This is a genomic window from Luteimonas panaciterrae, assembly GCF_020511115.1.
GTDB lineage: Bacteria > Pseudomonadota > Gammaproteobacteria > Xanthomonadales > Xanthomonadaceae > Luteimonas > Luteimonas panaciterrae.
The window spans coordinates 1-57671 of sequence record NZ_JAJAVH010000015.1 but is presented as its reverse complement, the minus strand read 5'-3'; the positions used below and the strand labels follow the sequence as shown (position 1 = coordinate 57671).

49 protein-coding genes, 1 tRNA gene and 1 pseudogene (1 of these 51 running past the window's edge) are annotated in these 57671 nt (G+C 64.0%); 22 read left to right on the top strand and 29 right to left on the bottom strand.

All coding sequences use genetic code 11. From position 1 onward, the window contains the following. The 4 genes from LG367_RS15875 to tsf form a co-directional block, all read left to right on the top strand. Positions 1-1846, top strand: the 3' portion of a protein-coding gene (locus tag LG367_RS15875; protein WP_226470242.1) for a fimbria/pilus outer membrane usher protein. Its footprint begins 611 nt before the window's first position; only the last 1846 of its 2457 coding nucleotides appear in the window; its start codon lies off the left edge, out of view; its stop codon occupies positions 1844-1846. Beyond that, on the top strand, positions 1846-2868 hold the full coding sequence (locus LG367_RS15870; protein ID WP_425490993.1) for a Csu type fimbrial protein: 1023 nt from the start codon (positions 1846-1848) through the stop codon (positions 2866-2868). The genes LG367_RS15875 and LG367_RS15870 overlap by 1 nt, the downstream gene beginning before the upstream one ends. A 267-nt stretch (positions 2869-3135) precedes the next feature. Beyond that, the gene (gene rpsB / locus LG367_RS15865; protein WP_226470240.1) at positions 3136-3969 is read left to right on the top strand and encodes a 30S ribosomal protein S2; all 834 of its coding nucleotides are present in this window, start codon (positions 3136-3138) and stop codon (positions 3967-3969) included. Positions 3970-4167: 198 nt separating this feature from the next. Then, positions 4168-5049 carry a translation elongation factor Ts gene (gene tsf / locus LG367_RS15860; protein ID WP_226470239.1) on the top strand — a complete coding sequence of 294 codons (882 nt, stop codon included), beginning with the start codon at positions 4168-4170 and terminating at the stop codon, positions 5047-5049. A 73-nt stretch (positions 5050-5122) separates the two neighbouring features. Here the strand turns inward: tsf and LG367_RS15855 are convergent, their stop codons facing one another. The 21 genes and pseudogenes from LG367_RS15855 to LG367_RS18760 all read right to left on the bottom strand — a co-directional run bounded on the left by LG367_RS15855 (position 5123) and on the right by LG367_RS18760 (position 28494). After that, entirely contained in the window at positions 5123-5989 is an 867-nt protein-coding gene (locus tag LG367_RS15855; protein ID WP_226470238.1) for a hypothetical protein, read from the bottom strand. Between the two features lie 366 nt (positions 5990-6355). After that, a pseudogene (locus LG367_RS18670) lies at positions 6356-8050 on the bottom strand (peptidoglycan DD-metalloendopeptidase family protein); the annotation flags it as partial. Positions 8051-8145: 95 nt separating this feature from the next. Further along, positions 8146-8919 (bottom strand): hypothetical protein, encoded by a 774-nt coding sequence (locus LG367_RS15840; protein WP_226470237.1) that lies wholly within the window; start codon positions 8917-8919, stop codon positions 8146-8148. 361 nt (positions 8920-9280) lie between these two features. Continuing rightward, the gene (locus LG367_RS15835; protein WP_226470236.1) at positions 9281-11023 is read right to left on the bottom strand and encodes a peptidoglycan-binding domain-containing protein; all 1743 of its coding nucleotides are present in this window, start codon (positions 11021-11023) and stop codon (positions 9281-9283) included. Positions 11024-11105: 82 nt separating this feature from the next. After that, positions 11106-11744, bottom strand: a complete 639-nt coding sequence (locus LG367_RS15830; RefSeq protein ID WP_226470235.1) for a lysozyme inhibitor LprI family protein — start codon at positions 11742-11744, stop codon at positions 11106-11108. Between the two features lie 556 nt (positions 11745-12300). Further along, positions 12301-12834: a DUF4189 domain-containing protein gene (locus LG367_RS15825; protein ID WP_226470234.1), complete on the bottom strand. Its 534-nt coding sequence runs from the start codon at positions 12832-12834 to the stop codon at positions 12301-12303. A 199-nt stretch (positions 12835-13033) separates the two neighbouring features. Further along, positions 13034-13537 carry a DUF4189 domain-containing protein gene (locus tag LG367_RS15820; protein WP_226470233.1) on the bottom strand — a complete coding sequence of 168 codons (504 nt, stop codon included), beginning with the start codon at positions 13535-13537 and terminating at the stop codon, positions 13034-13036. An 18-nt stretch (positions 13538-13555) separates the two neighbouring features. Continuing rightward, complete coding sequence (locus LG367_RS15815; RefSeq protein ID WP_226470232.1) at positions 13556-15001, bottom strand: TrbL/VirB6 family protein; 1446 nt, start codon at positions 14999-15001, stop codon at positions 13556-13558. A 49-nt stretch (positions 15002-15050) separates the two neighbouring features. Continuing rightward, positions 15051-15932, bottom strand: coding sequence for a hypothetical protein (locus LG367_RS15810; RefSeq protein ID WP_226470231.1), 882 nt, complete (start codon positions 15930-15932; stop codon positions 15051-15053). A gap of 2 nt (positions 15933-15934) precedes the next feature. Further along, on the bottom strand, positions 15935-16750 hold the full coding sequence (locus tag LG367_RS15805) for a hypothetical protein (protein ID WP_226470230.1): 816 nt from the start codon (positions 16748-16750) through the stop codon (positions 15935-15937). Positions 16751-16952: 202 nt separating this feature from the next. Beyond that, positions 16953-19412 carry a VirB4 family type IV secretion/conjugal transfer ATPase gene (locus LG367_RS15800; RefSeq protein WP_226470303.1) on the bottom strand — a complete coding sequence of 820 codons (2460 nt, stop codon included), beginning with the start codon at positions 19410-19412 and terminating at the stop codon, positions 16953-16955. 172 nt (positions 19413-19584) lie between these two features. After that, complete coding sequence (locus LG367_RS15795) at positions 19585-19908, bottom strand: VirB3 family type IV secretion system protein (protein WP_226470229.1); 324 nt, start codon at positions 19906-19908, stop codon at positions 19585-19587. After that, positions 19901-20287, bottom strand: coding sequence for a TrbC/VirB2 family protein (locus LG367_RS15790; RefSeq protein ID WP_226470228.1), 387 nt, complete (start codon positions 20285-20287; stop codon positions 19901-19903). The genes LG367_RS15795 and LG367_RS15790 overlap by 8 nt, the downstream gene beginning before the upstream one ends. Before the next feature lie 64 nt (positions 20288-20351). Further along, the gene (locus LG367_RS15785; protein WP_226470227.1) at positions 20352-21254 is read right to left on the bottom strand and encodes a lytic transglycosylase domain-containing protein; all 903 of its coding nucleotides are present in this window, start codon (positions 21252-21254) and stop codon (positions 20352-20354) included. A gap of 213 nt (positions 21255-21467) precedes the next feature. After that, a complete protein-coding gene (gene virB11 / locus LG367_RS15780; protein ID WP_226470226.1) occupies positions 21468-22508 on the bottom strand; it encodes a P-type DNA transfer ATPase VirB11 in 1041 nt (346 codons plus the stop codon). Positions 22509-22523: 15 nt separating this feature from the next. After that, on the bottom strand, positions 22524-23792 hold the full coding sequence (locus LG367_RS15775; protein WP_226470225.1) for a TrbI/VirB10 family protein: 1269 nt from the start codon (positions 23790-23792) through the stop codon (positions 22524-22526). Beyond that, complete coding sequence (locus tag LG367_RS15770) at positions 23789-24547, bottom strand: TrbG/VirB9 family P-type conjugative transfer protein (RefSeq protein WP_226470224.1); 759 nt, start codon at positions 24545-24547, stop codon at positions 23789-23791. The genes LG367_RS15775 and LG367_RS15770 overlap by 4 nt, the downstream gene beginning before the upstream one ends. Before the next feature lie 21 nt (positions 24548-24568). After that, complete coding sequence (locus tag LG367_RS15765) at positions 24569-25495, bottom strand: VirB8 family type IV secretion system protein (RefSeq protein WP_226470223.1); 927 nt, start codon at positions 25493-25495, stop codon at positions 24569-24571. Between the two features lie 76 nt (positions 25496-25571). Continuing rightward, on the bottom strand, positions 25572-26012 hold the full coding sequence (locus LG367_RS15760; RefSeq protein ID WP_226470222.1) for a toxin co-regulated pilus biosynthesis Q family protein: 441 nt from the start codon (positions 26010-26012) through the stop codon (positions 25572-25574). Between the two features lie 431 nt (positions 26013-26443). Next, entirely contained in the window at positions 26444-28126 is a 1683-nt protein-coding gene (locus LG367_RS15755) for a type IV secretory system conjugative DNA transfer family protein (RefSeq protein WP_226470221.1), read from the bottom strand. Between the two features lie 62 nt (positions 28127-28188). Beyond that, the gene (locus LG367_RS18760) at positions 28189-28494 is read right to left on the bottom strand and encodes a hypothetical protein (protein ID WP_226470220.1); all 306 of its coding nucleotides are present in this window, start codon (positions 28492-28494) and stop codon (positions 28189-28191) included. Positions 28495-28632: 138 nt separating this feature from the next. On the opposite strand from LG367_RS18760, the gene LG367_RS15745 reads away from it, so the two are divergent. The 8 genes from LG367_RS15745 (at position 28633) to LG367_RS15710 (ending at position 36754) form a co-directional block, all read left to right on the top strand. After that, positions 28633-28709: transfer RNA gene (locus tag LG367_RS15745), tRNA-Arg, on the top strand. 123 nt (positions 28710-28832) lie between these two features. Continuing rightward, entirely contained in the window at positions 28833-30368 is a 1536-nt protein-coding gene (gene amaB, locus LG367_RS15740; RefSeq protein WP_226470219.1) for an L-piperidine-6-carboxylate dehydrogenase, read from the top strand. A 137-nt stretch (positions 30369-30505) separates the two neighbouring features. Further along, a complete protein-coding gene (locus tag LG367_RS15735) occupies positions 30506-31279 on the top strand; it encodes a class I SAM-dependent methyltransferase (protein ID WP_226470218.1) in 774 nt (257 codons plus the stop codon). A 1-nt stretch (position 31280) separates the two neighbouring features. Further along, positions 31281-32339 (top strand): quinone-dependent dihydroorotate dehydrogenase, encoded by a 1059-nt coding sequence (locus LG367_RS15730; RefSeq protein WP_226470217.1) that lies wholly within the window; start codon positions 31281-31283, stop codon positions 32337-32339. Continuing rightward, on the top strand, positions 32336-33376 hold the full coding sequence (gene murB, locus LG367_RS15725; protein ID WP_226470216.1) for a UDP-N-acetylmuramate dehydrogenase: 1041 nt from the start codon (positions 32336-32338) through the stop codon (positions 33374-33376). The genes LG367_RS15730 and murB overlap by 4 nt, the downstream gene beginning before the upstream one ends. A 104-nt stretch (positions 33377-33480) precedes the next feature. Continuing rightward, positions 33481-34392, top strand: a complete 912-nt coding sequence (locus tag LG367_RS15720) for a DMT family transporter (protein WP_226470215.1) — start codon at positions 33481-33483, stop codon at positions 34390-34392. A gap of 273 nt (positions 34393-34665) precedes the next feature. Continuing rightward, positions 34666-36090, top strand: coding sequence for a pectin acetylesterase-family hydrolase (locus LG367_RS15715; protein WP_226470214.1), 1425 nt, complete (start codon positions 34666-34668; stop codon positions 36088-36090). Positions 36091-36139: 49 nt separating this feature from the next. Continuing rightward, positions 36140-36754: a hypothetical protein gene (locus LG367_RS15710; protein ID WP_226470213.1), complete on the top strand. Its 615-nt coding sequence runs from the start codon at positions 36140-36142 to the stop codon at positions 36752-36754. A gap of 23 nt (positions 36755-36777) precedes the next feature. On the opposite strand, the gene LG367_RS15705 is transcribed toward LG367_RS15710, so the two are convergent. From LG367_RS15705 to LG367_RS15695, 3 genes are all read right to left on the bottom strand, one after another. After that, complete coding sequence (locus tag LG367_RS15705; protein WP_226470302.1) at positions 36778-37467, bottom strand: phosphatase PAP2 family protein; 690 nt, start codon at positions 37465-37467, stop codon at positions 36778-36780. A 13-nt stretch (positions 37468-37480) separates the two neighbouring features. After that, a complete protein-coding gene (ispG, locus tag LG367_RS15700) occupies positions 37481-38758 on the bottom strand; it encodes a flavodoxin-dependent (E)-4-hydroxy-3-methylbut-2-enyl-diphosphate synthase (RefSeq protein ID WP_226470212.1) in 1278 nt (425 codons plus the stop codon). 84 nt (positions 38759-38842) lie between these two features. Beyond that, a complete protein-coding gene (locus tag LG367_RS15695) occupies positions 38843-39322 on the bottom strand; it encodes a DUF4180 domain-containing protein (RefSeq protein WP_226470211.1) in 480 nt (159 codons plus the stop codon). Positions 39323-39450: 128 nt separating this feature from the next. Between LG367_RS15695 and LG367_RS15690 the strand changes: the two genes are divergently transcribed. From LG367_RS15690 to gnd, 10 genes are all read left to right on the top strand, one after another. After that, complete coding sequence (locus LG367_RS15690) at positions 39451-39741, top strand: DUF2218 domain-containing protein (protein WP_226470210.1); 291 nt, start codon at positions 39451-39453, stop codon at positions 39739-39741. Positions 39742-39794: 53 nt separating this feature from the next. Further along, positions 39795-41135 (top strand): exodeoxyribonuclease VII large subunit, encoded by a 1341-nt coding sequence (xseA, locus tag LG367_RS15685; RefSeq protein ID WP_226470209.1) that lies wholly within the window; start codon positions 39795-39797, stop codon positions 41133-41135. Positions 41136-41238: 103 nt separating this feature from the next. Beyond that, the gene (locus tag LG367_RS15680; RefSeq protein WP_226470208.1) at positions 41239-42666 is read left to right on the top strand and encodes an aldehyde dehydrogenase family protein; all 1428 of its coding nucleotides are present in this window, start codon (positions 41239-41241) and stop codon (positions 42664-42666) included. A gap of 370 nt (positions 42667-43036) precedes the next feature. Then, complete coding sequence (locus LG367_RS15675) at positions 43037-45535, top strand: TonB-dependent receptor plug domain-containing protein (protein WP_226470207.1); 2499 nt, start codon at positions 43037-43039, stop codon at positions 45533-45535. A gap of 129 nt (positions 45536-45664) precedes the next feature. Continuing rightward, positions 45665-47398, top strand: a complete 1734-nt coding sequence (locus LG367_RS15670; protein WP_226470206.1) for a vWA domain-containing protein — start codon at positions 45665-45667, stop codon at positions 47396-47398. A 163-nt stretch (positions 47399-47561) separates the two neighbouring features. Continuing rightward, positions 47562-48158, top strand: coding sequence for an RNA polymerase sigma factor (locus LG367_RS15665; RefSeq protein ID WP_226470301.1), 597 nt, complete (start codon positions 47562-47564; stop codon positions 48156-48158). Next, on the top strand, positions 48155-49333 hold the full coding sequence (locus LG367_RS15660) for a hypothetical protein (protein ID WP_226470205.1): 1179 nt from the start codon (positions 48155-48157) through the stop codon (positions 49331-49333). Before LG367_RS15665 ends, LG367_RS15660 begins: the two co-directional genes overlap by 4 nt. After that, a complete protein-coding gene (locus LG367_RS15655; RefSeq protein ID WP_226470204.1) occupies positions 49330-49917 on the top strand; it encodes an IMPACT family protein in 588 nt (195 codons plus the stop codon). The genes LG367_RS15660 and LG367_RS15655 overlap by 4 nt, the downstream gene beginning before the upstream one ends. A 78-nt stretch (positions 49918-49995) precedes the next feature. After that, on the top strand, positions 49996-51759 hold the full coding sequence (locus LG367_RS15650) for an ABC transporter transmembrane domain-containing protein (protein WP_226470203.1): 1764 nt from the start codon (positions 49996-49998) through the stop codon (positions 51757-51759). A gap of 156 nt (positions 51760-51915) precedes the next feature. Then, positions 51916-52821, top strand: a complete 906-nt coding sequence (gene gnd, locus LG367_RS15645; RefSeq protein WP_226470202.1) for a phosphogluconate dehydrogenase (NAD(+)-dependent, decarboxylating) — start codon at positions 51916-51918, stop codon at positions 52819-52821. 15 nt (positions 52822-52836) lie between these two features. Here the strand turns inward: gnd and LG367_RS15640 are convergent, their stop codons facing one another. The 5 genes from LG367_RS15640 to LG367_RS15620 form a co-directional block, all read right to left on the bottom strand. Beyond that, positions 52837-53343 carry a L,D-transpeptidase family protein gene (locus LG367_RS15640; protein WP_226470201.1) on the bottom strand — a complete coding sequence of 169 codons (507 nt, stop codon included), beginning with the start codon at positions 53341-53343 and terminating at the stop codon, positions 52837-52839. A 37-nt stretch (positions 53344-53380) separates the two neighbouring features. Further along, on the bottom strand, positions 53381-55060 hold the full coding sequence (locus LG367_RS15635; RefSeq protein WP_226470200.1) for an acyl-CoA dehydrogenase family protein: 1680 nt from the start codon (positions 55058-55060) through the stop codon (positions 53381-53383). A 124-nt stretch (positions 55061-55184) separates the two neighbouring features. Beyond that, positions 55185-56450 carry an FAD-dependent oxidoreductase gene (locus LG367_RS15630; protein WP_226470199.1) on the bottom strand — a complete coding sequence of 422 codons (1266 nt, stop codon included), beginning with the start codon at positions 56448-56450 and terminating at the stop codon, positions 55185-55187. A 67-nt stretch (positions 56451-56517) separates the two neighbouring features. Further along, entirely contained in the window at positions 56518-56724 is a 207-nt protein-coding gene (gene cspE / locus LG367_RS15625; protein ID WP_226470198.1) for a transcription antiterminator/RNA stability regulator CspE, read from the bottom strand. 99 nt (positions 56725-56823) lie between these two features. Then, positions 56824-57582, bottom strand: coding sequence for an S-methyl-5'-thioinosine phosphorylase (locus LG367_RS15620; protein ID WP_226470197.1), 759 nt, complete (start codon positions 57580-57582; stop codon positions 56824-56826). Between the last annotated feature and the right edge of the window lie 89 nt (positions 57583-57671).

Here is a 57671-nt window from a genome sequence, read left to right as displayed (position 1 = left end):
TGGAAACAACGGCTGGCGCGGCGAGACCGTGCGCCTGGACACCAGCTGGCAACTGTCGCTTCCCGATTCGGCGATCAGCCTCACGCTCGGTGACACCTACAGCGGCTTCCTCGACTGGACGCGCGCGGTGCGGCTCGGCGGCGTGCAGATCGGGCGCAACTTCGGCCTGCAGCCTTATCGCATCACCACGCCCCTGCCCGCCTTTCTCGGCGAAGCGGCGGTGCCCTCGGCGGTCGATCTGTACGTCAACGGCATCCGCCAGTACAGCGGCGAGGTGCCGGCCGGTCCATTCCAGCTCGCCACCGTGCCGGGCATCAATGGCGTGGGCAATGCGCAGATCATCGTCACCGATGCGTTCGGGCGCACGCGCACGATCGATTTTCCGTTCTATGCCACGCAACAACTGTTGGCCAAGGGACTGTCGGACTGGTCTCTGAGCGCCGGCGTGGTGCGCGAGGATTACGGCATCCGCTCCTTCTCCTACGCCAGCGAGCTAGTGGGCAGCGGCAACCTGCGCTACGGTGTCAGCGACAGTTTCACCTTCGAGGCACACGGCGAAGGCGGTGGCGGACTCGCCAACGCGGGGTTGGGCGGGCTCTGGCTGCTCGGACGCGCGGGCGTGCTCAACGCGTCCTACGCGCGCAGCGCGCTCGACGGCGCGCAGGGCGGACAGACCGCGCTCGGCTACGGCTGGAACGACAACCGTTTCAATTTCTCCCTCGAAAGCCAGCGCACGCACGGCGACTACCGCGACATCGCCTCGCTGTACGGATCGCCCCCGCCCGACATCAGCGATCGCGTGCTGGCCGGCGTCACCGTGCCGAGGCTCGGCAATTTCAGCGTCAGCTATCTGCGTCTGCGTTATCCCCGCACCGAACCGCAGGACGGCGAGGAAGTATCGGAGCAGATCGATTCGCGCTACGCCGGCCTGTTCTGGTCGCAGACGTTCCGGCGCGGCTGGGCGGCGAATCTGTCGTACAACCAGAACCTCGACGATCACGACGATCGCACTTTCTATCTCGGCATCAGCGTGGCGCTCGGCGACGATCGCCAGGCGAATCTGTCGCTGCAACGCACGGGCCAGCGCGACAACGCCGTCATCGACGTCTCGCGGCCCGTACCGGGCGATGGCGATATCGACCGCAGCTACGGCTGGCGCGTGCAGGCACGCACCGGCGACGATGGCGAAGGCGGTCTCGCGGAAATCGGCTGGATCTCGCCCTATGGACGCTACGGCGCGGGCATCGCCGGCTTCGACGGCCACAGTTATGGTTATGCCAGTGCCAGCGGCAGCCTGGTGTGGATGGGCGGTCATGCATTCGCCTCGCGCAACATCACCGATGCCTTCGCGGTGGTATCGACAGAGGGGCTCGCCGGCGTGCCGGTGAAGCTGGAGAACCGCCTGGTCGGGCATACCGATGCGGACGGCATGCTGCTGGTCACGCCGCTGCGCGCCTGGCAGGACAACAAGCTGTCGATCGACCCGCTCGACCTGCCCGCCAACCTGCGCATCGACCGCGTCGAAACCTTGGCCACGCCACGCGATCGCTCCGGCATCGGCGTGCGCTTCGGCATGAAGCCGGTGCGCGCGGCCGTGGTGATCCTGCACGATGCTTCAGGCGCGCCGCTGCCGCTGGGCAGCCGCGTGCATGCGTCGGGTCTGAACGAACCCGCCATCGTCGGCTACGACGGCGAGACCTATCTCGACACGCTCGACACGCACAACAATCTGCGTATCCAACTGCCGGATGGCGGATCGTGCGAAGTGAACTTCGACTATCCCGCCGACGGCCAGGCGATTCCCCGCATCGGGCCACTGTCCTGTAGGAAGGCGGCATCGCCATGATGTCATCCTGCCTGCGCCTGCTGTTCGCGATGCTGCTGCTTGCCGGGGGCACGGCTTTCGTACCGGCCGCGAAAGCCGCCACCACCTGCACCGCCACCTCTCCCTCCCTGGCGTTCGCCACGGTGTCGACGACTGGGAACACGGACGTCTCCGCGACATTCGATGTCACCTGCTCGACCTTCGGGCTCGCACTCCTCGCCAACGCGAAGGTGCGCATGTGCCTCAATATCGGCGATGGCGTGCAGGGCGGCGGCAACTTCAATCCGCGGCGCATGCTCAACACCAATAACGATGCCTTGCAGTTCCAGCTCTACACCAACGCGGCGCGCACGCAAATCTGGGGGTCGCTCGGCAACGCGACCATCCCCACTCCGCTGCAACTCGATTTCGACTACCCCGTGCCGCTGCTCGGCGGTAATCAGACCATCACGGTCACGATCTACGGACGCGTGCCGACACAGTTGTTCATCGCCGGCAACTACAACAACCAATTCACCGGCATCCATACCTCGCTCAACTATCGCTACAACGAAACCCTGCTCGGCACGGCCTCCTATCCGGCCAGTTGCACGTCCGGTGGTGGTGGCGGTGCCAATCCCACCGGCGCTTTCCCGTTCACGGTCACGGCCACCGTGCCGTCCAAGTGCCAGGCCTACACCACCACCGACCTGGATTTCGGCAGCGTCCCGGGCTTCATCACCAGCGATGTCGACCAGACCACGACCATCGGCATGACCTGCACCGGCCGCACCGCCTGGCAGGTGGGCCTCAACAACGGCCTCTACGCCAGTGGCAGCGTGCGCCGGATGAAACTGTCGACCTCGACGACTTACGTGACCTACGAGCTCTATCGCGATACCTCCCGCAGCCTGCGCTGGGGCAACACCCTGAACACCGACACCGCCCAGGGCACCGGGACCGGCACGCCGCAGACCCTGACCGTCTACGGCCGCGTTCCCGCCCCGCAGACCCCGGCGGCGGGGAGCTACAGCGACACCATCACCGTCACGATCACCTATTAGCCGGCCTCCGGGGCCTGAAGCCGGTCCAGGGATCGGTTTGCAGCGGAATCCCCCCTCCGGCTATAATTCCGCGGCTTTGTGGGCCCCTGGCCCATGGAAGTCGCCCACGCCGGGCGTCACCGGCGAATACACACCCGCTGCAAACACCCGTGCCGGGGTCCTTCGCGAGAAGGTCGGTCACGGCGGCAGTCGGGGAGGCCCAACCCCGGAATTGTTGAAGGCATCGCGTGCGATGCCCGCGATTCCACACCCAGGAGTTACCAAGCAATGCCCCAGATCACCATGCGCCAGATGCTGGAAGCCGGCGTGCACTTCGGCCACCAGACCCGCTACTGGAATCCCAAGATGGCGCCGTACATCTTCGGTGCCCGCGGCAAGATCCACATCATCAACCTTGAAAAGACCGTGCCGCTGTTCGGCGACGCGATGAACTTCATCTCCGCGATCGCGCAGAAGCGCGGCATGATCCTGTTCGTCGGCACCAAGCGCAGCGCGCGCGAAGCCATCAAGGAAGAAGCCGAGCGTTGCGGCATGCCCTACATGACCCAACGCTGGCTGGGCGGCACGCTGACCAACTTCCGCACCGTGAAGGCTTCGGTCTCGCGCCTGAAGGAACTGGAAGCCGGCGAAACCGACGGCACCTTCCAGAAGCTGGTCAAGCACGAAGTGCTGGGCCTGCGTCGCGAGCGCGAGAAGCTGGACGCCTCGCTCGGCGGCATCAAGGACATGAACCGTCTGCCCGACGCCCTGTTCGTGATCGACATCGGCCATGAAGACATCGCTATCAAGGAAGCCAAGAAGCTCGGCATCCCGGTGATCGCGGTCGTCGACACCAACTACGATCCGGCCCTGGTCGACTACGCCATTCCCGGCAACGACGACGCCATCCGCGCCGTGCAGCTGTACGCCCGCGCCGCCGCCGACGCCGTGCTGGAAGGCAAGGCCGCCGCGCCGCAGGCAGCGACCGTGCGCGAAGAAGAGTTCGTCGAAGCCGATGGCGAAGGCAAGTCCGCACGCCGCGCTCCTCCGGCGAAGAAAGGCCCGCCCAAGCGCGCTTCCGCCAAGGACGACGGCCTGACCGAAACGCCGGCCGCCGAGTAATCCGGCCGTCACGCAGCCGCGCAATGCTGCGCGGCTGTCACTTCTGTTCGTCATGCCCGCGAAAGCGGGGTTTTCAACAGCCGAATAGCTGGTCATCCAGCGATTTCGTGCCGCCATCGCGTGCTTGCCGAAGCGCAAGGACGCTGAAATTCCGCTTTCGCGGGCATGACATCTCTAAACACATCGAGGTAACCCCCAATGGCTGAAATCACCGCTTCCCTGGTCAAGGAACTGCGCGAGCGCACCGGCGCCGGCATGATGGAATGCAAGAAAGCGCTGACCGAAAACAACGGCGACATCGATGCCGCCGCCGAGTGGCTGCGCAAGTCGGGCCTGGCCAAGGCCGACAAGAAGGCCGGCCGCGTCGCCGCCGAAGGCCGCATCTCGATGGCGCAGGACGGCGGCAAGGCCGTGCTGGTGGAAATCAATTCCGAGACCGACTTCGTCGCGAAGGACGGCAACTTCGTCGCCTTCACCGATGAAGTCGCCAAGACCGCGCTGAGCAGCGGCGCCCAGGACGCCGAAGCGTTGAAGGCGGCCAAGACCTCGGGCGGCAACACGGTCGAGGAAACGCGCGCGCTGCTGATCGCCAAGGTCGGCGAGAACGTGCAGGTGCGTCGCCTGTCCCGCATCGACAGCGCCAACAACGTCGCTGCCTACGTGCACGGCGGCCGCATCGGCGTGCTGGTCGAGGTCAAGGGCGGCGATGCCGATCTGGCGCGCGGCCTGGCCATGCACATCGCGGCGATGAACCCGCCGCACATCAAGGCGTCCGACGTCCCGGCCGAGTTCGTCGCCAAGGAAAAGGAAATCGAACTGGCCAAGATGTCGGAGAAGGACAAGGCCAAGCCGGCCGAGATCCTCGAGAAGATCATCGGCGGCAAGATCGCCAAGATCGTCAACGAGGTCACGTTGTACGGCCAGCCCTACGTGCTCGACACCGACAAGAGCGTCGAAGCCGTGCTGAAGGGCGCCGGCGCCGAAGTCATCTCCTTCCAGCGCCTGGCCGTCGGCGAAGGCATCGAGAAGGTGGTCGAGGACTATGCCGCCGAAGTGATGAAGCAGGCCGGTCTGGCGTAAGCCGCTTCCCTGCCCTCGCTAGAAACGAAGAAGCCGCGGTGATCCGCGGCTTCTTTTTTTGTTTGCAGTTCACTCAAGGCGTCTTCGGCTTGGTGGGCTCGGGCACGTTTCTCAGATTGGATTCGACCGACGTGGACGCGGGGCTCGAAGGAGGCTGTACCTGTCCCGCAGGCTTCGGAGGGGGCTGCACCTGTTCCGCTGGATTCGAAGGGGCCTGCACTTCTGTTGTCGGATTCGAAGGATCCAGCACCTTTTGAATCTGAGCATCCGTCGCCGTTTCCGCGACCGAGGACACCAACCGCTCCATCCAGGCCATCGTGCACGTGGATGCATAGAAATTGATCCTCGCCTCGACCTGCGCGACGTTGCTCACATCCTCCGTGCTCAGCTGCTTGAGTAACTGACCCCGCGCCCGATACAGCACATCGAAGTTCTTCCTGATGTTGTCCGGCGGCATGTACGAGGACGAGTAGTTGCGGAACACGTTGTCGGCGAACGCGAAACCGCCCGCGGCGAGAGACACAATCTGCGCGGAATTCTTCAGAAGTCCAAGCCCCAGTGCCGTCAGGCCACCGACATCCGATGTCGTGCTGCGCGCGAAACGTTGATGGCTGTATGCGTTCGTGAGCTGGTTGATATAAACGCCGCAATAGACCTCGGACAAGGCGAAGCCCAGGTACATGTAGCGTTGCAGATCGACCTTCGTAGGCAGCACGTCCTGTCTACGCGCGGTTTTCGCGGCGTCCTCGAAGTTTTCAATGAGGCTCGTGGGATCTCCGTAGTAACGCTTGACGTCAGGATCTTCTTTAGCGTCCTTGGCGGCCGTGTAAATCGGAAGCGGTACTCGATCGGGCCTGGCATCGCGAATGTTCTCGCGCATGCTGGTACAGCCGGACAGCAATAAACATGACGCCATGAAAATGGCGATCTGCGTCTTCATGTCTCCCCCCTAGAGAGCGTGATGACTTGAGTGATCAGCGATGGTGTCCGGCAAGGGCCGGACACGAGCCGCGTGCAAGCGGCGGCCCGCCCCACAATTTTTATCACTACGGGCTGCTCGCCGCTGCCTCCTTGTCGCCAACTGTCGCAATTCGCGATGGGCGTCGCATCTCGCCCCTGCGCCGCCAGGGTTCCGCCCCGCTCGGCCTGAAACGGACACAGCAAAAACCCCACCGAAGTGGGGTTCTTGCATCGCGCATTGCGAACCGTGGAACGAGGCTTACAAACTCGGCCCTTGCGGCTGCGCTGCCTGCGTCTGGCCAGGCTGGCTCTTCTCCTGCGCCTTGACCTCGGCATCGAACTGCTGCAACCGCTCCGACACCGGCTGCGCCACCGCCTGCTGCTTGTCCACGTACACGCGCTGGGTGTCGTGCGGGTTGTTCGGATTGGTCTGCGCCGCGATCAGGCCCTGCCCGGTCGTGCTGGCCACCAGGGCATCGATACGGCTGAGGCCCGTGACCTTGGCTTCGAAGGCGGTCGTCGCCGCCGCACGCTCCATCTCGTCGCGGTTCTTGAAGCCGCCGTTCGGGCCCAGCTTCTCCAGATGCGCCAGCGCCTGGTTGTACAGCGGGTTGTCGCGGCCCAGCTCGGCGTTGCTCGGAGCCGCCGGCCTGGGAGCCGGGGCTTCCGTCGTCGGCTGCGCCGCGCGCTCGCGGCCCGGCACCGTCAGATAGTTCATCGGATCAACGGCGCGGCCGTTCCGCCACATCTCGAAATGCAGATGCGTGTCGCCCTGACGCGGCGTGTTGCCCGTGCGGCCCATCGTGCCGACCTGCGCGCCGGCTTCGACGCGCTGGCCGTCCTGGACGTTGATGTCCTTCAGATGGAAGTAGCGCGTCACCACGCCGTTGCCGTGATCGATCGTGACCGTGTTGCCGGCGCCGCCGTTGTTCGGCTGCACGCGCACGGTACCGCCGGCGTAGGCCTGGATCGGATCGCCCACGTTGCCCTGGATGTCGACGCCCTTGTGCGTCCGGGTACCGCCGGCGCGGGAAGTCCCGAATTCGCCATGCCCTTCACCGTGCTTGTCGGCGCGGTTGATGGTGGTGTTGCCGGGCGCCGGCCAGTTGCCGTCGGCCTGTGGGGCCGGCGGACGATTGCGGCTTTCGGCCGGCAGCTGCAGCTGGGCGTTGATCGCGTCCAGCGTGCGGCGATCGGCGACGCCGGTGGGCTCGATGTGGTTCGCCTGCTGGAAGCTCCGAACCGACTCGGCCGTACGATCACCATAGATGCCGGTGCGCGTCTCCAGCTGCTGGCCGCGACCATCGCGGAAGCCGAGCTGGTTGAGCGACTGCTGCATGCTGATCACTTCCGGGCCGCGCTCGTTCTTGCGCAACACGCCGTCGGCCAATGCGGAAGCCGCCGGCGTCGTCGGAGTCTGGACCGGCTGCTGGCCAGCGGTGATCGGCTCGATGTCCTTCTCGGGAATCCGCACGCGATCGAACTTGGCATCCCAATAGTGAGTGAACGCCGTCGCCATCTCGCGCGGCTGCATGTTGCGGAAGTCCTGGTACTTGTGACCGGTCAGCCGCTCGAAATCGTCGGAACTGACGTTCGCCAAGATGTTGCGGCGCGTGCTGGAGAGGCTGAACTCGCCGGTCGCGATCGCGTTCTGGATCGAGCGATAGCCGCCCGAGCCCTGCTGATGCGCGAGGTACATGTCCAGACCGTTCGGCTCCGCCGCGCCGGACAGATACGGCCGGCCATTGCGCTCGTGCGTATTGACCAGATCGCGGCGGTTGTTCAAATACAAGCGCGCGGCCGCATCGGTGTTGACTTGCGGATCGTACTCGCGACCGGTGATCCCGTACTGGGCCGCCGTTCCCGGCACGAACTGGAACAGACCCTTGGCGTCACTGCCGCGGTTGTGCGCGCGCTCGTTGAAATTGCCACCGGTCTCGATATACGCGAATCGCAGGAAATCGTCGCGGGATATGCCCCGGTCGTTGGCGACGCGTTCGATGATGTCGAGAACTTCCCTTCTGCTGTAATCCTGTGCCATCTCTGGCTCCTCTTGGTGTTGTGCGGCGTCGTGCCGCGATGCGCCAACCGGACTCGTCCTTTAGTCTCGCGTTCTCGGTCAACAATGAAAAAGTATTAGGGGTTGTAGCTGTTCTTTTCCGTGTCGTACGCGTAGGTCGCGACGTCGGAAGCTCCCAGCGTGCGCGTCTTGCCCGGCGCATCGATCACCGTTCCGGACGGCGTCACCTGCACTGTCGGCAGACCGCTGCCCTGCTTGGGCGCCAGGAACGCCAGCGCGCCGGTGCTCTTCGCGCACGGCATCACCTTGCCTTCGTCGCAGGCCGCTTCGTTGTCCGATCCGGTCACGATGCTGCCGATGTAGGCCCAGTGCTTGTCGCGTAGCTTGTTCACTTCGGCTGGATCGAACACGAACAGCGCGAAGCCCGCCGTCGCCACACCGGTCGAGAACGTGGTCGTCGGCACCGCCAGCAGCAACCGGCCGTCCTGGGTTTCGTAGCTCTGCGGCTGGCGCGTCTCATCGATATCGCTCGCCTTGCCGTAGGCGCCGAACTCGCCGACGAAGCCATCCGCCTCCCGCAGCGCCCACGGCGCCTTGTCCTGCGGCTTGGTCAATTCGAAGGTGGCCTGCGAGATCGCCACCGTTCCTTCGGGATCGGCCGGCGCGTCCTGTTCTTCCTCGCCGAATTTTTCCGGCGTCTTGTAGGCGAAACCGGTGAAGTAGTGCTTGCCCTTGAAATCGAACTGATGGCCGTACCAGTAGGTCACCCAGCTGCCGTAGTCGACCTCGTACGAAGTGGCCCCGTCACCGTCCTTCTTGTAGATCATGTACAGCACGCTGTCCGGGGATGGCGGCTTGATGGCGGAGGCATTCTGGTTGTCGTTGGGCACTGTCGGAACATCCTGTTGTGTTGAAGGAGCGGAACTACTCTGTGAAGACGCCGCCTTGTCGCCGGGCGCGGCGGACGCGCCCTCCGGGGGCTTGGCATCGCATGCGCTGACCAACAAAACCGCCAGCGCCAAGAGAAGCGTTTTGCCGTGCGTCATGCCGTCGCGTCCTGGGGGTCGGGGGAAACCGGGAACGATCTTACAAGGAAACCTCCGGAACGACGCCCTCGCCACTCCCGAACGGCAGGGTATGGCGCCATCGCCGCCACCGAGAAATCACGGCCGACCGGACCCCGCCTGAGCGGGATCCGGCCGCCTTCCCCTTGACCTTGCGCGATCACGATCATCTCAAGCCGCCATCGTCTCAAGCCGCCTTGACAGGATTGGCATGCTGCTGCGTGCGCTGCTGATCCTGACGGACCTGCTCCGCTTGCTGGCGCTGCGCCTCCTGATCGAACTGCTGCAGGCTCTGCGCCAGCGGCTGCTGCGCCGCGGTCGCCTTGTCGACGTAGGCGCGGTTGACGTCCTCGGCGTTGTTCGGATTGTTCTGCACGGCGATCACGCCCCGGCCATTGGTGCTCGGCACGATCTCGTCGATGCGGCTCATGCCGCCCACCTTGGCCTCGAACGCGATCGCCGCGGCCGCGCGCTGCCGGTCCTCCGGATTGGCCAGGCCCGCCTGCGGACCGAGCTTCTCCAACTGCTGCAACGCCTGCTGGTACATCGGATTGTTCTTGCCCAGCTGTTCGTTGGCCGATGTCGTCTGCGTCGTTTCGCCGGCGTCGCGGCCTGCGGACAGCTTCGCGTCCGGCAGCTTCTTGGCGATGGCGTCGATGGTCTGCTTGTCGGCGATGCCGGTCGGATCGAGTCCGTTGTCGCGCTGGAAATTCTGCAGCGCATGGATCGTGCCTTTGCCGAAATCGCCATCGACCTTCAGCGGGCGATCCTTGGCATCCTTGTATCCGAGCGACTTCAGATCTTCCTGCACCGCACGGATTCTCTCGTCGAGCGCCTTCAACGTCTCCACGTTGGCCTCGCCGGTCACCGTCAACCCTCTGTCCTTCTGGAACGCCTCCACCGATGACTTGGTCGCGGCATCGAACTTGCCGGCCTCCATTCCCTCGGCGGTGAAACCCAGCTTGCCCAGGCGATCCTGCAACGCGCTCACGTCCTTGCCGGTATCGTCCAGCTTGAGCGGGCGGTCCGGGAATACGCCCAGATCGCGCAAGCCTTTCAGGGCCGGATCCTTCAGCATTTCCGGATCGCGGCCGTTGTCCACCAGATATTGCCGTAATCCCGATTCGAGGAATTTCTTGTCCTCGTCCGACAGCTTGACGTTCTCCGCGCCGACCGAATCGACGAGATTGGAGATGCGGCGCAGCACGTCGCGCGCGCCGCCGTCATTCTGACCGTACTGCGTTTCCAGCTTGTAGCGGATCATGTCATCCAGGCCGAAGTCGCCTTGCACCTGGATCTTTTCGGGATTGGCCTTTCGTCCCGGCATGTCCATCGCGGGATCGCTCGACGACATGCCCGCGAACTGCTTCAACCCGTCGTTGACCGCCGGGCCGTACTGATTCTGCGTATCCAGGATGATCAGCTTCGCCAGCGGGCTGTCCTGCAGGAATTTCTTGTTGGCCTCGTTTCCGATGCCATCGATCACCTCGTCCATGTGCTTGATCTTGGTGTCCAGCCGGGTGATGTAGTCGCTGTTGATCGCCTCCATGCCCGCCGTCGTGCTCAGCATCTGGTCGAGTTCCGGCTTCAGCCGGTTGTAGACCTTGAGATCGTCTTCGTTGAACTGGCTGAAGGGCTTGTACAGATGCGCCCGAATGTCGGCGAGTTCGGTGTCGTCGATGATGCGTTTCCCCGCCGCATCCGTGGCGGTGCCCGCGATTCGTTCGAGCAGATTCCGTCCGTCTTGATTCGCCCCGACGTCGTACTGGAAAGGGCCGAAGCTCGGGCCGCTGGCCGCGCGCTGCGCGTTGCTGATTTCGTAGGCACCTTCGCCGTTCCTCAGCTCGTTCTTCATCATCGCGCGATGGACGTAGTACTCCATCGTGCCCGGTTGCAGGGAATCTCCTCCCGTGAAACGCTCATTGGTCATTGCTATCTCCAACTTGATCCATGTTGATGTCGGTGAACGTCCCTAACCCGGTCGTCACGTTTCCTCGCAACCGCGTACAGACTTACTGCGCGCGGTTCCCCGCATAATCGCCACGCCAATCTTCCAACTCCTGCGCCCGGCGCGCGACGCTTTCCATCCGACATATCGACTCCGTACTCGGTGCCGCGGTCGATCCGAACCGTGCCGCGCGTACCGCGCAATCCTTCTGATAGAACGCCAGCCATGCGCGCTGCGCTTCCTGCACCGGCGCCGCCGCGGGCTTTGCTTCGTCCTTGCTCGTCTCCAGCGTCGACAACAGGGCGCGATATGCCTTGTTCAAGCGCGCGTCTTGATAGGCAAACTCTTCATCGGCGCACTCCCCCTGTGCCGGAACCGCGCCTTGTGCCTGCGTGAAACAAGCGTCGTAGCTTTCGCGGATGCCGTAGTAACGCGGCGAGATGTAGGAGAGCCTTTCCACGCCGGGCATGATCGCGATGCCGTTGATCACCTCTCCGGCGGAAGCAGGCGCTTTCTGCACCGCCGCTCCCTTCGTCGCGTTCCCGGACGAAGCTTGAGCAGCGTCGGCTTTGGCTTCAGCGAACGGCGCTGGGTTTTGCCCGCTTGCTCCCGCCTGATCGGCGGCAGCCGAGTTCCCCGCGCTGCAGGCAGCGGCCGACAGGGCAAGCAGGGCGAAAAAGCTGACGTGCTGGATGGGTTTCATCATGCGGCTCCCAGGAAGGAATGCGATACGACCCGCGAACAGTAACGCGAGTCGCCCGTGTTCGGTCCAGATCTGTTTCCGGCGCGCGCACGAACGCCCACCTCCGCAGCAGCGGCAGCCGGGTAATTTGAAAAGCGGCAAACGAACTCCAGCATATTGCGATCCTGCAACGCTTGGCACGCCGACCGGCGTACCGAATTTCAGTGCCACCCCTGAATGGAATTTCGATGATCGAAACCCCTTCCCTGGCGCACCGAGGCGACGTTCGCGGCGGACAGAATCAGAGCAACTTCCGTACCAGCCTGTCGGGCGAATCCGCAGCCATCCTGGCCGCTCGTTCGTGGGACTCGCCATCGCACTCGGGCGGTATCGTACCGCAGTGAACTTCTTCAATGCCAGGGCCGGACATGCCACCAATCGGCCAGATAATCCGTGCCGTTTAACTTCGTACGCCCCAATACACAGCAAAGCAGGCGCGTTCACCAACCGCTGACCGATGCCATTTCGGATTCGACGCAATCGTCGGGAATCGACGGCCATCTCCCTGTCCCCAGGCTTACTTTCTTCGCCGCGAAAAGTTCTGTGCCTTCAAGAACCGGCAGCCTTCCTTGTGCCCCTCGTACTTGCACTTGCCGATCGCGGCGAAATCAACGCTGTCTTCCCTGCCGGCATATGAGGCGAAAAGACTTCCGTCATCGCTCGTCGCGACGCCCAGGAAGCCGTTCAGGGCCGTTCCTCCGAGCATGCAGCCCTGCGCCCCGTCCCTACTGCAGGCTCCCAATGCTTGCGAATTGGCTTCTTCCGAGGATCGGTTCGATCCCGCGAACCAATAAAAAGGGCCTTGACCAGGTTTGATGCCGAAGGCAACGGCGCCATAGGTATCGACCCAGCCATCGTCCGGAGGCGGTGGCGGCACGTAGTCATACCCATAAGCCGGCGGAGTTTGCTGATTGCCAGCCCCCTCATTGTAATTTGGTGTCATGCAGCCAGGATCCTGGGACATCGGGATTCCCGTCTCTGGGCAAAGCAACTCCTGAGCGGTTGCCTGCCCAATCGCTAGCAGACCAATCAACAGCACTCCGATCTTCATACTGGCTCCCTCCGCTGCTGTGCGGCTGGCTTATACAAACTGAATCCTTGCCACAAGATACTGCCCATTCTCGGTTGTTTTGTCTATCAGGGAATCCTTACCCACTGACAGTGAACGGAATGAATCTGGCCGCAAAAAACAAAGCCCCCGCAATGCGGGGGCTTTGTATGCCAGCTAGCGGAACGGGCCTGCTAACTGCTCAATAATTAACAAACTCTGGCTTGCTGCAGGCGGAATAGAAAACCCGGCAATTCGCATCTTCCTTGGCACACTTGTTAATGCCTATTTGCGAAGCCTCTTCCACGGTCGCCGCGCTTGCCGTGTTGTAGACCTTGTTGCCAGTCACCAGCACCGCACATTGGTTGTAATAGGAAATATCAAGCTTGCAGCCGGCTCCGCCGCCCTTGGCACGACAATCGGCAAGTGCGGCTTGTACGGCCTCTTTTTCAGACGGCAGACCTACAGCTGCGCCCAAAATACCTTTGAGGGCATTACCACCGATTGCTCCCCAGGTTGTTTTCCACTCACCTGTCGGCTGTGGCGCAACCTGAGTCTCCTGAATCGGGGCATCAGTTCCCCCCGGCGCACAGCCCCAGACATCTCCGTACAGCCTAGGTGTTTGACCTTGTGGGCAACCACCTTCGGCATAAGCCATGCCACTCAGAGCCAGCAAGCCCATCATCAACAACACCTTGGCTTTCATGCCTGCCTCCTCCAGCCGTTAAACGTCACCTCTATTAGGCGGTCCAGATGGCTTAGCCTGAGGTGAACCAGGACTGGTCGGGGTTCCCCCACCGGTCGGGCCACCGGCGAGGGTGCCGCCACCTCCCGTGGAACTGCTAGCTCCAGGGCCATAGCTTGTCGGTCCATGCTGAAGTTCAGGGGCCATAGGAGTTGCTTGCGGGAGCTGAGTTCCAGTTGACGAGTATGTCGACATATCTCGACCTGCTAGCTGAGAGCCCTGTTTCACCTGATCTGATGAAGCAGCGGTTGCACCCGTTCCAGCACCAGCACCACCACTTGCCGCATAGGTGTTAGTAGCTTGGCTTCCATATCCACTTGTCTGATTACCAGTGGATGTCTGCTGGCCCGTCCCTCCGCTTGGTTGCGAAGGCTGGTACGACCCAGGCGGCTGTCCTTGCGGACCCGGCTGGCTAGTGGTGCTATAGCGACTCGTAATCGACGCCGCGCCAGCCGCACCACTAATCTGAGCATAAGGCAGGAAGGAGCCCAACGTTCCCTGGAAGAAGTTCGCTGCCATCGGCGGTACTGTCAGGATCAGCATTGTCAGGATCATGCCCATGCCGCCTTGCTGCAACGCTTGGCTGTTGTAACCGCCAACGATGTTGTCGCCCAAGAGCAGATTGCCAGCAATGGCACTGCCCCACATGGCGGCGGCCACACGCGTCACCATGTCCAGTGCGATCGAGGTCATCGCGCTCAACATCGCCATGCTAAATAAGGTGCCAATTCCGTAGAACAACCATCTTTGGAACAGGCTCTTGGTGAAATCGAACAGCAGGCAGAGAATGAACAACGGCCCGAAGCCGATGAACATCGCCATCGCCACCTGATACAGGAGCAGCATCGCGCCCGCCACGATCGCGGGGCCGCCCGACCCAATTCCGATCAACAGGCCCGCGCGGTCTTTCTCGCTGCTGAGTCCCGGATCGCCCACGGTATCCAGCATGTCGAGGCTGGTCATGGCCACCTGCATCCAGCCCAGGTTCTCGTCGATCTTGTCTTCCGGACCGCCGCTCTCGCCTGTCACCACGTAGTGGATCTCGTTCTTGAGATCGGTGGTGAAGAATTCCGTCAGGCTGCCGTTGAAGAGGGAGAACGAGATTGCCGCGCCCACGATCACGACCGCGCGCGCGGTGTTGGTCACCAGCGCCACCGCCGATTCGCGCATCTGTCCGGTCACCATGCGGTAGCCCTGGAACATGATCCAGATGGTCAGCACAGCCGTCGCGATGATCGCGACAAGGTCCATCATTCGCCCGACAATGCCTTCGGTCAGGTCCTGGATCTTGTCTTCCAGGAAGTCGAGGATGAACTTGAAAAAGACGTAATCACCGAATGAGCCGATCGAAATTACTTTCGGGCTCAACCAATGCCAGATGTCCAGCAGTCCGACCGCTACTGCGATCCCCTGTAAATCCATCATCACTTGTTGCTCCTTGCCAATCTATGCCCCAAAAGCCCGCCTGATGCCCTCAGGGCACCGACAGGGCCGTCTTCAATGCCGCGGTCTTGACCACTTCCCCCATGATGCTGGGCTTGCCGCGCAGCGTGGCCTGCGCCAGTGTCGCCTGCACCTGCTTTTGCGACTTGATGTACGTGTTGTAGGCCGTCATTCGCGCCTGGAACTCGCCCATCTTCTGCTCGATTTCGCCGTTGGTCTTCTCGATCTCGTAAATCGAGCCGCTCATCTCACCCGAAGTGCGCGTACCGGTGCCACGGAAGGACGCCAACTGCGACCGCAGGGTATTGAGCTGCCCCATGCTGTCCTGCATGTAATCGACGATCTCGTTGAACTGCCGGTTCTGCATGCGCTGGATACTGACGCACAGCTCCTGCTGCTTGCGCTTGGTATTGTCGTTCATGCCAAAACCGACCATCTCGCCCATCAGGCTAGACAGGACCGAACCGATATCACCGTTCACACCACACTTTTCGGCCACCATATGGTTCTCTGGCACGCGCTGGAGCGCGACACCCGCCGGCAACCCCAGCGTGGAGATCATGCTGTTGATGCTGTTCATCATGTCTTGGAACTGCTGCAGGGTACGAATCCAGCGGGAGGCCTTTTCCCCATATTCGGCCAGCGCTTCGATTTGACGCAGCAGCGTGTCGATCTGACTCTTGACATTGGCGATCAGGGCGCCGCCGCTTTCCATGATCGGACAGGGCGCACCGAACATCCAGAACGCATAACAGAACTGCGCGTTGGCCGTGCTCGCGCCCCCCAGCGACAGCGCGCCAGCCAGGATGGCCACGCGCAAGGGAGTGACGCGACGGCGGCGGCGCGGCGATTGAGAAGTAGCCATGGAAACCTCGTCAGGATCAAATGGATGTCGGTAACCACCGATCGCCAATATCAATCCCCTACTTTCAACGCCGTCGCCAATGCTGCGGTCTTGATCACCTCGCCCATGATGCTGGGCTTGCCACGCAGCGTGGTTTGCGCCAGAACCGCCTGGGTCTTGTCCATCGCCGCGATGTAGGTGTCATAGGCCTTCATGCGCGACTCGAACTCGCTCTTGGCCTGCTCCATTTCACCGTTGGTCTTCTGGACCTCGTAGATCGCGCCGTCCATCTGGCCCGAGGTACGGGTACCGGTACCACGGAAATTAGCCAGCAAGGACTTCATCGAGTTCATCTGGCCCATCGTGGTGGTCATGTAGTCGACCATCTCGTTGTACTGGCGGTTGCGCATGCGCTGGGCGCTGACGCAAACCTCCATCTGTTGCTGCTTGATCTTGCCTTCGAGGCTGACACCGACCAGCGAACCCAAGGCGCTGCTGAGGATGCCGCCCAAGTCGCCCGGGTTGCCGCCGCACTTCTCGGCGACCATGAAATTCTCGGGAACCTTCTTCAGGTTCACACCCATCGGCAGGCCCAGCGTGCTGACCATGCTGTCGATGCTGTTCATCATGTCGCGGAACTGCTGCAGCTCGCGCGTCCAGCGCGATGCGGTCTCGGCGTACTCACCCACGGCCTCGACCTGCGTGAGCGCAGTGTTGACCTGATTCATGATGTTGGTGAACAGGTTGCCGCCGATCTCGACCACGGCTTGCGCCTGCACATTGCCGGCAGTCAGCGAGAAACCGAGGGCAACCGTCAGGACGGCGGCCTTGAGGCGGACGGAGGCACCGGAACGGCGCGAAGAAGTCTGTGCAGTAGTGATCGTCATGATACTAGCCCCTAGTTTGGGTTGGGTCCTTTACCACCGGCGTACCACGCCGGGCTGGTCGTACTTCTACAAGGTAAAAATAACACAAATTTGATTACTGAAACTAGCACTTACGGCCGCCAAACACCCGTTCGTCCGATGCCCGTCCAGCCCGCCTGCCCGCACTGAAACCGGCAAGCGAAGCTGGCCATCGGCGGGGCAATCAGGCATTGGCATGACTGGCCGTCCGACCCGACGCCTTGGGTCCCTTGCCCGAACCCTTGCGCTGGTCATAGAAGGTATCCAGCCACTGCTCGGGCTTGAGATCGTCGGGGCTCACCCCCTCCGCGCGGGCCCGTTCGGCCAGAATGCGATGCATGATGTCGATGTTGTCGGTCGAGGCCGAGATCACCGCCAGGGCATCGTCCATGCCGCGCAGGTTGAGCTGGCAGACGCTGGCGCCGTGGCCCTGCTTCACCAGGAAGCAGCGCGAACGCTCGTCGAGGCTCTTCACCACCTGATATTCGGCATCGGTGAGCTTGAGACCGTCGACATAATCCTCGCGGCTGGCGTTCGGATTGGGCAGCAGCACCAGGGTGGCGGTCTGTTCGATCAGGGCGGCGGAGATGTCGCTCTTGAGCGCATCCTCCGGGCTCTGGGTGGCGAAGATGCCGAGACCGTTCTGCTTACGAATGGTCTTCTGCTTGTTCTTGGCGAATTCCTTCAGGCCGCCGGAGCCGTCGAGGATCTTCCAGAACTCGTCCATGACATAGATCAGCGGGCGGCCGTCGATCAACTCCTCCAGCCTGTGCAGCAGATAGTTGATGACCGGCACGCGCACTTCGGGGTTGTCGATGACGTCGGTGTAGTCGAACCCGATGATGTTGGCCTTGTGCAGGTCGATCTCGTCCTTCGGGTTGTCGAACACCCAACCCAGCGAGTTACCGGCGGTCCACTTGCGCACACGCGCATAGAGGCCGTCGTCGCCCATGTTGGGCAGGCTCTTCTGGAAGTTGGTCATGGTGCGCAGATGCGGCGGCGTGTCGAGGATGTTCTCGACGGCGCGGAAGATGTCTTCCTCCTCGCGCGCGCTGTACTCGCGCTTGCCGGCCAGCACCTTGATCAGGTCGGCCAGGAACTGGACGTTGGCTTCGTTGCGCTCGCACTGGAACGGGTTGAAGCCGGTCGGCTGGCCGTTCTCCAGCGCAAGATAGTTGCCACCGCAGGCGCGCACGAAGATCTCGGCGCCGCGGTCCTTGTCGAAGAAGAAGATGGTCGGCGTCGGCTTGAGCTTCTGCACCTGGCTGAGCAGGAAGTTGATCAGCGCGGTCTTACCGGTACCCGACTTACCGATCACCATGGTGTTGGCGATGGCCTTCTCGCCGAGCGAGTTCTCGGCCGGATGCGTAGCGTGGAAGTTGAAGTAATACGGCTGGCCGTTGGTGGTCTGCAGCGTGGTGACGCACTCGCCCCAGGGATTGTTGTCCTTCTTGCCGGTGGCGAAGTTGTGCAGCGGCGAAAGACCAAGGAAGTTCAGCGAGCTGAGGCTGGCCTGACGGGTGCGGTACTTCCAGTTGCCTGGGAACTGCGAGTAGAACGAGGACACGACGGCGAGGTCTTCCTTCGCCGACACGAAGCCGGCGTTGGACAACTCGGCGCGTGCGGTGGCGATCTGCTGCGAGAGCTGCTCCTGGGTGTCCGCGTACAAGGTCATGATGAAGTGGTACTCGCCGAGCACGAAGTTGCCCGAGGCGAGCTGGTCCATCGCGTAGTCGAGTTCGACGATCTGGCTGACCGCCTTGTCGCCCGAGGAAATCATCTGGCCCTTGGTGCGTTCGAGCACCTTCAACGCATCGTGCCGCCCCATCGGACTGAAGGAATGGGTGAGCACGTATTCGAAATCGAGGTACTTCAGGCCGTTGAGGATGCCGGGATACGTGCCCTCGGCATACTCCTTGATATTGAGGATCGCGCCGTAGCGATTGACGCCAGTGGGCGTATTGATGATGAAGTCGCCGGTCTTGTCGGAGAACATCAGCCGGCTCACGCCGAGGTAATCCTTGACAGGCGCTTTCAGCACCGGCACCGGCTCGTCGATGCGATTGAGCAGGTAACCGAAGAATTCGAGGGTTTCGGAGAAGACGATGCCGTTGTCGGCTTCGTAGACACCAAGACGATATGGCGCGTAGTCCTTGAGCACGGCTTCGACGTTGCCCGCCAGCTCGAGGATCTTGCCGACCGCCTGCTCTTCCTCCGCCTTCAGCTGCGCGGTATCGGAGGTCTTGGCCACGAAGCGCTTTCCGCTCACGATCGGGCGGTAGATCATCGTCAGATACAGCTCGTTCTGCATGATCTTCTGACTCGAGAGCGCCTCGTAATAGCCATCCGAGAGCGTCTGGTTGAAGACATGATCGAAGCGCGGCCGCATGTTGACGCGGCGGCGGCGGCGGATGTCGTGGACCCAGAAGGCGACGTTGACGAAGTCAGGCGCCCGCAAGGTCTGCAACATGCGGTTGAAGGTGTTGTGCCGGTGCTCGATTTCCCACTCTTCCCTACCGACGAACGGCAGCCCGCCAAGGTGCCAGGTCATCAGATAGTCGCCACCGGTTGTTTTGACGACCGTCGGCGAGACATGGGTGGAAAGCGTGATGAACTCGTCGATGGAGGTATCGCGGCTGAAGATGGGCATACGTCGCCTCGGGGAGCATTAGGACATCACCGCCATGGACCCGGGGACCGGGTTCCGCACCGGGAGCTCCGTGGCGGCGTCATTCGGTGTCGCGTTGTGTTCGGTGTCGTGATCGGTAAAGCACCGGAACGCGAACGCCTTTTGCGGGCGTTCGCGTTCCGGGGAACTACTTGCCTTTTTTCTTCTTCTTGTCGTCTTTCTCATCCCGCAACCGGTTGGGCGAATACACCCACATGCCATTGTGGAACTGGCGGTTGCGCGTCAGGAACTTGAACTGCAGACGCAGCCCCAGCAGCCTGAAGATCATCTCGTCGCGCTTGGCCATCATCCGCATGACCCAGATGACGATGGGACACAACAACAACAGGAAGAAGTTGGTGTAGATCGCCAGCAGGAAGACCCCGCCCACACCGAATGCGAACGGCACGTAAGGCACGCCGAACAACATGGCGGGGCGAGTGCATCCCCGGAAAACTACATTTTTATGCATAGATCGGCTGGAGGCTCTGCAGCATGTTGATGGCGACGCCGCAGTTGTTCGAGAAGTTGTCCGGCAGGATCATCTTGGCGAACTGAGCCGCGCCACCGATCAGCACCGCACCGATCAGGATCGGGGCGACGTCGGAGATGCGCTTGTGGGCGAACGCGATCTGATAGCCGGCGAAGATGATGGCGATGGTCACCACCGCGATCGAGGCGATGTTCAGGATCGTGTTGATGTTGGTCAGGAACGAGCAGACGGCACCCGAGGTGCCGGTCGCTTCGTCCTGCGCCCAAACCGACATCGGCAGCAGCACCAGGGCGGCGACGGCGAACCTCGTCCATGCGTTTGCGCGCGATTGGTTGATCATATTGGTGGATGACTTCATTGCTTGATCCCTCTGTTGGGTGGGTAGAAACGAGGCATTCATTTGCCTCACTAGGTAACGAAACTCAAAAAACAAAAGCACTATCAACAACGGTTCCGGATGCCGCGGATGCGGCGACCGCCGGTTGCAGCTGCGGCGGCTGATCCTCGGCACCGAGCATGACCGGACGATCCAACGCTGGCGGGAGTCCCGCCGTTGCCACGGCCAATGTCTCGGAGTTCTGGATACTAGGCTGGATACTAGAATTGATGGACGTGACACTAGGATTGACGGGCGCGGGAACAACTTGAGGCGCTTGCGCCGTTTGAACAGGAGCAGCATAGGCTGCGGACAACCGGGAAGTGGAAGCCGGCATCCGCTGCGCGGCCGTGTTCGCCTGCGGCGCGCTTACCGCGGGTGCCGGTGCCTGGAACGCTGCCGCCGCCGCTGCGGGTGCCGGAGCCGGTATCTGCGTGGCGGCGACGCGACGCGCCACCGGATCAGTCGCCAGCGGAATGGCCATGGGATCCACGGCCACGCTGCGACCGGTCCAGCCACTCTGGATCGAAGCGTAGATCTTGCGCACGTAGCCGTGCCGGAACCCCGTCGAGAAATCGCCGGAGTAGTAGCAGCTGAAGGACTTGCCCCAATCCCCTTTCGAGCGTGAATAGCACTCGGCCAGGATGCGCGAGCCGGCCTGCAGATTCGGACACACTTCGAAGGCACGCTCGTAGGAGCCGATGCCGTACTTGGCCAGGTTGTAGCGGTTGACCTGCGCCAGGCCGAGCGAGAAGTTGTAGCCGCGGCTTTCGAGCATGCGCACGGTGGCGAGCGCTTCGGGCAGCGTCTTCGGCTGCCGGACCAGACGCCCGCCTACCACGCCGATGGCGTAAGGGTTGTATGAGGATTCGACGCGCACGACATGGTGCATGACGTCCATCGAGACCGCCAAGCCCGGACAACTCGCGAGATCCATGTCAGGCAACATACCCACTCCACTCCTTCCCCCGTCGATGCAGAGCGAAGCCCATGCACAGCGACAACCGGCGGCGGGGATGTTCCCTACCCCATCGCCGGAAATTCCTTTCCGACATGATGCACGGCTGTGCTGACAAGTCAATCTTAACGAACGCCTTCACATGCACGTTTTCGCCTCTGCAACGAGGTGCAATTCGTGTCGAGACGAACGTCACAGGCGCGCTCATTCCGCGAGGCTCCGCTCGGGGTCGAAGTCGATCCCGGTGATGTAACGGCTGCCCGCATGCGCCTTGATGTGGACCACGACGTCGATGGTCATCATCAGGAGCCGTTTGATGGTGCTGAACTCCAGACCCGACCCCTCGTTGGAAGCCTTCACCATCAGCGCGAGCTGATCCCAGGTCTGGCTGGGGCTACCGGCATGGCAGCTGGTGATGGAACCGGGATGGCCGGACGCGCAGTTACGGATGAAGTAGAAAGCTTCGTCGCCACGGAGCTCGGCCAGGATGATCCGGTCCGGCTTCATGCGCAGACAGGCTTCCATGCAGCTCTTCGCGGTGACGTTGCTGGTGCTCTGCCCGCCCTTGGAATACAGGAGGTGGACGACGTTGGGCTGACTGATGAACAGCTCGCGGGCGTCCTCGATGGTGACCAGCCGCTCGTCCGCCGGGATGTGCTCCACCAGCGACTTCATGAACGTGGTCTTGCCGCTGCCGGTCGCGCCCGACACCACGACATTCTTCTTGTACGAGACCGCCTTCTTGAAGAACTCGGCGTAGTTGCGCTCACGGCGCAGCTCGAGCAACTCGCGGTCGTGCTCGCTGACGGTGCCTTTCTGTTCGAGGATCTGATCGAAGAAGCCGCTGTCCTGGTACTGCTGCAGCGTCCGCGTCTGCTTGGCCGGCAGGCGGATGGTGATCGAAACCTTTCCCGGATCGCAGGCAGGCGGGATGACGAACTGCGCGCGCTGCCCGGTGGGGAACGTCAGCGAGACCACCGGGTCGGTATCGGTGATGCGCTGACCGGTGTTGCTTTCGTTGACGACGGCGGTGCAGAACTGGCGAGCGCGTTCGAAGTTGAGCGTCGGTACCTCGACGCGCTCCCAGCCGTTCCGGGTTTCCAGATACACCTCGCCGGGACGGTTGATGCAGATTTCCGTCACATCCGGCGAAGCCATGTAATCCAAGATCCCGAGTACTTGGTACTGATACTCCAGAAAGTCGTTGGAAACCTTCGCTAGCGGCGAATCATCTTCCACTGCCAACCATCCCCATCAACATCAGCGACCGATTCTCGGCAGCACGTAGGCGAAATCGACGTCCTGCGCGACATACACGTTGATGATCGTGCCTTGGTTGATGGTGACCGTGGCCGGACGATTCATGCTCTTCGTCAGGGCCTGATTGGCCAGCCTTTCCATCGTTTTTGCGGTCACGCTCTCATACGGAGACTGCACGACGACGCCACCGTTCGATATTTCGTTCTGCACCGGCCCGTGCTCGGCCGCCGCATATTTGAAGGCATCCGCCACAAGACTGATCATCAGCGCGGAAGCGATCCGGCTCGGCCAATGGGCATCGTACTTGCCGGGATGGCCAGCACTGCCGAGACCGTCGACGCCAGGGCTCTTCATGGTGACGTTGAAGCCGTTCGGCGTGATGATCCGGTCCCAGATGACCGCGACTCGCGGACCGTTCGCATCCGTGTCGTACGCACCCAGCACCTTGGAGCCCTTCGGCAACAGCAACTTGCGGCCGTTGATCGAGTAGACCGGCTCGGTGACGATGCAGGACGTGAAGCCCGGGATGTCGGTGATGATGCGGGTTTCGAGCACGCAGCGGATGAAGGTTCCGCGCACGAGCAGCGTGTCCGGATTACGCAGGGTCTGCGCATTGGCGGCCTTGCTGATCAGCGACTCCTTCTGCGCCGGCGGCGCGCCGCCAAGACCAGCCGCCTGCAAGGCCTGCTGTTGTCTTGCCATCTGCTGGTCGAGCGCGGCACTGATCGCGGCGTCTTTTGCGCTTCCTCCGCCACCACCACCCGAGCTGTCTCCGCCGGCGCCGATGATGCGTCGCTCCATCAAGGACGGACCGGTGGGCTGCGGCGGACCTTCCGATCCGGGCTGCTGCGAATAAGAAGCCGGCGGGAGCTGCGGCTCCTGAGCCAGACCGATCGGCGGCGTCGGCTCCTGTGCCGGCGGCGGCAGCGGCGGCGGCGTGTTGATCACTTCCGGCAGGTCCGGCACAGCGACCTTCTCCTGATCGTCCGCCTTCGCTCGCGTGTCCTCGCCACCGGTCGCACGCTTGTACATGAAGAACAGCAGCAGGATCAGCAGCAGCAACGCGGCGCCGACGAACAGCAGCATCTTCGCGTCGACCTTGCGGTCGCGTGGCGATTTCAGGAATGGCGCGTTGGCGTCCAGATCAGGCGGCGGCGCGGCCTCCTGCTGCGACAGATAAGGGTTCGCGGGCTGCTGCTCGTAGCCGCCGCCCTGCGGTGATCCGTACTCAGGAGAGCCTGGCTGATTCGGAGGAATGTTCTGGTTCATTGTGCTTGGTTCCTGCGCACGCCGATGACGTTCTTGCCGTGTCGAATGACCAAGAACGGATAAATGCCGTGAACGACGATGATGTTGTTCTCGACCGTGGTATTGACGACGAAATCTTCGCTGTTCTTGCGTTCACGCCCATACACGGCCGGGAAATTGCCGCTTGGGAATTTGCTCAGATCGGGCATCCTGATGTAGGTGAAACGCCCGTCGTCGTAGACGCTGGCCGGAACCAGCCAAGTCAGCTTCTTGCCGCGCACGGCATAGTCGTAATTGAAGTTGTATTCCCTGTCCGAGCGCAGTTCCGTGCTGATCTCGGGGGCGACATCGGCCTCCGCCACGAACTTGGTCTCGTTGGGATACTTGAATAGGACCTTGTACTGGACGCCCTGGTTCTTGGCCTGCTCCAGCGCGCGCCAGTCGGTCGCCACCACCTTCAGCTCGAACACGTAGGAATGCGTGGCGGTGCGGATGACCAGGTTGGTGTCGACGTCGACGTTCTTCGGCTTCAGGTAGAAGACGTTATCGCGACGCGTCAGTTCCCAGCCGCTGGTGAAACCGGTGCTGTAGTCCAGGATTTGCTCGTCCGGACTCAGTTCGATCTGGGTCGTGATGCCGAGGCCGGTCCGTATCGTGTAGATGGTGTTGTCCGCGTATTCGTATTCCTGGATGGCCTGCGCGCCGACTGGCAGCGCCACACAGGCCATGGCCAGGAACAAAATCCCTGCCAGGCAATGTCTACTGGGGCGATTCATCGAATGTTGCTCCATTAAATATCAAGGACTCGGCGAGGGTTGCGTGGTGGCGGGATTTGCGGCGGGAGCAGCGGGATTCGCTGTTCCTGGAGTGCCGGGAGCCGAGGGATTCGCCGCTGCCGCCGGATCCGTCATGGCCGCGCCCGCTGGAGTGGCGGCATTGGCCGGCACGGTCGCAGCTTCCTCAATCTGCTGCGGCGGCGGAGAAGACACGAACTCCTTGTCGACGCGATAACCCGTCACCCAGAAGCCGAGCGGATTTTCCATGCGCAGCGGCTCTTCCATCTCCAGGTCATCCCGGTAGGTGAACTGGATGGCCGCGATGTTCGTGTCGAGCACCTTGGACGTGCCGTTCTCCTTGTTGAACAGGAGGCGCTGGAAGCGCACCGTCGCGCTGCTCTGCGGCGCATCCTTGCCGACCTGGATCTTGGGCGTGCCGGCCAACTGCACGCTGATCAGAACGACGCGGATCGCCTCGTTGCCGGCGTAAGCGCCGAACAGGTTTTGCGGATTGCTGCGATCGAACAGACTTCTGTAGGCCTGCCTGATGTTCGGCGCCGCCATCGCGTTGACGGTGGTCCAGTCGCGCCTGCGGATCAGGTTGTCGCGATCGAACGATTCACGGGCCACCACGAAGTGGGACACGTTGCTCTTGTTGATCGCTTCGCTGCTGAAGATGGCGTTGGTGTTGAAGTCCATGCGCAGCTTGGCGACCGTGCTGGTGCCGGTGTAGGCATCCGCCATCACCAGATACGGCACCTTCTCCTTCAGCGGCAGCATGAGGAAATAGCCGCTGGCCAGGATCAGCGCCATCAAGATCGCGCTGAAGGCGGTCCACCAGGCACGCTTTTCGCTGCGACGCGCGATATCGGCGATGGTCACCTCGAAGTCGACCGACTTCGAAATGATCTCCCCGGTCTTCGCCGTCTGATTTTTCTCTCGCCGCATCATGCGTCGCCCCCCATGGAAATGACGAACGCGGAGCCGCGAGCGCGCTCTGTCCGCGAATCGAGACCTTCGATCATCACGGCGTCTCGGCGGCAGGCGGTGGAGCTTGATCGGCCGACGCTGTCGTCGCCCGCACCACGATCTGCCTGCCGTCGGTCGTCACCGACACGTGCTCGGCCGCATAGGCGGTATTGAGGGCGGAAACGGCTTCCTGCAGATTGCTGGTGCGCAGATCGGCCAGAGGCGCGTACAGCGTGAAGTCGTAGGGATGCAGATACGAGAGCGTCAGCTTCGAATCCCTGGCCCACCGGGTGAGCATGTTCTTCAAAGTGCCATCCATCGGAGAGGCATAGAAGGCATATGTCTGCTGCAGTGGGATTGCCTCGGTGGTTTCCGAGAAATGGTTCACCGGCTTCCAACGTCCGTGGAAATCGGGGGCCGGGCGCGTCGCGCATCCCAGCAACGCGATCGCCGCGCCTGCAAGCACAAGAAAGCGGAAGGAAGTTCTACGTTTCACGCTTCACCAATCGATGAGGTTGAAGTGACCGACATGCGCCCGTTTGGCGTGCGCAGCGGAAACCCGCCAAGCAGGCTCGAACGAGCCGCCTCAACGGATCCTGGACAAAAATGAATGAGGGAAGAACAGATACTCCCCGGGAGTTCACGCGTCAATGGGGGTGCCACACCCGCGCGCACAAAGCTACCCATATGCCTTCCCCGACTGACAACGATTCCCTGTTACTGCGACCTCTGTCACGGTCGCATTTGAAGACACCACTCAACACCCCCGCCGAACCGGCTCCTTGTTCGCCCCTTGACATCCTATTCCACGAAAATCGTGACGATCATCACGATGCGTTCGGGTTTGTTCAGGAGAAGTTAGCCCGGAACGTAACGCGCGGTCAAGATGTGTTTATCGTTAAACCGTGCGTCGGACTGACACCCATCTCAGAACGTGAGCTTGGGCACTTCTGTTTTGGGCAGAAGTCTCTCTGTGAAATATTTGTCCTTGAAGTATTTGATCTTGTCGCACATCACCGGGTGCGGAATGCCTTCGTAGAGGAATACCTCCCTGTCGAAGCCCATCGCCTTGAGTTCCTGCGGCAGCATCAGGGCGCGGCGCTCTTCCGCTTCGCTGATCGTCACGCTTCCGGACTGGCCGTGGGAGCGCGAGCGATTGCGCTTGTGCAAGGTCGTATAGCCCAGCATCTCCGAATAATCGTTGGCATCCTGCTGCTCGCGCGGGGCATAGATGATCTGCAGGGCGTGGTTGGTGATGATGGTGCGCGAGACGTCCTTGCCGTAGGTGGCGTCCAGCTGCGACATGCTCTGGATGATCGGCAGCAGGCGGACGTTGTAGCCGGCCATGTACGACACCGCCGAGGCGATGATGTCGACCTTGCCGATCGAGGTGAACTCGTCCATCAGCAGCAGGCACTGGTGCTTGAGCTCCTTGTTGTTCTGCGGCAGCTCCTTGGTGTTGACGTTGATGAGCTGGCTGAAGAAAAGATTGATGATCAGGCGCGATTCGGACAGCTTGTTGGGCTGGATGCCGATGTAGATCGTCATCTTCTTCTTCCGCACCTCGTCCAGGCGGAAGTCGTCGGCAGCGGTGGCGGCATCGAGGATCGGGTTGATCCAGGCGTTGAGCGGCTCCTTGAACGTGCCCATGATCGAGGCGAAGGTTTCGTCCGCCTGCGAGAGCATGTTGGCGAAGGCCGCCTTGGCATTGCTGCTGAGGAAGCGCCGCTGCGACAGCCCCGTGAGGTATTTCTTGAGGTCAGTGCCGTCGCCGGACGACAGACGGTAGATCGCGCCCAGCGTGGGCGTGCCATGCGTGCCGGGGAAGCCGGTCTGCTGCTCGTCGTCCCAGTTCTCGAACAGGTACAGCGAGAAGGCCATGAAAGCGTTGCGCGCCTGGCTCACCCAGAATTTCTGGTCGTCCGAGCCATCCGGATACAGCATCGCCGCGATGCTCATCAGGTCGGAGACGCGGAAGGCCGCATCGTTGGAGACGTAGGTCAGCGGATTCCAGCGATGCGTGCGCCGGTCCTCGGCGAACGGGTTGAACAGGAAGACCTCATGGCCGACCGACTTGCGCCAGCCCGAGGTAAGGTCGAAGTTTTCCTGCTTGATGTCCAGCACCACCATCGATTCCTGGTAGTCGAGCAGGTTCGGAATGACGATGCCCACGCCCTTGCCCGAGCGCGTGGGAGCGGCGAGGATCACGAACTGCTGGCCGCCCAGGCGCACCAGGTTGCCCTTGAACTTGCCGACGACGATGCCGTTCTTGGACGGCTTGAGCAGATCCTTCTTGGCAAGATCGCTGCCAGTGGCGAAGCGGGCCTCGCCATGCGTGGACCGGGGCTTGGGCTTGAACATCAGGATCAGCATCGCGGCGTAGGCCAGGAACGGCAGGCCGAAGCCGATACCGCCGGCGAGCTTGATCTTGGTGACATAGGGCTTGACCGATGGCAGGTCGAGCGCCCGGAAGTAGGTCCAGTAGGTATTCCACTTCATGATTCCGGAGTTCAGCTTCAGGAACAGAAGCGTGAGATATCCGGACAGATAAAGTCCGACGAAAAACGTCAGCAGCCCCAACACTGCCGCGAAAATGATCTTGCCCTTCAACGTATCGCCCCCGATCTTGGTGCCGTGCTGCCCGCTCGTTGTCTGTTCTAACCCACGAACTACTAGCCCAGGAACCGCAGCAGCTTGCGGCCCGTGCCCTTGCCCGCCCGCTTCGAGGACCGCCGCTTGTTCGGGCGCTCCGTCACCGGACGGTCTTTCTCCTGTTCCTGTCGTTGCGCTTCCTCATCGACCAGCCGGTCCATCCAGGTCATGGCGCTGTCGATCGACAGTTCGTGCCGGATCTTGGCGCCGGACAGGGTCACCACAGCGTAGGCCACGACCGCGCTCGGATCGTATTCCCGGCCTTCCGTGATGGCCATGACCTGATACCCGCCTTTGATGAGGATGGGATGTCTGTATTCCGTCATCGGGTCGTCCTCCTTGGATCGAGGGATCATAGTACCCGACCGCCACGGCTTGCCACCTGTCACAACCCGGTCATGCATGCGCCGATTCCGTGCTTTGGTTCCCGGATCAACGACGTTCATGCGAAAATTGCGGGCCAAGCCCCCGTAGCTCAGCTGGATAGAGCGTTCCCCTCCTAAGGGAAAGGTCGTGCGTTCGAATCGCGCCGGGGGCGCCAGCTATGCGGGTCCCTCCGCAAGAGCCCGCACATCCCTGTGCGGACTTTCCAATGCTCAGCGGCCTGGGCACGCACTCGGGCCTTCAACTGCTTTGCCTTTATTGCTTTCAGGAGCCTTATTCCATGACCCACCCCGTCCTCACCGCTCTCGGCCTCGGCGACAACGAGTCCGGCACCTATCTCGGCAATGGCGAATGGTCGAAGACCACCGATGCCGGCGTGCTGGAACCTGTGAATCCGACCGACGGCAGCGTGCTGGCGAGGGTGCAGGCATCGTCGGACTCCGACTACGAAACGCTGATCGGCCGCGCGCAGGCTGCGTTCAAGATCTGGCGTACCACGCCCGCGCCGCGCCGCGGCGAAGCCATCCGCCTGTGCGCGGAGGCGCTGCGCACGCACAAGGACGCACTGGGTTCGCTGGTCGCGCTGGAGATGGGCAAGTCGAAGCCGGAAGGCGACGGCGAAGTGCAGGAAATGATCGACATCGGCGAATTCGCCGTCGGGCTGTCGCGCCAGCTCTACGGCCTGACCATGCACAGCGAACGCCCCGGCCATCGCATGTACGAGCAATGGCATCCGATCGGGCTGGTCGGCATCATCAGCGCGTTCAACTTCCCGGTCGCGGTATGGGCCTGGAACAGTTTCGTCGCGGCGGTGTGCGGCGACATCTCGATCTGGAAGCCCTCGCCGAAGACGCCGCTGTCGGCGATCGCGGCGATGAAGATCTGCAACGAAGCCCTGCGCAAGGGCGGCTTCCCGGACATCTTCTATCTGTTCAACGATGCCGGCACGGAGCTCGCGCAAAGCTTCGTCGACGACCGCCGCATCCCGCTGATCAGCTTCACCGGCTCGACCAAGGTCGGCCGCAACGTCGGCGAGCGCGTGGCGCAGCGCATGGGCCGCTCGCTGCTCGAACTCGGCGGCAACAACGCCATCATCGTCGATGAGACCGCCGATCTGAAGCTCGCCATCCCGGCGATCGTATTCGGCGCCGTCGGCACCGCCGGCCAGCGCTGCACCACCACGCGCCGGCTGTTCGTGCACGAGTCGATCCATGACGACGTGCTCGACAAGCTGGTCAAGGCCTACGGCCAGGTCGAGAAGAAGATCGGCGACCCCACCGATCCGGCCAACCTGATGGGCCCGCTCAACAGCCAGGATGCCGTGAAGGCCTACCTCGCCGCGATCGAGAAGGCCAAGGCCGCGGGCGGCACCATCGCCAGCGGCGGCAAGGCGCTGACCGACCGCAAGGGCAACTTCGTGCTGCCGGCCATCGTCACCGGCCTGTCGAACGACGCCGAGGTGGTGCAGACCGAAACCTTCGCTCCGATCCTGTACGTGATGAAGTATCGCGATCTGGACGATGCCATCGCCCAGCAGAACGACGTGCCGCAGGGGCTGTCGTCGGCGATCTTCACCACCAATCTGAAGGCGTCGGAAGCCTTCCTTGCCGCCTCGGGTTCGGACTGCGGCATCGCCAACGTCAACATCGGCACCAGCGGCGCGGAGATCGGCGGCGCCTTCGGCGGCGAGAAGGAAACCGGCGGCGGCCGTGAATCCGGCTCGGATGCCTGGAAGGCCTACATGCGCCGTCAGACCAACACCATCAATTACTCCGACGCGTTGCCGCTGGCGCAGGGCATCAAGTTCGATCTTTGACGCGGCGACCGTGCCTGACATATCGTCCCATTCACATGCAGGGAAGCATCAGGGTGCAAGGCGGCTCGAGAACATGAGCCGCCACGCCCGTACGCAAGCTCGTAAACAAAACACATAGGACGTGAAGCCGACAGGCCATGACTGACGCCTCCCCCGCTCCCACCGAACGTTTCAGCAGCCGCGTCGACGACTACGTCCGCTATCGGCCGAGCTATCCGCCGGCGTTGCTGGACTGGCTGCGCCAGGCCGAGGGAGTGGATGCGGGATGGCATGTCGCCGACATCGGCGCGGGTACCGGCATTTCCACGCGCATGTGGCTCGAAGCGGGACACCCGGTGACCGGCGTCGAACCGAACGCGGCGATGCGTGAAGCGGCGCGCGAGTGGCTGAAGGATTATCCGAACCTGCAATGGGCGGCGGCGACCGCCGAAGCCACCACGCTCGCCGATGGCAGCGTCGATCTGGTCTCGGCCGCGCAGGCCTTCCATTGGTTCGATCCCGACAAGGTACGCGCCGAATGGGCGCGCATCCTGCGCCCGGATGGACTTGCCGTCGTCTACTGGAATTCGCGGCTTCTTGAAGGCTCGCCATTCCTGGAAGGCTACGAACGCCTGCTGCGCGAGTTCGGTACCGACTACGTCGGGGTCGCCGAGCGCTATCAGGACGACGAGACGATGGAGCGCTGGTTCGGTGCCGGCTTCCATGGCATGGCGCGGTTTCCGAATCGCCAGCGCATCGATTTCGATGGCCTGCGCGGGCGCTTGTTGTCGTCCTCGTACGCGCCGCAAGCGGGGCATCCGCGCTTCGAGGCGATGATCGCCGCATTGCAGACGCTGTTCGACGAGACCGCGACCGGCGGCCGCGTCGATTTCGACTATCAGACACGCGTGTTCGTGGGCACGTTGAGCTGACATGTACAGACTCGCCCGCCCCTTCCTGTTCGGATTCGACGCGGAGCGCGCGCATGGGCTCGGCCTGGCCTCGCTCGAAACCGCCTACCGCACCGGCATGACGCCGCTGCTGGCGCGCAAGCCGACACCGTTCCCCACGCGCGCCTTCGGCCTCACCTTTCCCAACCCGGTCGGCCTCGCCGCGGGCCTCGACAAGAACGGCGCGCACATCGATGCCCTGCTCGCCCTCGGCTTCGGTTTCGTCGAAGTCGGCACGGTGACGCCGAAAGCGCAGCCCGGCAATCCGGGGCCGCGCATTTTCCGCCTGCCCGAGCAGCGCGCGATCATCAACCGGCTCGGCTTCAACAACGAAGGCGTCGAAGCCCTGGTCGCCAACGTCGCGCGCGCGCGGCGCAAGCTTGGGCTGCTCGGCATCAACATCGGCAAGAACAAGGACACGCCGAACGAACTGGCCGTTTCCGATTACCTGTACTGCCTGGAGCGGGTCTATCCGCTCGCCGACTACGTCACCGTCAACATTTCCTCGCCCAACACCGCCGGCCTGCGCGAATTGCAGGAAGAACAGGCCCTGCGCCGCCTGGTCGGCGCGCTGCGCGAAGCGCAGGAACGCCTCGGCAGCAAGCACGGCAAGCGCGTGCCCATGCTGGTGAAAGTCGCGCCCGATCTGTCCGAAGATGATATCTCCGCCGCCGCGCGCGTGCTCGCCGATCTGCAGGTCGACGGCGTGATCGCCACCAACACCACCGTCATGCGCCCGGGCTTGCAATCGCATCCGCTCGCGCGCGAGACCGGCGGCCTGTCCGGCGCCCCGCTGCTGGAGAAATCGACGGCGGTGTTGCGCATGCTGCGCACGCGCCTACCGGACGAGATTCCGTTGATCGGCGTCGGCGGCATCCTCTCCGGCGCCGACGCGGTGCAGAAGATGGCCGCGGGCGCGACACTGGTGCAGTGCTACACCGGCCTGATCTATCGCGGACCGGGACTGATCGGCGAATGCAATGCCGCGATCCGGCGCCGCAAGGAAATGCCCAGCCGCGGCAATCTGCCGATCGTGCAATGACGGCTGGCTATCGATTGCTCGCGGACGCCGATCTCACCCGGCGCAATACCTTCGGCGTCGCCGTGCGCGCGCCGCTGCTGGTCGAGGTGCAAGACACCGCCGCCTTGCCGTCACTGTTCGCCAACGAATTGGCCGGCACCGCGCCGCTTGTGCTCGGCGGCGGCAGCAACCTGCTCTTCGCCGGTGATCCCGACATTCCCGTGCTGTCGATCGATGCGCGGGAGATCGACATCCTCGCCGACGAAGGCGATCACACCATCGTGCGCGCCGACGCCGGCGTCGAATGGCATCGCTTCGTCATGGAAACGCTGTCGCGCGGCCTGTGCGGACTGGAAAACCTCGCACTGATCCCCGGCACCGTCGGCGCGGCGCCGATCCAGAACATCGGCGCCTACGGCGTGGAAGTGGAGACGCGCATCCATTGCGTCGAGGCGTTCGAACGCGCGAGCGGCGCATTGCAACGGCTGAGCCCACAAGATTGCGCCTTCGCCTATCGCGACAGCGCGTTCAAGCGCGATCCGGCGCGCTGGATCGTCACCGCGGTCGAATTCAACCTCACGCGCGAGGCCGCGCCCGCGCTCGACTACGCGGGCCTGCGCGACGAACTCGCCGCAATGGACATCGCGGCACCGAACGCATCGCAGGTGGCCGAGGCCGTGATCCGCATCCGCCGCCGCAAACTGCCGGACCCGGCCGTGATCGGCAATGCCGGCAGCTTCTTCAAGAATCCGATCGTGCCGGTCGCGCTCGCGGAAGCTTTACAAGCGGAGCATCCTTCGCTGCCGATGTTCCCCGGCAGCGGCGCGGACACGCGCAAGCTGTCGGCGGCGTGGCTGATCGATCGCTGCGGCTGGAAGGGCGCGCGCGAAGGCGATGCCGGCGTGTCCGAGAAGCATGCGCTGGTGCTGGTCAACCACGGCCATGCCACCGGCGCGCAGTTGCTCGACCTCGCCCGCCGCATCGCAGCCTCGGTGCGGGAACGCTTCGGTGTGTCCCTGGAACCGGAGCCGCGCATCGTGCAAGGCATCTGGGACTGAGAGCTTGGGATTGAGACACGACACGGATCGCGAAGAACAGACAGACAAGAACAACTTCGATCCTGCGCCGCAGGCATCGCGAACCGAAACCACACGATCCTTAGATGTCCCCTCCCCTGCCCCCTCCCATCCGCGCGGCATTGCTGATGCTGGCGAGCACGTTCTCGTTCGGCCTGATGGCGATCACCATCCGTTTCGCCTCGCAGTCGCTGCCGACGCTGGAGATCGCCTTCTTCCGCAACGCCTTCGGCCTGCTCGTGCTGCTGCCGTTGTTGCTGCGCGGCACACGCGGCTTTCCGCGCACGCGGCAACTGCCACGCTATCTGCTGCGCAGCACGATCGGCATCGGATCGATGCTGGCGGGTTTCTGGGCCATCGGCCATCTGCCGCTGTCACAGGCGATTTCGCTGTCCTATTCGACGCCGCTGTTCGTCACCATCGCCGCCGTGCTGTGGCTCGGCGAGACCGTGCGCATGCGGCGCTGGGCGGCGGTGTTCGTGGGATTCATCGGCGTGCTGGTGGTCGTGCAGCCGTGGTCGCACGCGTTCACCGCCGGCAGCCTGGTGGCGGTGCTCGCGGCCGTGCTGAGCGCGGTGGTGGCGATCCAGATCAAGCAGCTCTCGGCTATCGATCCTGCCGATACGATCGTGTTCTACACCTATCTGTTCTGGGTGCCGCTGTCGTTCGTGCCGGCACTGTTCGTCTGGGAATGGCCGAGCGGCATCGCCTGGCTGTGGCTGATCGGCACCGGCGTGTTCGGTACCGGCGGCCAGTTGCTGTGGACGCGCGCACTGAAGCTCGGCGACGTGTCGGCGCTGACGCCGATCAGCTTCATGCAGCTGCCCATCGTCGCTTTCGCCGGCTGGCTGTTCTTCGACGAAGCACTCGGTCGCGCGACCCTCATCGGCGCCGCGATCATCTTCGCCGCCAACGCCTACATCGCCCACCGCGAGGCGGTGCTGGCGCAGCGCGCGGCCACCGCCGCGCCCGTGGAAGCAGCCAAACCGGGCGAGTAGTCGCCGCAAAATCATGTTGCAGCGCACGAATTCCTGCGCTGCAGCATGGCTGTGGCGCACGCTGTACCGGGGGCAAACCGGCAAAGGAGCGTGGCATTTCCGGCCACGTCGCTCATTCCGGGCGATTTGTGATTGACCCCTTCACAAACGCGGTGCTACTCCATACGCCGCCGTACGAAGCGACATGCCGTACGAAGACGGATGCAGCAATGGATTGCAACACCATCCGTGTCATTGCAATTGTCATTCAATCCATTTCCGGAGGTGTGGATCATGGCTACTGGTATGCAACAGCGCGCGCCCAAACATTTGCCCCTGGTCCTGGCGACCGCCGCAGTCACGGCGTTCGCCGCGCAATCGGCGCATGCTGAAGCAGGCGATTACAGTTTCTGGCAGACCTTGGTGAACCTGGTCTCGCCACCACCGGCCGACAACAAGGTCAAGCCGGAGCAGCGGCAAGGCACCTATCCGCTGCTGAGCAATCCAACGTCGGGATTCGCCGACGGTTTCGATCCCGGCGCCTACGGCACCTGGCAAACGATCCAACTCGCGCCCGGCACCGGCGCTGTGTGCGGCAACGGTTCGCCGTACAAGTTCTTCGTCAACCGTGTCGCCAACACGCGCAACACGATCGTCTACATGGAAGGCGGCGGCGCCTGCTGGGATTACGGCAGCTGCACGGGTGCGACCGGCATCCGCGGGGCGCGAAATCCGAACGGCATTCCCGACGATTACATGAGCCTGCTCAATCCGGGTTCCAGCCTGGTCAGCCCGTTCGTGACGCGCATCAGTCCGTTCGATTCGGTGAAGACGCAGCAGTGGAACATGATTTACGTGCCCTACTGCACCGGCGACATCTACAGCGGCGACAAGGTGGCCGTGTACGACGATCCCACCGGCCAGAACGCACCGCTGATCTGGCACCACAACGGCCTGCGCAACGTGCGCGCGGTGACCGCGTGGCTGAAGGACAACCTGCCGCGTCCGACGCAGATGCTCTCCACCGGCTGCAGCGCCGGCGGCGTCGGCAGCCTGACCAACTATGTCGGCCTGCGCAACGACATCGCGCCGGACAAGGGCTTCCTGATCGACGACTCCGGCCCGGTGTACTCCGCGCCCGTCAACGGCGATCCGCAGCAATATCCCTCGCAGCCGCTCAACCTGAAGATCCGCAGTGCCTGGGGCCTCGATGCGCCGAACGGCCCGGTGCCGTACCTGGCCAGCCTACTGCCGCTGCTCGACCAGAACGACCTCGGCACGATCTATCCGGCGCTGTCGTCCAAGTTCGCGCAGGACCGGCTCGGCCATACCCATTTCTGGCAGGATCTGAACTTCTCCAGCTATTCCTACGAGCGGTTCTATCCGGAAATCGAGAACGCCCCGGACCAGGCCACCAAGGAACAGCTGATCCACGGCAAATGGTTCGTCGACACCGGGAACCTGCGCTTCACACTGAACGGGCTCGACAACTTCGGCGGCTATTTCCCGCAGTACCGCGCCGTGAACGAGAGCCACTGCACGACCATCATCGACTTCAAGAACGGTGACATCCAGGCGCAGAATCTGCAGCTGAAGAACTTCATCGACAGCGTGCTGGACGGCCAGGGCAAGGTGCTGGACGCCTCCGAAGCCGACGACACCGCCGATCGCAATAAGCCATTCAATCTGCTTTACTGGCTCATCGATCAATTGCTCTGACGGGACGCTCGTGCGGAAGCGGGCATCCCCCGCTTTCGCACGAGGACATATGAAGCGCGGACTCCTGGGATACTTGCTGATACTCCTCGCCGCTGGCGGCTTGATCTGGGCTGTCGCGCAATCGAAGCTCCCGAAAGAGCCCGCGGCCGCGGCGGCAAGCGCCCAGGCCGCCCCCGCTCCGACCAATACGCAGCTGGCCGCCCTGGAGGCCACACCGCAGGCGCAGGACATGCGCGTCCGCAAGGCTTTCGAGGCGAACATCAAGCAATTCCTGCGCGATGCCCCGCGCATGACACCGGCGAAGCGTTCGGAATTCACCCGCGTCTATACGGCCTGGATCGACGCCTACGAGAAATCGAGGCAGCTTTCCGCCGGCGAGGCGATGCTGCTGCGTGCGAGCCTGATCGAGGCCAACGAGCCCGACAATGTCGCCCGTGCCGAACAGATCGCCGCGCTGGTGCAGAACTATCGCCAGAATGCAGAGCGGCGCGGGGCCGAATGGGCCTCGCAGCTGCAGAACGACACGAAATTCCAGGAGTACAAGTCGCAGGAACGTGAGATCGTCGGGAAAGTGATGACCATGCACGAAATTCCAGGCGGAATGACGCGTGATCAATATCTGCGGCAACAACTGCAAGAAGCGCGCGAGCAGGCTTACAAGTAACCGTCCCGCGGGCGTTCAACCGGCTAGTGGGTTCGCGACTTGTTCGCCAGTGCCTTCCAGGGCGGCAAGCCCCTGAACACCAGCGAATACACACCGACCGTCCACACCGCCGCCGCGGACCAGCCGGCCAGGATGTCCGACGGGTAATGCACGCCCAGATAGATCCGCGACAGTCCGACCATCGGCACGAACACCGCCATCGCCGCCACGACCCACCGGCGCCAGCGCGTCGGCCAGGCGAGCAGGATCAGTACCAGCGCCAGGGTCATCGACCCCATCGCATGGCCGCTGGGAAAGCTGTAATTGCTTTCCGGCGCGATCGACTCCCACAGACTGGGACGTTCGCGCGCGAAGAACTGCTTGGTCGCGATATTCAGCAGCGCCGAACCACCGAGCGCCGCGGCCGCGAAGACGCTTTCGGGAAACCTTCGGCGCACCGCCAACACCAATACGAGAATGATGTCGATGGGCACGACGCCGTACTGATAGCCCAACGCGGAGAACAGCAGGAACACGTGATCGAATCCCGATCGCGCGATCTCGTGCGCGAACAGCAGGATCGGCTCGTCGAACATGAGCGCCTGGGATGCATGCACTTCGTCGGCCAGCTCGACGAACAGCCACAGCGGCAACAGCACGCCCGCGAACAGGAGCAACAGTCGCCAGCCATGGCGACGCAGGAAGCTGGCCCCGACCCGCGCCTCTTCCCGCAGGGCCGAGTTTGGATCAACCGGCCGCTTCGGCACGGCGATATTTGCGCTCGACGTAGTCGTCGATGATGCCCACGAACTCGTGCGCGATGTTCTCGCCGCGCAAGGTCACGGACTTCTCGCCGTCGATGAACACCGGCGCCGCCGGCGCTTCACCGGTGCCCGGCAGCGAAATGCCGATGTTGGCATGCCGCGACTCGCCAGGACCGTTCACCACGCAGCCCATCACCGCCAGCGTCAGGTTCTCTGCGCCCGGATGGCTCACCTTCCACTCCGGCATCTTGTCGCGCACATGCTGCTGCACGACCTTGGCCAGCTCTTGGAAGAACTCCGATGTGGTGCGCCCGCAGCCCGGACATGCCGTCACCATCGGCGTGAACGCGCGCAGACCCATCGTCTGCAGCAACTCCTGCGCCACCACGACTTCCTGCGTGCGCGGCGCACCCGGCTCCGGCGTGAGCGAGATGCGGATGGTGTCGCCGATGCCTTCCTGCAACAGCACCGACAGCGCGGCGCTGGAAGCGACCATGCCCTTGCTGCCGATGCCGGCCTCGGTCAGGCCCAGGTGCAGGGCGAAATCGGAGCGCGAGGCGAGATCGCGATACACCGCGATCAATTCCTGCACGCCACTGACCTTGCAGCTGAGCACGATGCGCTCCGCCGGCAAGCCAAGTTCGACCGCGCGCGCCGCCGAATCCAGCGCGGACCTGATCAGCGCCTCGCGCAGCACGCGGCCGGCGTCCCACGGGTCGGCGCGCAGATGATTCTCGTCCATCAACTGCGCCGCCAATGCCTGGTCCAGCGAACCCCAGTTGGCGCCGATGCGCACCGGCTTGTCGTAGCGCATCGCGAATTCGATCAACTGCGCGAACTGCACGTCCTTCTTCTTGCCGAAGCCGACGTTGCCTGGATTGATGCGGTACTTGGCCAGCGCCTCGGCGCAGGCCGGCTCGTTGGTCAGCAACTGGTGGCCGTTGTAGTGGAAGTCGCCGATGATGGGGACTTCTATCCCCATCATCGCCAGCTTCTCGACGATTTTCGGCACCGCCGCGGCGGATTCGGGATTGTTCACCGTCACCCGCACCAGTTCGGAGCCCGCGCGCCAAAGCTCGGCCACCTGCTTGACCGTGCCCGCGACGTCGGCGGTGTCGGTGTTCGTCATCGACTGCACCACCACCGGCGCATCGCCGCCGACGGCGACGCCGCCGATATGCACCTGACGCGTGGCGCGGCGCGACTGCGGGCCGAAGGCCGGTAGCGGTTCCTGGTGGCAGGGCAAGGGCTGGGCTGACATGGGTCTCTGGATCGGTGTCTGGATCAAATGGCGTCGATCAAATGGCGCCGTGCGAGGGTTCCGGCTTCGGTGAAAGGCCGCGGATCACGAGAACAGCATCTCATGCCGCGGCAGGGATTCCAGCCACGCCCTCGCCTCTCCGGTCGAATGGACGAAGCGAACCGCGCCATGCGTCGCGTGCTCGCGGGCGAGCTCCGAGAAGCGAACTCCGTGCGCCGAGAAATCCTCGATCACGATCGCGAGGGGAATCCGGTAGTTGACGAACTTCTGGAACAGTTCGCCGGCCAGGCCGGTCCCGAGCTCGAAGAACTCCTTCGACAACGCATCCTCGGTCAGGATCAGTCCGCGCGCGCCGAAGCAGGCGCCCAGCGCACCGGAGACGTCTCCGGACGATCGGATGAAGATCGCATGATCGCTCGCGGCGAGGATCTGATCGGGGGCGGACTCGGTATCGGACATGGGGCTCACGGCTCGGATGCCGTCAAACGGCATTTTACCCGCCATCATGCCCCGCGCGTGCTGTACAAGTGCATGCTGTACAAGTGCGCGCCGCAGCGCGCCCAACGCGGGCCTGAGACCCGGATCACGGCCTCACGCCTGCAACGCAGCTTCCCGCGACCTCGGCGCACCGGCCGCCTTGCAATCCTCGACCATGCCCAGATCCTGAAGTTCGACCTCCCCCAGAGCCGCGCATGGCCACGACTTCCGCCACCATTCCCACCACCGACGGCGCCCGCCTCATCAAGCGCCTGTGCGCCCACTGGAGCCATAAGTTTCCGGTGGAATCCAGCGAAGGCCACGGCGACATCGCCTTCGACGCACAGACCCGCGTGCGCCTGAACGCCACGGACGAGACGCTGGAGGCCGCCATCGAAACTGCGGATGCCGCTTACGTCACGCGGCTGCAGGACGTCGTCGCCGAACACCTGAACCGCATGGCGCGCGGCGAAACCCTGACCATCGCCTGGTCCGCCGTCTCTTGACACATGCGCCCCTGAAACATGACGCCGGCGCCCACGTGGTCTAGGCTGTCGTGATGCCGCCTCCCGACCGCGACAACGTCCTCACGCCCAGCCAGCTCAACACGCTGGCGCGCAATCTGCTGGAGGACGCCTTCCCGCTCGTGCTGGTGGAAGGCGAACTCGGAAATCTGTCACGGCCGGCCTCGGGCCATCTCTATTTCACGCTCAAGGACGCACGCGCCCAGGTGCGCTGCGCCCTGTTCAAGCCCAAGAGCCAGTGGCTGCGATTCCAGCCGCGCGAGGGCCTGCGCGTGCTCGCACGCGGGCGGCTCACTCTCTACGAAGCGCGCGGCGACTATCAGTTGATCCTCGATTCGCTCGAGGAAGCCGGCGAAGGCGCGCTGCGCCGCGCGTTCGAGGAACTGCGCGCAAAGCTGCAGGCCGAAGGGCTGTTCGACACCGAACGCAAACGTCCCCTGCCCGCCTACGTGCGCCGGCTCGGTGTGCTCACCTCGCCCAGCGGCGCCGCCGTGCGCGACGTGCTGAGCGTGCTGGCGCGGCGTTTCCCCCTGCTGGACGTGGACGTGTTGCCAGTGCCGGTGCAAGGCGAGACGGCGGCGGCGCAAATCACTTCGATGCTGAAACGCGCGGCGGCATCAAACCGCTACGACGCGCTGCTGCTCGCGCGCGGCGGTGGATCGCTGGAGGATCTGTGGGCCTTCAACGATGAAACGCTGGCGCGCACGATTGCTGCATCGCCGGTGCCGGTAGTGTCCGCGGTCGGCCACGAAACCGACTTCACCCTCGCCGATTTCGCCGCCGACCTGCGTGCACCGACACCGTCGGTCGCCGCGGAACTGCTGGCACCCGATCGTCGCGACCTGCTCTCGCAACTCACCAATCTCAACCAGCGTCTGCAAACCCTGCATCTGCATCGGATGCGCACGGCGATGCAGCGCGCCGACCGCGCCGCGTTGCGGCTGAACGCCTTGCGCCCGCAGGCACGCCTGCAGGCGCTGCGCGATCGCCAGCGCGAGGCGATCCGGCGCCTGTCGGCAGCCTGGCGCACCCGCGTCGATCGCGACATCGCCAAATTGCGCCATGCCGATGCCGTGCTGCGCGCGATGCATCCGCGCCGGCGCCTGGCGATCCTGCGCGATCGCCTGTCCGCGCTCGCGCCGCGTCCGCAAGCGGCCATCGCGCGGCAACTGCAACGAGAAGCGCTGCGTCTGCGCGGCCTGGCGCGCTCGCTGGAGGCCGTCAGCCCGCTGGCGACCGTGGCGCGCGGCTACGCGATCCTGCAGCACGAGGACGGCCGCGTGGTGCGCGTCGTCGGCGATGCGCAATCCGGCGATCGCCTCGACGCACGCCTGAGCGATGGTCGCCTGCTCGTGCGCGTGGAATCCGAAATCTGATGCACAACAACGCGCTATATCGCTGTCAAGCAACCGATCTTTCACGCCGCATGCGCGATGCTGTGCATCGAGTCGCGCCGTCGGCACGCAGAGCGAATCCCCCATGCTGAAGAAACGCTACCCCTACTATCTCGCCGGCAAGGCGGTCGCCGCCAACACCGATCTCGAAGTCCTCGACAAATACTCCGGCAAGCGTGCGACACGCGTCGCCTTCGCCGATGCGGCGACCGTGCGCAAGGCGATCGTGGCGGCGCACAAGGCCGCGCCGGCGATGGCGGCGATGCCGCACGACGCGCGTCGCGACGTGCTCGAGCATTGCGTGCGTCGCTTCCAGGAGCGCTTCGAGGAACTCGCGCTTGCCCTGTGCATCGAAGCCGGCAAACCAATCAAGGATGCGCGCGGCGAAGTCACGCGCCTGATCGATACCTTCCGCATCGCCGCCGGCGAAGCCACTCGCCTCGGCGGTGAGATCCTCGATCTGGAAATCTCCCCGCGCACCCGCGGCTATCGCGGCCTGGTCAAGCGCGTACCGGTCGGGCCATGCGCCTTCATCACACCGTTCAATTTCCCGTTGAATCTGGTCGCGCACAAGGTCGCACCGGCGATCGCCGCCGGCTGCCCGTTCGTGCTGAAGCCCGCGCCGAAGACGCCGATCGGCGCATTGATCATCGGCGAGATCCTCGCCGAGACCGATCTGCCGAGCGGCGCGTTCTCGGTGCTCGTCTGCAGCAACGAGGATGCCAGCCTGCTGGTCGAGGACGAACGCATCAAGCTGCTCAGCTTTACCGGCGGCCTGATCGGCTGGGACCTGAAGGCGCGCGCCGGCAAGAAGAAGGTCACGCTGGAACTCGGCGGCAACGCCGCCTGCATCATCGACGATGATCCGGGCATCGATCTCGACGCGGTGGTCGATCGCCTGGTGTTCGGTGCCTACTACCAGTCGGGACAAAGTTGCATCAGCGTGCAGCGCATCCTCGCTCACGCCAACGTGTACGAGAGGCTGCGCAAGAAACTGAAGGCCGCCGTCGCCAAATTGAAATCCGGCGATCCGCGCGACGAAAAGACCTTCATCGGGCCGATGGTCGACGAAGCCGCCGCGCAGCGCGTCGAATCCTGGATCAAGGCGGCGAAGAAAGGCGGCGCGAAGGTGCTCGTCAGCGGCGAACGCATCGGCAACCTGCTGCCGGCGGCGCTGCTCGAGAACGTGCCGCGCGATGCCGACCTCTATCGCAAGGAAGCCTTTGGCCCGGTCGCCAGCCTGGAGTCCTTTGACGATTTCGAGGACGCCATCGCCCGCGTCAACGATAGCGACTTTGGTCTACAGGCCGGCGTCTTCACCGGCCGCATCGCGCATGCGATGCGCGCCTGGGACGGGCTCGAGGTCGGCGGCGTGATCGTCGGCGACGTGCCCAGCTTCCGCGTCGACAATATGCCCTACGGCGGCGTGAAGGATTCCGGCGTCGGCCGCGAGGGCGTGCGTTATGCGATCGAAGACATGAGCGAGCCGCGTCTGCTGGTGATCCGCAGCTGAGCCAGTGCGAACTCGGCACGGCTCGCCTACACATTTCCTTCACGCGACAAAACGATCCAATCGACACTCTTCGTCACACGACGCCGCAAGGCGTCGCGTGCGGAACGAGACATCCGGCAATGTTTTGACGTCCGTGCACTTCATCGCACGCGCTGTCCGCATCTTCGTGCCCGTTTTCATTTCAAAACCTGCGCTCTGTAATCGGCATTTCGCACGTTGCTGCGAATGCACACGCGTCATGGAAGCTTCACAATCCGGCGTGCTGATGCTACAAGCCGGCCCGGGGGATCCAGATATAACAACGTCGTAATCGCGGGGAGAGCGCTCATCCGGGCGCCAGCGATTGCGCGCGTCGCCACCGGGAGCCGATATGACCTTCAAACGCCATGCTACGACTGCACGCGCGCTCATGCCGTTGAGCGCACTCAGTCTTGCCTTGCTTGCCGCATTGCCTGCCGCCGCGCGCGCGCAAGAACCGGCCGATCAATCCGCCGAAACCAAGACCACGCAACTCGACACGGTCGAAGTGGTCGGTTCGCGCGCGCGCAACCGCACCGCCGCGGAAGCGCCGGCGCCGGTGGACGTGATCAGCCGCGAGCAGTTGCAGGCGGCCGGCGTGCAGGAAGTCGGCCAGGCGTTGCAGATGCTGGAGCCGAGCTTCAACTTCTCCCGCACCTTCGTCAGCGACGGCACCGACATCCTTCGCCCTGCCACGCTGCGCGCGCTCGGTCCCGATCAGGTGCTGGTGCTGGTGAACGGCAAGCGCCGCCATCAGCAGGCGCTGGTCAACGTGCAGCAGACGATCGGCCGCGGTTCGGCCGGTACCGACATCAACGCGATCCCGATCACGGCGATCGAGCGCGTGGAAGTGCTGCGAGACGGCGCCGCGGCGCAATATGGTTCCGACGCGATTTCCGGCGTGATCAACATCGTGCTCAAGCGCAGCACCGACACCTCCGGCTCGCTGGAAATCGGCCAGACCTACAAAGGCGACGGCGAGGTGATCCATGGCGGCATCAACACCGGCTTCGCGCTCGCCGACGACGGATTCCTCAATTTCACCTTCGAATACCGCGACCGCGGCGAGACCAACCGCGCCGGCCCCGACACCCTGCGCGTCAATCCTCCGCGCGTGACGCAGCGCCTGGGCGACGCCGACGCCAAGGACGCCTACCTGTGGTTGAACGGCGGCCTGCCGATCGGCAAGGGCGAGCTGTACTGGTTCGGTGGCTACTCCAAGCGCAAGGGCGATTCCTCCGGCTTCTTCCGCAGCGCCGGCGACAACCGCACCGTGCCCGAGCTCTATCCCGACGGCTTCCTGCCCAACATCCTCACCACGGTCGAGGACACCTCGCTGGCGCTGGGCTATCGCGCGCCGCTGGGCGAAAGCTGGAACTGGGACGTGTCGGTGAACAAGGGACGCAACAAGTTCGGATTCGTCGAATCGAACTCGGTCAACGTCAGCTGGTGGTACGAGCCCAAGCCCGGCGGCGGCATTTATGCGGAATCCCCCACCAGCGCCGACACCGGCACGCTGCAGGCCGATCAGACCACTTTCAACCTCGATTTCCGCGGCCCGATCAACTGGGGCATCGGCGAAGAACCGCTGTATCTGGCCACCGGCGTCGAATATCGCAAGGACGATTACAAGATCACGCCCGGCGATCCCGTCTCCTACACCTATGGGCGCACCAACGATCGCAGCATCCCGATTCTCGGGCAGGCCGGCGAAACGGCGCAGCCCGGTATGCAGGGCTTTCCGGGCTTCTCGCCGACCGAAGCCGTCGATGATGGACGCCACAACTACGCCGTCTATCTCGATGCCGAAACGCGCTTGACCAAACGTTTCCTGATCGGCGCGGCCGTCCGCTTCGAGGATTACTCGGATTTCGGCAACACCACCACCGGCAAGCTGTCACTACGCTTCGACGCCACCGAGAAGTTCGCGATCCGCGGCACCCTCGCGACCGGTTTTCGCGCGCCGGGCGTACAGCAGCTGTTCTACAGCCAGCGCTCGACCAACCTCGATCCAAGCGGCGTATTGGTGGATACCCTCACCGCACGTCAGGACAGCGACGTGACGCGTGCCTTCGGCATCCAGCCGCTGAAGGAAGAGGAATCCGTCAGCGGCACGCTGGGCGTGGTCTTCAAGCCCAACGAGAACACCACGTTCACCGTCGACGTGTTCCGCATCGACATCGACGATCGCATCATCTTCTCCAGCAACATCGTGCCGGAGTCGGGTTGCGTCGGCCCTGGCGATCCGAACTGCCCGATCGCCAACATCCTCAATCCGCTCGGCGTCGGCCAGGTGCTGTTTTTCACCAACGCGATCGACACCAAGACCCAAGGCATCGACATCGTCGGCGAGCACAGCATGGAATTCGGCGAGGGTTCGCGCCTCGACCTGACCGCACTGCTGCACTGGAACAAGACCGAAGTCACCAAGCGCAAGTCGCAGTCGGCGATCCTGCCGCCGGACAAGCTCTTCGACGACACCCAGGTCACGCTGATCGAGCAAGGCCAGCCGCGTGCGCATCATGTGCTGCAAGGCGTCTACACCGTCGGTGACTGGAGCTTCCTGGCGCGCGCCAACTATTTCGGCAGCGTCTCCGGCGAAGGCTTCACGCCCGGCATCAAGCAAACCTGGGGCGGCGAATGGCTCGGTGACATCGCGATCGGCTACCGCTTCAATGACAGCCTCAAGCTGACCATCGGCGCCAACAACGTCTTCGATGCCTACCCCGACAAGTGGGATCCGGTGAAGGGGGCTCCGTTCCCCCAGCTCGGCTTCAAGTACGGCTGGGAAACGCTGCCCTTCGGCACGAATGGCGGCTACTACTACGCCAAGCTCGACTTCCGGTTCTGATCTGCCGGCTCTGATCCACTGATCGCGTCAGGCCCGCGGCGGATCGATCCGCCGCGGGTTCGCGGTTCCGGCTCAACCCCGTTTCGCGGCCTCGTGCGTTCACCCTCCCGTCCACTCCGGGAGATTCCCATGCAACGCCGCACGCTCGCCTCCGCATTGCTCTGCGCCATCGCGCTCTCCGCCTGCACGACCACCGAAACCGTCAAGGAATCGGTCGCTGGCAACGAAGAGACGCGTCAGGTCGTCCCTACGTCCACCACGCCCGCTTCCGAGCCGCCGAAAGCGGAAGCCGCCGCATCTCTGGATGCCATCGCCGTCACCCCCCAAATGCAGCCGCGGGCCAAGGCCAACGTCGGCGCTCTGGCGTATGCGCGCGCTCCCGCCGCACCGCCTCCGCCGCAGGGTTACTGGCAGCCGAGCAACACCGAGAAATACGCCGAGCACGAGGACAACCCCGTGCATCGCGCGAGCGAGCAGCCCGTCTCCACGTTCTCGATCGACGTCGACACCGGCAGCTACAGCAACGTGCGCCGCATGCTGAAGCAAGGCACGCGTCCGCCGGCCGATGCGGTGCGCGCGGAGGAGATGATCAACTACTTCAGCTACGGCCATCCCGCGCCGTCCACGCGCGAGACGCCGTTCCGCGTCACCACCGAGCTCAGTCCGGCGCCGTGGAATGGCAAGCGCCAGCTGCTGATGGTCGGCATCAAGGGTTACGACGTGCCGAAAGCGACGCTGCCGCCGTCCAACCTGGTGTTCCTGATCGACACCTCCGGTTCGATGGACACGCCGGACAAGCTGCCGCTGCTGAAACAGGCGTTCACGCAACTGGCGCGACAGCTGCGGCCGCAGGATCACGTGTCGATCGTGGTCTACGCAGGTTCCGCCGGACTGGTGCTGCCACCCACCTCGGGCGACAAGCAGGGCGAAATTCTCGCCGCGCTCGATCGTCTCGAAGCCGGTGGCAGCACCAACGGCGGCGACGGCATCCAACTCGCCTACGCGATGGCGAAGCAAGGCTTCGTCGCGAACGGCGTCAATCGCGTGATCCTCGCCACCGACGGCGATTTCAACGTCGGCGTCACCGATCCGGGCGCGCTGGAAACGCTGGTCGCCGATCAGCGCAAGTCCGGCATCGCGCTGACCACGCTCGGTTTCGGCCAGGGCAACTACAACGATGCGCTGGCGGAAAAGCTCGCCGATGTCGGCGACGGCAATCACGCCTACATCGACACGCTGCAGGAAGCGCGCAAGGTGCTGGTGGAACAGATGGGCGCGACGCTGCTCACGATCGCGAAGGACGTGAAGATCCAGATCGAGTTCAATCCCGCGCAGGTCGCCGAATATCGTCTGATCGGCTACGAGAACCGCGTGCTGCGCCGTGAGGATTTCAGCAACGACAAGGTCGACGCCGGCGACATCGGCGCCGGGCACGAAGTGACCGCGTTGTACGAGATCACGCCTGCGGGTTCGGGGGCCGAACAATTGCCGGCGCTGCGCTACGGCAACGAAGCGAAGCCGGCCACCGGCGCCAAGACGGACGAGCTCGCCGAACTGCGTCTGCGCTACAAGCGCCCCGGTGAGGAGAAGAGCCGGCTCATCGCCACGCCCATCCTGCGCCGCGATCTGCGCGCCACGCCGAGCGACACCCTGCGCTTCGCCAGCGCCGTCGCCGCCTATGCCGATGCGCTGCGCGGCGGCACGCATCTCGGCAATTGGACGTGGGATGACATCACACGCACGGCGCGTGGCGCGCTAGGCGAGGATCGCTGGCATCAGCGCGCCGAATTCGTCGAACTGGTCGGGCAAGCGCGTGCGCTGACCGCCGGCGATACGCCGAAGATCGGCATGATCGCCGACTGAGTGGCCTCGCGCCTCGCATGTCGCGGATAGACCGATGTTGTCCCTGGCCCGGCTCGACAGCCCCGCATTTCCCCTCACGGCGCGCGCCGGCGGGAAATGCGGGGCGGCGCCCGCTCGTAACGCGGGCTTCACCTCTGGCGCCGCAACGCTTACCCTGCCGCGCATGGACGATGTCGCCGCCGCCAGCGCCGCAGTCAATGATGATCCCAGCGACGAATCGCTGATGGCGGCCTATGCCGGAGGCGACGTGCCGGCGTTCGAGCAGCTCTACGGCCGCCACCGCCTGCGCCTGCATCGCTTTTTGCTGCGGCAACTGCGCGACGGCGCGCTCGCCGACGAGTTCTTCCAGGACATCTGGCAGCGCGTGATCGCCGCGCGTCTGGATTGGAAGCCGGATGGCTCGTTCTCGAGCTGGCTGTACCGGATCGCCCACAACCGCCTCGGCGACCACTGGCGTGCGCTCAAGCATCGCCCGCCCGCACCGGAAAACGCCGACGAACGCGCCGCACGCATACCCGATCCCGACACGCCGGAGCGTAGCCTGTCGGAATTCGAGCAGCGACGCCTGGTGCAGCTGGCGCTGGACGAACTGCCGGACGAACAACGCGAAGTGATCCTGCTGCGCCTCGAACAGGAACTGACCTTGGAGGAAATCGGCGCCATCACCGGCGTCGGCCGTGAAACCGTCAAATCGCGATTGCGCTACGCGATGGACAAGCTACGTACCCGATTGGGGTCCGCCGAGGCCCCGCAAGCATGAATACCCCACACGACAACTCCGGCACCGATCCGCGCGGCGACGCGGCGCTGACGCCCGAAGAGCGCGCGCTGGCGGAGCAGATCGCCCGCACCGCGCCGCAGCGTGGGCCATCGCCTGCGCTGGACGCGAGCATCCTGCGTGCCGCGCGGGTAGCGGTCGCGGCGCCACATCCCACGGAAGCGGCCGCCGCCGCGGCGGCCACACGCGCCACGTCCGCGCGCCGACGCACACAGCGTCGGCGCTGGCCAGCCGTGTTCGGCGTCGCCGCGACGCTGGCGCTCGCGTTCGGCCTGGCCTGGCAGTTGCGGCCGGTCGACGAGGTGCGGGTCATGACCTCGGAAGCTCCGGGCATTCCTCCGCGCCCCGAGGTCAACGCCGGAGGGCCGTCGGCCGAGGACCAGGCCGCGATGGCGGTGCAGCACGATGAGTCCAGCACCGAGGTCGCAGCACAAGCCGTCGCGGCCCCGGAGGCCGTCACCGACACTCTGCAGGCGAAGGCGAGCAAGCAGAGCGCGCCACGAGAACAAAACGAAGAAGCAGCGGAGGTGAAGCAAGTCTTCGCCGTGGAACCCGCGCCGGATGCCGGGGATGCCACACGGACAGCGCCGAGCGCCGCACCCGCGGCACCGCCTCCGCCGCCCCAGGAGCCGCCTGTCCTCATGGCGCCTGCACCGGAACCGCCCTCGGGAATCCTGCCGGCGCCCGCCAACGCGGAGCCAGCACCTCAAGCCGCTTCGGATCAGCTGTATCGAACCAATAAAGAGCGCCGCGCACCGGCGCCATCTCCTGGTGCGATGGCGGCTCCAGCGCCAGTATCGGCTCCGGCCACATCCGACAGCGCCGCCAGCGGAACCGTGGCTCCGCGCTCCGGCTACAGCTATAGCAGCAACGAAAGTCAGCAGCGCCAGAAACAAGAATCCGAGAAGCAGGCCCAGGCCCTCGACAGGATCGAAGTCACCGGCTCCCGCGTCCGTGGCTTCGAGGACCAGCCGATCGACGACGAACCACCCGCCTCCGCCGATTCGCCCGAAGTGCGCGAAGCCTGGCTCAAACGCGTGCGCGAGCTGGTCACGCAGGGCGACCGCGACGCCGCGCGCGACAGCCTGCGCGAGTACCGACGCCGTTATCCCGACGCCGCGATTCCGGACGATCTGCGCCCGCTGCTGTCGGAATGAGCTTGCACACCCTGGCGGCCGCGTCGTCGCACGCGATCGAGATCAAGCACAGCCGCTTCCTCGCTCACGCCGCGCCGGTCACCTCGGCGGAAGCCGCGCTGCGCTTCGTCGAAACGGTGTCCGCGGCCGACGCCACCCATAACTGCTGGGCCTATCGCATCGGCGGCGAATATCGCTCCAGCGACGACGGCGAGCCGGCCGGCACCGCCGGACGGCCGATTCTCGCGGCCATCGACGGCCAGGGCATCGATCGCGCGGTAGTCGTGGTGACGCGCTGGTTCGGCGGGGTCAAGCTCGGCGCCGGCGGACTGGTCCGCGCCTATGGCGGCGCGGCCGCCGAATGCCTGCGCCGCGCCGAACGCGTGCCCCTGATCGAGTACGCCCTGATCAAAGTGCAGGCCGGCTTTGATGATCTCGGTCACATCCATGCCGCGCTGGCGGCTTTCGATGCGGAAAAGCTCGACGAAAGCTTCGATGTCGCCGGCGCCGTCCTGCGGCTGCGCCTGCCCGCGGACCGCGTCGACACCTTGAAAGACCATCTCAGAGACGCCACACGGGATCGGGTACGCTTCGAACGATCGTAAGCCGTGGCCGTCGCCGCGTCTGGTGCCGCCCGTTCGGCATCCGCCCATGCGAACGAGTGCACCTCTCTAGGATCATTGATGTCGGCAGCTCCGGAATCCGAAAAACCCAAATCCCGTATCGGCAGCCTGAACGCGCTATGGCCTTTCGTCATGCGCCACAAGGCGCTGTTCGTCGCCTGGCTGCTGGCGCTGGCCGCCTCGAGCATCACGACCCTGACCCTGCCGCTGGCCGTGCGCCAGATGATCGACCACGGGTTTTCCAGCAGCGACAACATCGACGCATCCTTCTTCCTGGTGCTCCTGGTGGCGATCGCGCTCGCCCTCGCCACCGCGGCGCGCTTCTTCACCGTTTCGCTGCTGGGCGAACGCGTGGTCGCCGATCTGCGCATGCAGCTGTACTCGCACCTGATCGGGCTGGGGCAGTCGTTCTTCGAACGCAACCGCAGCGGCGAGCTGGTTTCACGCCTGGCCGCTGATACCGAACTGCTGCGCAGCGTGGTCGGCTCCAGCATGTCGGTGGCGCTGCGCAGCGGCGTGATGATGCTGGGCAGCATCGTGATGCTGATGGTCACCAGTCCGCGCCTGGCTGCTTACACGCTGATCGGCATTCCCTTGTGCGTGCTGCCGATCATCATCGGCAGCCGTCGGCTGAGCAAGATCGCGCGACAAAGCCAGGATCGCGTCGCCGACGCCAATGCCCTGGCCAGCGAAGCGCTCGGCGCGGTCCGCACCGTGCAGGCGCACGCGCGCGAGCCCTACGAGCGCGGCCGCTTCGCCGACGCTGTCGCCACCACCATCGCCACAGCGCGGCGTCGCATTACCATGCATGCCACCGTCACCGCCACGACCATCACACTGGTGTTCGGCTCGATCGTCCTGGTGCTGTGGTCGGGCGCTCACGACGTCGTCAACGGCACGCTCAGCGCGGGCACGCTCGGACAGTTCGTCCTGTACGCTTTTTTGGGCGCCGGCTCGGTCGGCACCCTGGCGGAAACCTGGAACGAACTGCAGAAGGCCGCCGGCGGCATGAGCCGCATCTCGGAGCTGCTCGATGAGCGCACCGACATCACCACGCCCGCGCAGCCGGCGGAGTTGCCGCAACCGGTGCGTGGCGAATTGCACTTCGACCAGGTCGCCTTCCATTATCCGTCGCGGCCGGACGCGGCGGCGCTGGAAGACTTCACCCTGCACGTTTCGCCCGGCGAAACCGTCGCCCTGGTCGGCCCGTCCGGCGCCGGCAAGAGCACCGTGCTCGCGATGCTGCTGCGCTTCCATGATCCGCAGTCTGGCAGCATCTCCGTCGATGGCGTCGACATCCGCACGCTCGACCCATCGGCGTTGCGCGAAAGCATCGCCCTGGTGCCACAGCATCCGACCATCTTCGCCGCCAGCGCCCGCGACAACATCCGCTACGGACGCCTCGAAGCGAGCGACGCCGAACTCGAAGCAGCGGCCGGCTCCGCGGAAGCGCACGAATTCATTACCGCACTGCCGAACGGCTACGACGAACAACTCGGCGAACGCGGCGCGCGCCTGTCCGGCGGCCAGCAGCAGCGCATCGCCATCGCCCGCGCCCTGCTGAAGGACGCGCCGATCCTGCTGCTCGACGAAGCCACTTCCGCGCTGGATGCGCAGAGCGAACGCGCGGTGCAACAGGCGCTGGAAAACCTGATGGCCGGCCGCACCACCCTGGTGATCGCGCATCGCCTGGCCACGGTGCTCAAGGCGGATCGAATCGTGGTCATGGATCACGGCCGCATCGTGGCCCAGGGCACGCATACCGAACTGCTGGCGCAGGGCGGCCTGTACGCCGATCTGGCGAAGCTGCAGTTCCTCGACTAGAACGATTTTTTGCATTCGTCATTCCCGTCTTGGCGGGAATGGCGAGCGACAACCTGGTTCCCCAACCGTGGACCAGACGCTCCGTCCTGCCCCTTGACGGACACGATGCGGCATCGCGTGGGACAATTCCGCCCGTTTCCCACGCACGGAGTCACCATGGAACTTGGAATGATCGGCCTCGGCCGCATGGGCGCCAACATGGCCGAACGCCTGCTGCGCGGTGGTCATCGCGTGCACGGCTTCGATGCGGTGCAAGCAGCGCGCGATGCCGCGTCGCAGCGCGGCATCGTCGCCGCCGATTCGCTCGAAGCGCTGGTCCGTGCACTGCCCGCGCCACGCGTGCTGTGGTTGATGGTGCCCGCCGGCGAGATCGTCGACACGACGATCGCTTCCCTGCTCCCGCTGCTCGCGCCCGGCGACATCATCATCGACGGCGGCAACTCCTATTACAAGGACACCATGCGCCGCGCCGGCGAACTTGCCGCGCGCGATCTCCACTACGTCGACAGCGGCACCAGCGGCGGCATCTGGGGTCTGAAGGAAGGCTACAGCCTGATGATCGGTGGAGAAGACACCGTCGTGCAGCATCTGCAACCGATCTTCGAAACCTTGGCTCCGGCCGCCAACAAGGGCTGGGGCCGTGTCGGCCCGAGCGGCGCCGGACATTTCACCAAGATGGTCCACAACGGCATCGAATACGGCCTGATGCAGGCCTATGCCGAAGGCTTCGCCATCATGCAGCACAAGACCGAGTTCTCGCTCGACCTGCATCAGGTCGCTGAGATCTGGCGCACCGGCAGCGTGGTGCGCTCGTGGCTGCTCGATCTCACTTCCGACGCGCTGCGCAAGAATCCTGAACTGGACGGCATCGCGCCGTGGGTCGCCGATTCCGGCGAAGGCCGCTGGACCGCCGCCGAGGCCATCGCGCTCGACGTCGCGGCGCCGGTGATCACACTGTCGTTGCTGGAACGCCTGCGCTCGCGCGATGACGATTCCTTCGCCGACAAGCTGCTGGCGGCGATGCGCAATGAGTTCGGCGGGCACGCGATCAAGAAGGAATGAGTCGCGTGCAGACGCTCATGGATCGATCCTGATCGGAATGCCGGTCGGCACGAGGCTCCAGATTTCCTCGATTTCCTTGTTGCTCACGGCGATGCAGCCGTCGGTCCAGTCGAAGGGATACAGCACACTGTTACCGCCGTGGATCATGATGTCGCCGCCGGGATCCACGCCGCGCTTCCGGGCCTGTTTTCGATCGGCGTCATTGGGATACGAGATGCGCAGCGACAGATGGAAGCGGCTGTTCGGATTGCGTCCGCTGATCCGGTAGTCGCCTTCCGGCGTCTTCTCGTCGCCTTGCTGATGCTTGTGTCCCACCGGCGCATCGCCAAGCAGGATGCGGTAGGTACGCAGCACCTTGCCCCCGCGCAGCAATTGCATGCGCCGCTCCGACTTGTCGACATGGATGCGGTCCGCGCGCTGAGACACCGGCACCATCGCCGGTGGTGTCGCGGCGATCGCCACCGAGGCGATGGCCATGCAAGCCATCACCAGCGCATGTTTCACCAGATTCCTGCCGGGCATCCTGCCTTCCTTATTCGTTATCGAAGCTCGCGCGTCGTCAAAGCGCGCGTTCGAGCAAACTCGTGCAATCCAGCGCTGACGGCAGCGTCCCGAACACCAGCCCCCGCTCGCCGCCAAGACGGCTCGCGCAGAACGCATCGGCGGCCGGGCTGCCGGCGCGCAACAGGATGGATGCCTGCAAGGCCAATGCCAGGTGCTCGGTCAACAGGCGCGCACCGGCCTCCTCGACGCGTCCCGGAGACAATGCATCCTTGAGCACGACCAAGGCATCGTCGTAGGCCTTGTGCAATCCCCGCGCCGATTCCAGCTCGGCGAACAAGGCGATGCTCGTGTCCGGCTCCCGCGCCAAGGCGCGCAGCACGTCCAGGCACTGGATGTTGCCCGAACCTTCCCAGATCGAATTCAACGGCGCCTGCCGATACAGACGGGGCAGGATCGACTCCTCCACGTAACCCGCGCCACCAAGACATTCCTGCGCCTCGTTGACGAAAGCGGGCGTGCGCTTGCAGATCCAGTATTTGCCGATGGCGGTGGCGATTCGCGCGAATGCGGTTTCGTAGCGGCTCGCGTCATCGGTACCGCCGCGCTCGGCCGCATCGACGGCACGTGCCACGCGCAGCGAAAGCGCCAGCGCGGCCTCGGATTCGATGGCCAGATCGGCCAGCACGTTGCGCATCAACGGCTGTTCGATCAAGCGCCTGCCGAATGCGCGCCGGTGCGCGGCATGATGCAGCGCATGCGCCAGCGCCATGCGCATTTGCCCGGAAGAGCCGAGCATGCAGTCCAGACGCGTGAGCATCACCATCTCGAGAATGGTGGCGATGCCCCTACCCTCTTCGCCAACGCGCCAGGCCACCGCATCCACGAATTCGACTTCACTCGACGCATTGCTCCAATCGCCGAGCTTGTCCTTCAATCGCATCAACCGGAACGCGTTCTTCGTGCCGTCCGGCAGGCGTCGCGGCATCAGGAAGCAGCTCAGACCCGCTGGCGCATGCGCCAGTACCAGAAAGCCATCGCACATCGGCGCGGAGAAGAACCACTTGTGCCCGACGAGCGCATACGAATTGTCCGAAGCGGACAGAAGCGTGGCGCGCGTCGTGTTGGCACGCACGTCGCTGCCGCCCTGCTTCTCGGTCATGCCCATGCCGAGCGTGACGCCGGGTTTGTCGGCGATCGCCACATCGCGGGCGTCGTAGCGGCATGCCGCCACCTTGTCCACCCACTCGCTCAACTCCGGCGCATGGCGCAGCACCGGCACGGCGGCATGCGTCATCGTCAGCGGACAGCTGGTGCCCGGTTCCACCTGATGATGCAGATAGCTCAACGCCGCGCGCGCGACGTGCGAACCGGGCGCATGCTTGTCGAGAGCCTGTTCGGCCCAGGACAGTCCGGCGACGCCGCTCTCGATCGCCGCCTGCATGATCCGGTGATAGTTGGGATGGAACTCGACCGTGTCGATGCGATTCCCGTAACGATCGTGCGTGCGCAGCCGCGGCTTGTCGCGATGCGCATCGAAACTCAGCGCGTACTGCTCGCTACCCGCCACGGCACCGTACGCCGCGATGCGATCGACGAACGCAGCGCCGCCTTCACGCGTCACGGCCTCGCGCAGGACGACATCGTCCGCCCACAGATCGCGCGGCGCGAACTCCGGCGGCTGGTTGTCGACAGCATGGGTCTCGAAGGGCGGGAGTTGCGGCAGTTCTGCTTTCATCGCTACCTGACGTCCTGTTAGGAATCCGGATTGTCCATCAAATTCCAGCCTCTTGAGAGGAGATGTGTTCGATTTTGGTTAAAACGCCCATCGATGCGGATATCTCACGCATCCCGATCCTGCGTTAGCCGACTTGCGCAGTTTGCTTCTCGATTCCCGGAGGCAGGCTCGCATGCAGTGCATCGATGAATTCGGCTTGCAAGGCTAGTGTTCCGAACATCCCCAACTGCGTGCCGCTCAACACACGCAGCATGTGGCCACGCCCACCCGGCAGCTTGCCCAGCGGCAGGAAACTGATGTCCCGTAGCTTCGCGATCAGATCGTATTCGGACTGGAACAGCGGCGTCAGCCAGCGGCTCCAGAACTGATAGATGGCGACATGCCTGCGGCGCGCACGCTCGTAGCGCGCGAGCGCTCCGGCGACTTCCGACTCGACGCGCAGCGCATCACGCAGCGCCAACGCATCCATCAACGCCATGTTGACGCCCTGCCCCAATTGCGGGCTCATCGCGTGCGCGGCATCACCGAGCAGCACCAGGCGTTCGCGATGCCAGCGCTTCGGCACCGTGTCGCGATAACCGGCGCGCGCCAGCGATGTGGCATCTTCCATGCCGTCGAGTCTCGCATCGGCTTCCGGCCAGATGCGCGCCACCTCCTCGCGCCAGGATGGCAGGCCACGTGTCCGCCAATCGTCGAAATCGCGGGTCCGCAGGCTCCAGAAAAAGCTCAGCCTCGGCGTGGCGTCGTCCGGGCGCGTCCCGACCGGCAGCATGCCGATCATCTTGCGAGCGGCGACATAGCGCTGGCGCAACTCGTCCGCCCACGGCCAATCGCCACGCGGAAGCAGGCACCACAAGGCGCCCCAGGGATAGACGCGATCGAGACCGGCGGGATCGACATGCTGTCGCAACCGCGACCCCGAACCGTCGGCGGCGATCACCAGATCGAAAGGACCATGCCAGCGACCGTCCGCGTCGCGGATGCGGCGTCCCTCTTCCTCGGCGGCGTCGATGCGCACGCCTTGATGCAAGGCCTCGGCGGCCTCGGTCCAAGCCTGCGCGAGCAAGGCGAACAGCGCGCCGCGTTGCATGCCAAGGCCGAACATCCGCGAATCCAGCCCCGCGTAACGCATGTCCATCACGGCGCGTCCCCGCGGCGTTTCCCCATAGAGCCTGCGCACCGGCGCGCCATGCGCGAGCGCCTGCGGCAACAGCCCCATCTGCCACAACACCTGCAACCCGGTCGGCTGCAACAGCAATCCCGCCCCCACCGGCCCGGGCCGCGGCGTCTGCTCGAATACTTCCACGCGATGACCATCGCGCGACAGCAACACGGCGGCCGCCTGTCCCGCAGTCCCGTAACCGGCGATCGCAATCTGTAACGGCTTCATGCCAACGATCCTTCGCAAGAAAAAGCCCCGCCGAAGCGGGGCTCGAGAAATCACAAGACCTGCAAGCTCAAGCGACCGGAACGACCCCGGCCGCCTGGGCGCCTTTCGGCCCCTGCGTGACTTCGTAGCTGACTCTCTGGCCTTCCTGCAGGCTGCGGAAGCCCTTGGAATTGATCGCCGAAAAGTGCACGAACACATCCGCACTGCCATCCTCTGGCGCGATGAATCCGAACCCCTTGGCGTCGTTGAACCATTTCACTGTGCCGTACTGCATGTCTCTCCCTACCTTGTCTGTATGACCAAGCGTGCGCGCCCGATGGCCCCCCTGAACGCGCACGGTCGCGAGTATGCAAAGCAAATCCGCGGCTGGCAATCATCCCTGGCCCGACAAAACCTCCCCGATCAGGGCCGGCAACCCCGCCGAGGCGGCGGCCACGTTGGCGAGCACATCATCGAGCGTGATCACCTCATCACTGTCCGGCCCGGCCCCTGCCGCCCAGTTGGCCACGATCGCCAGACAGGCGTATTCGAGACCCAGCTCGCGCGCGAGTCCCGCCTCCGGCATCCCGGTCATGCCCACCAGATCGCAACCGTCCCGGCGCATGCGCGCGATCTCAGCCTTGGTCTCCAGCCGCGGCCCCTGCGTGGCGCCGTAGCAGCCGCCATCGACCAGCGCGACACCGGCCCTGCTCGCGGCCGCGACCACCGTTTTCCGCAGCGACGGCGTGTAGGGATCGCCGAAATCCACGTGCAGCACCTCGGTGCCCTCCTCCTCGCAGATCGTCGAGATGCGGCCCCAGGTGTAATCGATGATCTGATCCGGGCAAGCCAGCACGCGCGGACCGAAGCGCTCGGTGATGCCGCCGACCGTATTGAGCGCCAGCACGCGCGTCGCGCCCAGCGCCTGTAGCGCGGCGAGGTTGGCGCGGTAATTCACCTTGTGCGGCGGGACCGAATGTCCTTCACCGTGACGCGCCAGGAATGCCACGCGCTTGCCCGCGAGGGTTCCGATCCTGATCGGACCTGATGGCGCGCCGTAGCGGGTGACCGGCTGGTGGGTTTCCACGTCCTGCAGGTCCGCAAGTTTGTATAGGCCGGTGCCGCCGATGATGGCGAGGGCGATGTTGGTCATTGTTAGGTTTGCTACTGGTTTTGGCGGTGTATGGCTGGATTGTAGGAGCAAAAGCGTTTCGTCCGCTGCGCGGCCGAGTTCATTTCTTT

Bases quoted from the DNA above. Each gene is read 5' to 3' on its own strand.
- LG367_RS15790 (WP_226470228.1), bottom strand. From the start codon at position 20,287: ATGAAGTCATCCACCAATATGATCAACCAATCGCGCGCAAACGCATGG.
- LG367_RS18760 (WP_226470220.1), bottom strand. From the start codon at position 28,494: ATGACGGAATACAGACATCCCATCCTCATCAAAGGCGGGTATCAGGTC.
- LG367_RS15785 (WP_226470227.1), bottom strand. From the start codon at position 21,254: ATGTTGCCTGACATGGATCTCGCGAGTTGTCCGGGCTTGGCGGTCTCG.
- ispG (WP_226470212.1), bottom strand. From the start codon at position 38,758: ATGTCAGCCCAGCCCTTGCCCTGCCACCAGGAACCGCTACCGGCCTTC.
- LG367_RS15870 (WP_425490993.1), top strand. From the start codon at position 1,846: ATGTCATCCTGCCTGCGCCTGCTGTTCGCGATGCTGCTGCTTGCCGGG.
- cspE (WP_226470198.1), bottom strand. From the start codon at position 56,724: ATGCAGTACGGCACAGTGAAATGGTTCAACGACGCCAAGGGGTTCGGA.
- rpsB (WP_226470240.1), top strand. From the start codon at position 3,136: ATGCCCCAGATCACCATGCGCCAGATGCTGGAAGCCGGCGTGCACTTC.
- LG367_RS15825 (WP_226470234.1), bottom strand. From the start codon at position 12,834: ATGAAGATCGGAGTGCTGTTGATTGGTCTGCTAGCGATTGGGCAGGCA.
- LG367_RS15650 (WP_226470203.1), top strand. From the start codon at position 49,996: ATGTCGGCAGCTCCGGAATCCGAAAAACCCAAATCCCGTATCGGCAGC.
- LG367_RS15855 (WP_226470238.1), bottom strand. From the start codon at position 5,989: ATGAAGACGCAGATCGCCATTTTCATGGCGTCATGTTTATTGCTGTCC.
- LG367_RS15680 (WP_226470208.1), top strand. From the start codon at position 41,239: ATGCTGAAGAAACGCTACCCCTACTATCTCGCCGGCAAGGCGGTCGCC.
- LG367_RS15730 (WP_226470217.1), top strand. From the start codon at position 31,281: ATGTACAGACTCGCCCGCCCCTTCCTGTTCGGATTCGACGCGGAGCGC.
- LG367_RS15720 (WP_226470215.1), top strand. From the start codon at position 33,481: ATGTCCCCTCCCCTGCCCCCTCCCATCCGCGCGGCATTGCTGATGCTG.
- LG367_RS15835 (WP_226470236.1), bottom strand. From the start codon at position 11,023: ATGACCAATGAGCGTTTCACGGGAGGAGATTCCCTGCAACCGGGCACG.
- LG367_RS15635 (WP_226470200.1), bottom strand. From the start codon at position 55,060: ATGAAAGCAGAACTGCCGCAACTCCCGCCCTTCGAGACCCATGCTGTC.
- LG367_RS15830 (WP_226470235.1), bottom strand. From the start codon at position 11,744: ATGAAACCCATCCAGCACGTCAGCTTTTTCGCCCTGCTTGCCCTGTCG.
- amaB (WP_226470219.1), top strand. From the start codon at position 28,833: ATGACCCACCCCGTCCTCACCGCTCTCGGCCTCGGCGACAACGAGTCC.
- LG367_RS15655 (WP_226470204.1), top strand. From the start codon at position 49,330: ATGAGCTTGCACACCCTGGCGGCCGCGTCGTCGCACGCGATCGAGATC.
- LG367_RS15620 (WP_226470197.1), bottom strand. From the start codon at position 57,582: ATGACCAACATCGCCCTCGCCATCATCGGCGGCACCGGCCTATACAAA.
- LG367_RS15735 (WP_226470218.1), top strand. From the start codon at position 30,506: ATGACTGACGCCTCCCCCGCTCCCACCGAACGTTTCAGCAGCCGCGTC.
- LG367_RS15710 (WP_226470213.1), top strand. From the start codon at position 36,140: ATGAAGCGCGGACTCCTGGGATACTTGCTGATACTCCTCGCCGCTGGC.
- LG367_RS15660 (WP_226470205.1), top strand. From the start codon at position 48,155: ATGAATACCCCACACGACAACTCCGGCACCGATCCGCGCGGCGACGCG.
- LG367_RS15805 (WP_226470230.1), bottom strand. From the start codon at position 16,750: ATGACGATCACTACTGCACAGACTTCTTCGCGCCGTTCCGGTGCCTCC.
- LG367_RS15665 (WP_226470301.1), top strand. From the start codon at position 47,562: ATGGACGATGTCGCCGCCGCCAGCGCCGCAGTCAATGATGATCCCAGC.
- LG367_RS15770 (WP_226470224.1), bottom strand. From the start codon at position 24,547: ATGAATCGCCCCAGTAGACATTGCCTGGCAGGGATTTTGTTCCTGGCC.
- xseA (WP_226470209.1), top strand. From the start codon at position 39,795: ATGCCGCCTCCCGACCGCGACAACGTCCTCACGCCCAGCCAGCTCAAC.
- LG367_RS15765 (WP_226470223.1), bottom strand. From the start codon at position 25,495: ATGCGGCGAGAGAAAAATCAGACGGCGAAGACCGGGGAGATCATTTCG.
- LG367_RS15815 (WP_226470232.1), bottom strand. From the start codon at position 15,001: ATGATGGATTTACAGGGGATCGCAGTAGCGGTCGGACTGCTGGACATC.
- LG367_RS15675 (WP_226470207.1), top strand. From the start codon at position 43,037: ATGACCTTCAAACGCCATGCTACGACTGCACGCGCGCTCATGCCGTTG.
- LG367_RS15640 (WP_226470201.1), bottom strand. From the start codon at position 53,343: ATGCCCGGCAGGAATCTGGTGAAACATGCGCTGGTGATGGCTTGCATG.
- gnd (WP_226470202.1), top strand. From the start codon at position 51,916: ATGGAACTTGGAATGATCGGCCTCGGCCGCATGGGCGCCAACATGGCC.
- murB (WP_226470216.1), top strand. From the start codon at position 32,336: ATGACGGCTGGCTATCGATTGCTCGCGGACGCCGATCTCACCCGGCGC.
- LG367_RS15630 (WP_226470199.1), bottom strand. From the start codon at position 56,450: ATGAAGCCGTTACAGATTGCGATCGCCGGTTACGGGACTGCGGGACAG.
- LG367_RS15715 (WP_226470214.1), top strand. From the start codon at position 34,666: ATGGCTACTGGTATGCAACAGCGCGCGCCCAAACATTTGCCCCTGGTC.
- LG367_RS15775 (WP_226470225.1), bottom strand. From the start codon at position 23,792: ATGAACCAGAACATTCCTCCGAATCAGCCAGGCTCTCCTGAGTACGGA.
- LG367_RS15670 (WP_226470206.1), top strand. From the start codon at position 45,665: ATGCAACGCCGCACGCTCGCCTCCGCATTGCTCTGCGCCATCGCGCTC.
- LG367_RS15820 (WP_226470233.1), bottom strand. From the start codon at position 13,537: ATGAAAGCCAAGGTGTTGTTGATGATGGGCTTGCTGGCTCTGAGTGGC.
- tsf (WP_226470239.1), top strand. From the start codon at position 4,168: ATGGCTGAAATCACCGCTTCCCTGGTCAAGGAACTGCGCGAGCGCACC.
- LG367_RS15795 (WP_226470229.1), bottom strand. From the start codon at position 19,908: ATGCATAAAAATGTAGTTTTCCGGGGATGCACTCGCCCCGCCATGTTG.
- LG367_RS15690 (WP_226470210.1), top strand. From the start codon at position 39,451: ATGGCCACGACTTCCGCCACCATTCCCACCACCGACGGCGCCCGCCTC.